Origin of the sequence: Erythrobacter sp. EC-HK427 (genome assembly GCF_902498745.1) — a bacterium.
GTDB lineage: Bacteria > Pseudomonadota > Alphaproteobacteria > Sphingomonadales > Sphingomonadaceae > Alteraurantiacibacter.
The window spans coordinates 3,042,315-3,099,985 of sequence record NZ_LR701479.1 but is presented as its reverse complement, the minus strand read 5'-3'; the positions used below and the strand labels follow the sequence as shown (position 1 = coordinate 3,099,985).

General features: G+C 62.6%; 49 protein-coding genes (2 of these 49 cut by a window edge). 34 read left to right on the top strand and 15 right to left on the bottom strand.

Annotated elements, in window-relative coordinates; all coding sequences use genetic code 11:
- Nucleotides 1-254: the end of a sugar kinase gene (locus tag GC121_RS15080; protein ID WP_151975498.1), read on the top strand. Its footprint begins 778 nt before the window's first position; the window shows 254 of its 1,032 coding nt (coding positions 779-1,032); its start codon lies off the left edge, out of view; its stop codon occupies nt 252-254.
- Nucleotides 255-440: 186 nt separating this feature from the next.
- Here the strand turns inward: GC121_RS15080 and GC121_RS15075 are convergent, their stop codons facing one another.
- Both GC121_RS15075 and GC121_RS15070 read right to left on the bottom strand, forming a co-directional pair.
- On the bottom strand, nt 441-2,306 hold the full coding sequence (locus GC121_RS15075; protein ID WP_151975497.1) for an ABC-F family ATP-binding cassette domain-containing protein: 1,866 nt from the start codon (nt 2,304-2,306) through the stop codon (nt 441-443).
- Nucleotides 2,307-2,567: 261 nt separating this feature from the next.
- Entirely contained in the window at nt 2,568-3,350 is a 783-nt protein-coding gene (locus GC121_RS15070; protein WP_151975496.1) for a citryl-CoA lyase, read from the bottom strand.
- A gap of 91 nt (nt 3,351-3,441) precedes the next feature.
- Between GC121_RS15070 and GC121_RS15065 the strand changes: the two genes are divergently transcribed.
- From GC121_RS15065 to GC121_RS15040, 6 genes are all read left to right on the top strand, one after another.
- On the top strand, nt 3,442-4,578 hold the full coding sequence (locus GC121_RS15065; RefSeq protein ID WP_151975495.1) for a CaiB/BaiF CoA-transferase family protein: 1,137 nt from the start codon (nt 3,442-3,444) through the stop codon (nt 4,576-4,578).
- 2 nt (nt 4,579-4,580) lie between these two features.
- A complete protein-coding gene (locus tag GC121_RS15060; protein ID WP_151975494.1) occupies nt 4,581-5,396 on the top strand; it encodes an IclR family transcriptional regulator C-terminal domain-containing protein in 816 nt (271 codons plus the stop codon).
- Between the two features lie 134 nt (nt 5,397-5,530).
- Nucleotides 5,531-7,717 carry a TonB-dependent receptor gene (locus GC121_RS15055; RefSeq protein ID WP_234421291.1) on the top strand — a complete coding sequence of 729 codons (2,187 nt, stop codon included), beginning with the start codon at nt 5,531-5,533 and terminating at the stop codon, nt 7,715-7,717.
- 110 nt (nt 7,718-7,827) lie between these two features.
- A complete protein-coding gene (locus GC121_RS15050; RefSeq protein ID WP_151975492.1) occupies nt 7,828-8,376 on the top strand; it encodes a VOC family protein in 549 nt (182 codons plus the stop codon).
- 18 nt (nt 8,377-8,394) lie between these two features.
- Entirely contained in the window at nt 8,395-9,207 is an 813-nt protein-coding gene (locus GC121_RS15045; protein ID WP_199857896.1) for an alpha/beta fold hydrolase, read from the top strand.
- A gap of 25 nt (nt 9,208-9,232) precedes the next feature.
- Complete coding sequence (locus GC121_RS15040; protein WP_151975490.1) at nt 9,233-10,360, top strand: cobalamin-independent methionine synthase II family protein; 1,128 nt, start codon at nt 9,233-9,235, stop codon at nt 10,358-10,360.
- A 71-nt stretch (nt 10,361-10,431) separates the two neighbouring features.
- On the opposite strand, the gene GC121_RS15035 is transcribed toward GC121_RS15040, so the two are convergent.
- The 3 genes from GC121_RS15035 to GC121_RS15025 all read right to left on the bottom strand — a co-directional run bounded on the left by GC121_RS15035 (nt 10,432) and on the right by GC121_RS15025 (nt 13,709).
- Nucleotides 10,432-11,175: an SDR family NAD(P)-dependent oxidoreductase gene (locus GC121_RS15035; RefSeq protein WP_151975489.1), complete on the bottom strand. Its 744-nt coding sequence runs from the start codon at nt 11,173-11,175 to the stop codon at nt 10,432-10,434.
- A 145-nt stretch (nt 11,176-11,320) separates the two neighbouring features.
- The gene (locus tag GC121_RS15030; RefSeq protein WP_151975488.1) at nt 11,321-12,370 is read right to left on the bottom strand and encodes a LacI family DNA-binding transcriptional regulator; all 1,050 of its coding nucleotides are present in this window, start codon (nt 12,368-12,370) and stop codon (nt 11,321-11,323) included.
- Between the two features lie 4 nt (nt 12,371-12,374).
- Nucleotides 12,375-13,709 carry an MFS transporter gene (locus GC121_RS15025; RefSeq protein WP_151975770.1) on the bottom strand — a complete coding sequence of 445 codons (1,335 nt, stop codon included), beginning with the start codon at nt 13,707-13,709 and terminating at the stop codon, nt 12,375-12,377.
- 181 nt (nt 13,710-13,890) lie between these two features.
- On the opposite strand from GC121_RS15025, the gene GC121_RS15020 reads away from it, so the two are divergent.
- The 4 genes from GC121_RS15020 (at nt 13,891) to GC121_RS15005 (ending at nt 19,796) form a co-directional block, all read left to right on the top strand.
- Nucleotides 13,891-16,359: a TonB-dependent receptor domain-containing protein gene (locus GC121_RS15020; protein ID WP_151975487.1), complete on the top strand. Its 2,469-nt coding sequence runs from the start codon at nt 13,891-13,893 to the stop codon at nt 16,357-16,359.
- A 144-nt stretch (nt 16,360-16,503) separates the two neighbouring features.
- Complete coding sequence (locus tag GC121_RS15015; RefSeq protein WP_151975486.1) at nt 16,504-17,643, top strand: glycoside hydrolase family 68 protein; 1,140 nt, start codon at nt 16,504-16,506, stop codon at nt 17,641-17,643.
- Nucleotides 17,644-17,655: 12 nt separating this feature from the next.
- The gene (locus GC121_RS15010; protein ID WP_151975485.1) at nt 17,656-18,534 is read left to right on the top strand and encodes an ROK family protein; all 879 of its coding nucleotides are present in this window, start codon (nt 17,656-17,658) and stop codon (nt 18,532-18,534) included.
- Nucleotides 18,535-18,575: 41 nt separating this feature from the next.
- Nucleotides 18,576-19,796 (top strand): trans-acting enoyl reductase family protein, encoded by a 1,221-nt coding sequence (locus tag GC121_RS15005; RefSeq protein WP_151975484.1) that lies wholly within the window; start codon nt 18,576-18,578, stop codon nt 19,794-19,796.
- A gap of 15 nt (nt 19,797-19,811) precedes the next feature.
- Here GC121_RS15005 and GC121_RS15000 read toward each other — a convergent pair whose 3' ends face one another.
- The 4 genes from GC121_RS15000 to GC121_RS14985 are packed head-to-tail and all read right to left on the bottom strand — an operon-like array spanning nt 19,812 to nt 23,861.
- Nucleotides 19,812-20,480 (bottom strand): exonuclease domain-containing protein, encoded by a 669-nt coding sequence (locus GC121_RS15000; RefSeq protein ID WP_151975483.1) that lies wholly within the window; start codon nt 20,478-20,480, stop codon nt 19,812-19,814.
- A gap of 1 nt (nt 20,481) precedes the next feature.
- Nucleotides 20,482-22,344, bottom strand: coding sequence for a putative nucleotidyltransferase substrate binding domain-containing protein (locus GC121_RS14995; RefSeq protein WP_151975482.1), 1,863 nt, complete (start codon nt 22,342-22,344; stop codon nt 20,482-20,484).
- Between the two features lie 35 nt (nt 22,345-22,379).
- Nucleotides 22,380-23,180, bottom strand: coding sequence for a DUF2189 domain-containing protein (locus GC121_RS14990; RefSeq protein ID WP_234421290.1), 801 nt, complete (start codon nt 23,178-23,180; stop codon nt 22,380-22,382).
- Between the two features lie 9 nt (nt 23,181-23,189).
- A complete protein-coding gene (locus GC121_RS14985; protein ID WP_151975480.1) occupies nt 23,190-23,861 on the bottom strand; it encodes an OmpW family protein in 672 nt (223 codons plus the stop codon).
- Nucleotides 23,862-24,031: 170 nt separating this feature from the next.
- Here GC121_RS14985 and GC121_RS14980 point away from each other — a divergent pair, with 170 nt between their 5' ends.
- From GC121_RS14980 to hemN, 11 genes are all read left to right on the top strand, one after another.
- A complete protein-coding gene (locus GC121_RS14980; RefSeq protein ID WP_151975479.1) occupies nt 24,032-24,745 on the top strand; it encodes a Crp/Fnr family transcriptional regulator in 714 nt (237 codons plus the stop codon).
- A gap of 115 nt (nt 24,746-24,860) precedes the next feature.
- Nucleotides 24,861-26,522 (top strand): cytochrome-c oxidase, cbb3-type subunit I, encoded by a 1,662-nt coding sequence (gene ccoN / locus GC121_RS14975; protein WP_151975478.1) that lies wholly within the window; start codon nt 24,861-24,863, stop codon nt 26,520-26,522.
- Between the two features lie 12 nt (nt 26,523-26,534).
- Nucleotides 26,535-27,317 carry a cytochrome-c oxidase, cbb3-type subunit II gene (gene ccoO, locus GC121_RS14970; protein ID WP_151975477.1) on the top strand — a complete coding sequence of 261 codons (783 nt, stop codon included), beginning with the start codon at nt 26,535-26,537 and terminating at the stop codon, nt 27,315-27,317.
- The gene (locus GC121_RS14965; protein WP_151975476.1) at nt 27,314-27,484 is read left to right on the top strand and encodes a cbb3-type cytochrome c oxidase subunit 3; all 171 of its coding nucleotides are present in this window, start codon (nt 27,314-27,316) and stop codon (nt 27,482-27,484) included. The genes ccoO and GC121_RS14965 overlap by 4 nt, the downstream gene beginning before the upstream one ends.
- On the top strand, nt 27,468-28,412 hold the full coding sequence (ccoP, locus tag GC121_RS14960) for a cytochrome-c oxidase, cbb3-type subunit III (protein ID WP_151975475.1): 945 nt from the start codon (nt 27,468-27,470) through the stop codon (nt 28,410-28,412). The genes GC121_RS14965 and ccoP overlap by 17 nt, the downstream gene beginning before the upstream one ends.
- Entirely contained in the window at nt 28,405-29,904 is a 1,500-nt protein-coding gene (ccoG, locus tag GC121_RS14955) for a cytochrome c oxidase accessory protein CcoG (protein ID WP_151975474.1), read from the top strand. The genes ccoP and ccoG overlap by 8 nt, the downstream gene beginning before the upstream one ends.
- Nucleotides 29,901-30,365, top strand: coding sequence for a FixH family protein (locus GC121_RS14950; RefSeq protein ID WP_234421289.1), 465 nt, complete (start codon nt 29,901-29,903; stop codon nt 30,363-30,365). The genes ccoG and GC121_RS14950 overlap by 4 nt, the downstream gene beginning before the upstream one ends.
- Nucleotides 30,362-32,479, top strand: coding sequence for a heavy metal translocating P-type ATPase (locus tag GC121_RS14945; protein ID WP_255478896.1), 2,118 nt, complete (start codon nt 30,362-30,364; stop codon nt 32,477-32,479). Before GC121_RS14950 ends, GC121_RS14945 begins: the two co-directional genes overlap by 4 nt.
- Nucleotides 32,476-32,631: a cbb3-type cytochrome oxidase assembly protein CcoS gene (ccoS, locus tag GC121_RS14940; protein ID WP_151975473.1), complete on the top strand. Its 156-nt coding sequence runs from the start codon at nt 32,476-32,478 to the stop codon at nt 32,629-32,631. Before GC121_RS14945 ends, ccoS begins: the two co-directional genes overlap by 4 nt.
- Nucleotides 32,628-32,855, top strand: coding sequence for a hypothetical protein (locus GC121_RS14935; RefSeq protein WP_151975472.1), 228 nt, complete (start codon nt 32,628-32,630; stop codon nt 32,853-32,855). The genes ccoS and GC121_RS14935 overlap by 4 nt, the downstream gene beginning before the upstream one ends.
- A gap of 7 nt (nt 32,856-32,862) precedes the next feature.
- Nucleotides 32,863-34,173 carry an oxygen-independent coproporphyrinogen III oxidase gene (gene hemN / locus GC121_RS14930; protein WP_151975471.1) on the top strand — a complete coding sequence of 437 codons (1,311 nt, stop codon included), beginning with the start codon at nt 32,863-32,865 and terminating at the stop codon, nt 34,171-34,173.
- Here the strand turns inward: hemN and GC121_RS14925 are convergent.
- On the bottom strand, nt 34,157-34,669 hold the full coding sequence (locus GC121_RS14925; protein ID WP_151975470.1) for a lasso peptide biosynthesis B2 protein: 513 nt from the start codon (nt 34,667-34,669) through the stop codon (nt 34,157-34,159). The genes hemN and GC121_RS14925 overlap by 17 nt on opposite strands.
- 98 nt (nt 34,670-34,767) lie before the next feature.
- Here GC121_RS14925 and GC121_RS14920 point away from each other — a divergent pair, with 98 nt between their 5' ends.
- The 3 genes from GC121_RS14920 to GC121_RS14910 all read left to right on the top strand — a co-directional run bounded on the left by GC121_RS14920 (nt 34,768) and on the right by GC121_RS14910 (nt 40,328).
- Nucleotides 34,768-35,055 (top strand): DUF4212 domain-containing protein, encoded by a 288-nt coding sequence (locus GC121_RS14920; protein ID WP_151975469.1) that lies wholly within the window; start codon nt 34,768-34,770, stop codon nt 35,053-35,055.
- 11 nt (nt 35,056-35,066) lie between these two features.
- Nucleotides 35,067-36,842 (top strand): sodium:solute symporter family protein, encoded by a 1,776-nt coding sequence (locus GC121_RS14915; protein WP_151975468.1) that lies wholly within the window; start codon nt 35,067-35,069, stop codon nt 36,840-36,842.
- A 111-nt stretch (nt 36,843-36,953) separates the two neighbouring features.
- A complete protein-coding gene (locus tag GC121_RS14910) occupies nt 36,954-40,328 on the top strand; it encodes a PAS-domain containing protein (RefSeq protein WP_151975467.1) in 3,375 nt (1,124 codons plus the stop codon).
- On the opposite strand, the gene GC121_RS14905 is transcribed toward GC121_RS14910, so the two are convergent.
- Both GC121_RS14905 and acs read right to left on the bottom strand, forming a co-directional pair.
- Nucleotides 40,298-40,933 carry a response regulator transcription factor gene (locus tag GC121_RS14905; protein WP_151975466.1) on the bottom strand — a complete coding sequence of 212 codons (636 nt, stop codon included), beginning with the start codon at nt 40,931-40,933 and terminating at the stop codon, nt 40,298-40,300. The genes GC121_RS14910 and GC121_RS14905 overlap by 31 nt on opposite strands.
- A 4-nt stretch (nt 40,934-40,937) precedes the next feature.
- A complete protein-coding gene (gene acs, locus GC121_RS14900; protein ID WP_151975465.1) occupies nt 40,938-42,863 on the bottom strand; it encodes an acetate--CoA ligase in 1,926 nt (641 codons plus the stop codon).
- 148 nt (nt 42,864-43,011) lie between these two features.
- Between acs and GC121_RS14895 the strand changes: the two genes are divergently transcribed.
- From GC121_RS14895 to GC121_RS14880, 4 genes are all read left to right on the top strand, one after another.
- The gene (locus GC121_RS14895; protein WP_151975464.1) at nt 43,012-44,403 is read left to right on the top strand and encodes a DcaP family trimeric outer membrane transporter; all 1,392 of its coding nucleotides are present in this window, start codon (nt 43,012-43,014) and stop codon (nt 44,401-44,403) included.
- A gap of 64 nt (nt 44,404-44,467) precedes the next feature.
- Complete coding sequence (locus GC121_RS14890; protein ID WP_151975463.1) at nt 44,468-45,403, top strand: alpha/beta fold hydrolase; 936 nt, start codon at nt 44,468-44,470, stop codon at nt 45,401-45,403.
- 89 nt (nt 45,404-45,492) lie between these two features.
- Nucleotides 45,493-46,125, top strand: coding sequence for a class I SAM-dependent methyltransferase (locus GC121_RS14885; protein ID WP_151975462.1), 633 nt, complete (start codon nt 45,493-45,495; stop codon nt 46,123-46,125).
- Nucleotides 46,126-46,130: 5 nt separating this feature from the next.
- Nucleotides 46,131-46,757: a hypothetical protein gene (locus tag GC121_RS14880; RefSeq protein ID WP_151975461.1), complete on the top strand. Its 627-nt coding sequence runs from the start codon at nt 46,131-46,133 to the stop codon at nt 46,755-46,757.
- Nucleotides 46,758-46,821: 64 nt separating this feature from the next.
- On the opposite strand, the gene GC121_RS14875 is transcribed toward GC121_RS14880, so the two are convergent.
- Complete coding sequence (locus GC121_RS14875) at nt 46,822-48,483, bottom strand: aminotransferase class III-fold pyridoxal phosphate-dependent enzyme (RefSeq protein WP_234421288.1); 1,662 nt, start codon at nt 48,481-48,483, stop codon at nt 46,822-46,824.
- A gap of 35 nt (nt 48,484-48,518) precedes the next feature.
- Between GC121_RS14875 and asd the strand changes: the two genes are divergently transcribed.
- The 5 genes from asd to GC121_RS14850 all read left to right on the top strand — a co-directional run bounded on the left by asd (nt 48,519) and on the right by GC121_RS14850 (nt 56,155).
- Nucleotides 48,519-49,385, top strand: a complete 867-nt coding sequence (gene asd, locus GC121_RS14870) for an archaetidylserine decarboxylase (protein WP_151975460.1) — start codon at nt 48,519-48,521, stop codon at nt 49,383-49,385.
- A gap of 119 nt (nt 49,386-49,504) precedes the next feature.
- A complete protein-coding gene (locus tag GC121_RS14865) occupies nt 49,505-50,101 on the top strand; it encodes a TetR family transcriptional regulator (protein WP_151975459.1) in 597 nt (198 codons plus the stop codon).
- Nucleotides 50,098-51,591 (top strand): TolC family protein, encoded by a 1,494-nt coding sequence (locus GC121_RS14860; RefSeq protein WP_151975458.1) that lies wholly within the window; start codon nt 50,098-50,100, stop codon nt 51,589-51,591. The genes GC121_RS14865 and GC121_RS14860 overlap by 4 nt, the downstream gene beginning before the upstream one ends.
- Nucleotides 51,588-52,877, top strand: a complete 1,290-nt coding sequence (locus tag GC121_RS14855; protein ID WP_151975457.1) for an efflux RND transporter periplasmic adaptor subunit — start codon at nt 51,588-51,590, stop codon at nt 52,875-52,877. Before GC121_RS14860 ends, GC121_RS14855 begins: the two co-directional genes overlap by 4 nt.
- A complete protein-coding gene (locus tag GC121_RS14850) occupies nt 52,877-56,155 on the top strand; it encodes an efflux RND transporter permease subunit (protein ID WP_151975456.1) in 3,279 nt (1,092 codons plus the stop codon). Before GC121_RS14855 ends, GC121_RS14850 begins: the two co-directional genes overlap by 1 nt.
- Here the strand turns inward: GC121_RS14850 and GC121_RS14845 are convergent.
- Nucleotides 56,149-57,585: an alpha-amylase family glycosyl hydrolase gene (locus GC121_RS14845; protein WP_151975455.1), complete on the bottom strand. Its 1,437-nt coding sequence runs from the start codon at nt 57,583-57,585 to the stop codon at nt 56,149-56,151. The genes GC121_RS14850 and GC121_RS14845 overlap by 7 nt on opposite strands.
- Nucleotides 57,586-57,596: 11 nt before the next feature.
- On the bottom strand, nt 57,597-57,671 hold the final stretch of the coding sequence (locus GC121_RS14840) for an MFS transporter (protein WP_370513756.1). 1,470 nt of this gene lie beyond the right edge of the window; the window shows 75 of its 1,545 coding nt (coding positions 1,471-1,545); its start codon lies off the right edge, out of view; the stop codon is at nt 57,597-57,599.

Here is a 57,671-nt window from a genome sequence, read left to right as displayed (position 1 = left end):
CGCGCGATCACGGCTTTATGCTCAGCCGCAAATACGAGCTGACCGATATTGTCGACCGTGTGGGCGGCGGGGACAGCTTTGCTTCGGCGCTGATTTACGGGCTCAACGCCTATGAAGACCGGCAGCAGAGCCTTGAATTCGCGGTCGCGGCATCGGCGCTCAAGCACACGATCATGGGCGATTTCAACCGCGTGACAGTGCCCGAAGTCGAGAAGCTGATGTCCGGCGATGGGTCAGGCCGCGTCCAACGGTGATCTGTTTCAATTTCGTTGTGCTTAGGCCGAGTGGTTGGCAGCAGCCATACAGAGACGCCGCACTGCCGTGGGGCGTCGCTGGTTCTCTGGAGGGCTCTGCAAGAGCAAATGCCAAGGCTGGCGCAATTGGCGTAATCAGCTAGGGCAGGGCGATGCCTCGTCCCAAGAAGCCCGCCAGTCCGCAGTTCAGAGTGCTGAAGCGCCTTCGAGCGCCTCGCCTGCGGCAAGCCACTTCGCTTCGGCCTCTGCCATCCGCGCGGACAATTGCGCGCGGTCGGCGAGGAGCGTTTCCAGGCGCTTTGCACCGGCTCCCTGCTGGGTCGCGGCGAGATCAGCAATCTCCCGGTCCAAGCGCTCCGCTTGTATGGTGAGCTGTGCTAGAGCTTTTTCCGCCTTCGACAGTTCGGACCGCAGATACTTTTCCTTCGCACGATCGTTACTAACAGGCGCAGGCTTGGGCGTGGCGGGCTTCTTGGCAGGCTTCGGCTGGTTCCGGCCCAGCACGAAGTCGATATAGTCTTCCATGCTCCCGGCATACTCGCGGGCAGTGCCGGCATCGACCAGCACCAGCCGGTCAGCGGTGAGTTCGACCATGTGGCGATCGTGGCTGATAAGGATGACCGCGCCCGAATAGTCATTAAGCGCATGGATCAGGGCTTCGCGCGCATCCACATCGAGGTGGTTGGTCGGTTCGTCGAGGATCAGCAGATGCGGCGCATCATATGTGATCAGTGCCAGCGCCAAGCGTGCCCTTTCCCCGCCAGACAGTTTTTCGGTCTTCGTTTCGGCGCGCGATCCGGAAAAGCCGAAGCGGCCCAAATGCGCCCGCACTGCGCCGGGCGTTTTGCCATCCATTGCGCGGGTCATCAGCTCTAGCGGTGTTTCTTCGGCCGCCAGTTCTTCCACTTGGTATTGGGTGAAGTAACCGACCTTCATCCGGCCGGGCGCATTCACCTCGCCCTCGGCAGGAGCCAGCTGTGCGGCAAGCAGGCGCGCCAGCGTGGTCTTGCCATTGCCATTGCGCCCCAGCAGGGCAATCCGGTCGTTGGCGTCGATGCGCATATTTAGCCGCTGCAACACGCGTGGGGCATCGCCATAACCGACCGCCGCATCATCAAGCGTAATCATGGGCGAGCGCATTTCGGCAGGATCGGGAAAATCGAACACAAGCGTCGGATCTTCCATCAGCGCGGCGATGGGCTGCATCTTGGCGAGCATCTTGGCGCGCGATTGCGCTTGCTTTGCGGTTGAGGCGCGGGCGCTGTTGCGGGCGACGTAATCCTGCAACTTGGCCCGCTGCGCATCCTGTGCGGCCTTGGCCGCCGCCAGCTGCGCCGCCCGTTCGGCGCGCTGGCGCTCGAACGAGTCATACCCGCCGGGGTAGAGCGTCAGCTGCCCGCCCTGCAGATGCAGGATGTGATCGACCACATTGTTCAGCAGGTCACGCTCGTGGCTTATCACGACCAATGTCGCCGGATAGGACTTGAGGAAGTTCTCCAGCCAGAGCGTGGCCTCGAGATCGAGGTGGTTGGACGGTTCATCCAGCAACAGGATGTCGGGCTGGGAGAACAACAACGCGCCCAGCGCAATGCGCATTTTCCAGCCCCCCGAGAAGGTATCGACCGGACGGTTTTGCATGGCCTCGTCGAACCCCAATCCTTTCAGGATTTTCGCCGCGCGCGACGGAGCGCTGTAGGCGTCGATGGCCAGCAACCGCTCGTGCACTTCGCCCAGCCGGTCAAGATCGGTGCAGGTCTCCGCCTCCGCCATCAGTTGCTCGCGTTCGCTATCTGCCGCCAGCACGATCTGTTCGGGCGTCATCGCGCCGCTGGGTGCTTGCTGTGCGATATAGCCGATCCGGGCGCGCGACGGCTTGGAAATTTCGCCGTCATCGGGCTCGATTTCCCCAATCAGTGCCTTCATCAGCGTAGACTTGCCCGCGCCATTGCGACCGATCAGGCCCACCCGCGCGCCCTGCGGCACGGTTGCGCTGGCGCGTTCAAGTATGGGCCGGCCGCCAAGCCGGACAGTGAGGCTGTCGATCGTAAGCATAGGCGGCCCTTAGCAGCGCGCCCGCACGATCCCAATGAAATCTCTGCTCGCATCTGCATGGCAGCGTTGATTGGTTAGCATTTGCGGTTAGGGAGAGATGTTTAGACGGCCCTATCCGTGCGCCCCTCAAGCTCGGAGCCAATACTGGGCGTGATGCGCTAGCTGGTCATCCGCACCGGCATTGCGTTGCAAAGGTCTTGCGCCGGCAATCTTAAGAGCGCTGCCGTTCGGCCAGTTGCCCGGATAGCCAACCAACCGGCTTCAATCCGTTTCAAACCCGATCCGCGCGGCCGCAGCGCCACTCATGATGAAGCCGATGGGGCGTTCGGTCTCTTCTTGCAGGTGGCCGATCAGGCTGGCGGTGCGGGCGAGGAGGGATATGCCTTTGAGCGCGGCAAGCGGGAAACCGGCATCCAGCATCACCACGGGGATCGCGCCGTTCACGTTGATCGGCAGGCTGCGTCCAATGGTATCGGGCAGAACGGTCTCGATCGCGCGGAGCATCCGCACATGGTCGGCAGAAGCGCCCTGTTCTTCGGCGATGGCGAGCAGGCGATGCGCGCGCGGGTCACCGCCCGAATGTTGCGGGTGGCCGAAGCCGGGAATGGGCTGCTTCTCCGCGCGCAATTCGGTGATGCCGATGCGTGCGGCTTCTTCGAAACTCAGGCCTTCGGTCTGCGCGCGCGTGATGCAGGCGGCGTAGAAGCGGCCTGCGACCTCGGCGCTGCCCAAAACCACCGATCCGCAGCCGAGCAGTCCCGCAGCGACCGCGCCGTGGAAGGCTTCGGGCGCGGCGGCGTAGGTCATGCGCGTGGCGACCACGCTGGGCACGAGCCCGTGCTCGGCAATCGCGCACAGGACAGCGTCAGCGAGCAGTTTCTGCCGCGCATCGGGCATGGTGCCTGTTACCAACAGCCAGAAATAGCTGGTGAAGTCGACTTTTCCGATCACCTCGTTACACAGATCAAGGCCGCGCACGGTGATGCTGGTAGCATCTGAAGCGCAGATCGAAGTGACGGCGTTATCCTGCTTGCCGATGCGCATAGCGGATTTCCTTTTCGTTAAACGAAGTTGATTTCGGTATGCGAAGAATATATGCCCTCCGCAAAGTCAAGTGTCAAATCGGGAAACGCGGATGCCGGTCAAGCCTCTACAGGATATCACAGTGCTCGAAATGGGCACTTTCATCACCGGGCCTGCCGCTGGGATGCTGTTGGCCGATCTGGGCGCCAAAGTCATCAAGGTTGAAAAGCCCGGCCTGGGCGATCCGTTCCGCAGTTTCAAAGGCGGCCTCTACAGTCCGCATTTCCAGACCTACAACCGCAACAAGCGGTCGATCACGATTGATCCCAAGGATCCTGATGATCTTGCGATCCTCGACCGGCTTGTCGAAACGGCCGATGTCTTCATCCAGAATTTCCGCCCCGGCGTGGCCGACCGGCTGAATGTCGGTGCGGAACGCTTGCAGGCGATCAATCCGCGGCTGATCTACGCCTCCATTTCCGGCTTCGGCAGTTCCGGCCCCGACCGTGACCGGCCCGCTTTCGACACCGTGGCGCAGGCCGCTTCGGGGTTCCTCCGCCTGTTCGTCAATCCCGAACATCCGCGCGTCGTTGGCCCGGCGGTTGCCGATGCGATGACGGGGTTTTACACCGCGCTCGGCATCCTCGCCGCGCTGCACGAACGCGGGACGACGGGGAAGGGGCGCGCGGTCGAGACGTCCATGTTCGAGGCGATGTGCCACTTCAATCTCGACGATTTCACCCATCTGCTGTCCGCTGATGAAGTGATGGGGCCGTATAGCCGCCCGCACGTATCGCAAAGCTATGTCTTCGAATGCGCGGACGGGCAATGGCTGGCGTTGCATATGTCTTCACCGCCCAAATTCTGGGAGAATCTGGCCAGCGCCGTGGGGCGGACTGATATGCTGCAATTGCCTGCCTTCGAAAGCCGCGAGGCGCGGATTGCGCATTACGAGGATGTCGTGGCGTTCCTGGCACCGATATTTGCGACGAAGCCGCGCGCCTATTGGGCCGACGAACTGACGCGGCTGGAAGTGCCCAATTCGCCAGTGCGCACCTCGCAAGAAGTGCTCGACAGCGAGCAGGCGCGGCATCTGGGGATCGAAGTGTGCGATCCGGATGGGCCGCACGGCGAATTCCGCACCATCCGCTCGCCGCTCAGCTTCGATGGTGAACGGCCAAACACCGTGCTTGCCCCGCCCGTGCTGGGCGAGGGCGATGCGGAGATTTGCGGGCGCAGGAGGGACTGACGATGGGATTTGAGGGAAAACATCCGGCCACCAAGGATCCGGAGTTTCTGTCCACGCTGGAACGCGGGATGCGGGTGCTGAAGGCGTTTGACGAGGACGATCCCGAAATGACCCTCAGCGAAGTCGCAGTGAAAACCGGCCTGCCGCCCGCAGTGGCCCGGCGTTGTCTCAAGACTTTCCTCGAACTTGGCTATGTCGCGCAGCACGAACGCAAATTCCTGTTGCGGCCGGCGGTGCTGACCATCGGGTCGGCCTTCCTCGCGTCGATGCAGATCGAGCAGGTGGTGCATCCGGCTTTGCAGCATTTGCGCGACCAGACCGGCGACAGCGCTTCGCTGGCGGTGCTGGCGGGCAACGAAATCCTATATGTCGCGCACGTTTCTACCGACCGCCGGTTCCGGCTCGCGGCCAATGTGGGCACGCGCTTCCCGTTTCATGCGACCTCGCTCGGCAAAGCCATGGCCGCCAGCCTCCCTGCCGGAGAGCGCGATGGGCTGCTGGCGCAGGCGCCCTACCAACGGTTCACCGAACGCACAGTGACAGACCGCGCCGCCATCGAGGAGCGGTTCGTGCTGATTGCCGAGCGGGGGTATGATTCCGCGCTCGACGAGCTGGATTACGGCATCGTTTCGGTGGCTGTCCCGATCTACGGGCGCGAGCGCAAGGTCGTTGCCGCGATCAACTGTTCCACCTCCACGACCCGCATTTCGCAGGATGAACTTGTGCGCACCCGTCTGCCGCTGTTGCGCGGTGCGGCGAGCGAGATCGAGGGGGCGCTGAAGCGTTGGCCCGCCCTTGAGGCATCGCTCAAACCATAGTTTTCGCATATCGAAGTTGACTTCGCATTACGAATTTCATATTCGCTGCATCGGTCCAGAAGAGTGATTCCACAGAGGCGCGCGCACGCGCCCGTTCGGGAGAGAATGAAATGAAGAGGTTGGACTCTACTTTTGTGAGTTTTATCGCGCTTGGCGCTGCCGCCCTGTGGGCCGTGCCCGCCACTGCGCAGCAAGCCGATCCGGAGACCGGCGAAGAGGCCGAAGCCGATGGCAACACCATTGTCGTTACCGCGCTGCGCCGTGACGAAAGCCTGCAGGATACGCCTGCCGCGGTGACCGCATTCACCGCCGAGTCGATCGAAAACGCCGGCATCCAGCGCCCGGGTGACTTCATCGCGCTCACGCCCAACGTCAATCTCGTCGAGACGCAGAACGCGGGCAACGCCTTCGTCATCATTCGCGGGATTACCCAGAACCGCAATTCCGAGCCTTCGGTCGCAGTGATTGTAGACGGGGTGCAACAAGTAAACCCCGCGCAATTCAACCAGGATCTGTTCGATATCGAGCAGATCGAAGTGCTCAAGGGGCCGCAAGGTGGCCTCTATGGTCGCAACGCCATTGGCGGGGCGATTATTATCACCACGCGCCAACCGACCAGCAATTTCGAAGGCAATATCACCGCCGGGATCGACAATGGCTTCGGCTATTTCCTCCGCGGCGGGGTGAGTGGCCCGCTGGGCGAAGGCGCGTTCTTCCGCGTGGCGGGTTCGTGGTATGAAACCGACGGCTTTATCGAAAACACCTTCCTTGGCGAAGAGGCCGATCCGGTGCAGGATTTGAGCCTGCGCGGCAGTCTGCTGTTCGAGCCGACCGACCGTTTCACCATCGATCTGCGCGGATCAATGAACCAGCTGCGCACGCAGGGCCTCTATTATAACATCGTTGGCGATGTGAACGACATCGCCGATGTGCGGGTGAACAATCCGGGCCAGAACGACCGGGATATCTACAACGTCGCGCTGCGCGCCGAGTATGAAGGCGACAATGTCGTCTTCACCTCGGTCACTTCGTATGACACGCTGGAGGAAATCCTCACGGGCGACGCCTTCGACTTCCTGCCGATTGAAGATTCGTTCTTCTTCAACCTGTTCGAGACCATTTTCGGCGCGGGCAACGGGTTCGATCTCAACCAGGCGCAGTTCCTCGATGTGGAGGCGTTCAGCCAGGAAATCCGCTTGGCCTCGCCCGATGACGGGCGCCGCTTCAACTGGATGGTGGGCGGCTATCTGATCGATACCGAACGCTTCATCTCCACCGGCAATATGGTGGACACAGGGAATGGCGTGTTCCCGGTATTCCGCACCCCTGCGACCAATCCGCTGAACCCGCAATTCACCTTCCTGTCGGACGGGCAGAGCAATTTCGCCTGGGCGCTGTTCGCCAATGCCGGATATGAAATCTCCGAACAGCTGCGCATCGATGCCTCGCTGCGGTATGATCGTGACCGGCGCGAACAGACGACGCTGACGCCGCAGGCCTTCCTCCCGGTGGTGCCGGGGGTTCCGCAGGCGCAAAGCGGCGAAGTGCGCACGCGCACTTTCGATGACTGGCAGCCGAAGATCACGCTGACCTATGAGCCGACCGACGAGCTGACGCTGTATGGCGGATACAGCCGCGGTTTCCGTTCCGGCGGTTTCAACCAGACGGGCGTGGGCGCGGAAGCCGTGGCCAACGGGATTGTCGGCGTCGGGGACATTTTCGAAGCCGAAACCGCCGACACGTTCGAACTCGGCTTCAAATCGGACTTCGGCCCGTTCCGCCTGAACGGTGCTGCCTATTCGACCACGTCGGAAAACAGCTATTTCTTCGTGTTCCTGGCCGCATCCTCCACACAGAATCTTGGCAATATTCCCGAGGTTAGCTTGCAGGGTTTCGAACTGGAAGCGACGGCGGAAATCCTTCCCGATCTCGACGTGAACGCCGCATGGGGTGTGACCTACAGCAATATCGAAGAATTTGCCGATCCGTCGGTGATCGGCAATGAAGCGCCGCAGATCTCGCGCTCCACGGTCAATCTGGGGATGCAGTATGACGGGCCGATCAGCGACTCTGTCGATGCGCTGCTGCGTGTCGATTTCCGCCGCACGGGCCGCACATGGTGGGAGCCGTTCAACACCACCGTGCGCGATCCGGTGAACATCGTCGATGCCCGCGCCGGCCTGCGCTTCAATGATGTCTCGATCACCGCCTTCGCGCAGAACCTGTTCGACGAGACGTATAATGCCGAGTTTTCGCCCGGCGGCTTCGTTTTCCGAGCGCGTCCGGCGCGTTACGGGGTGGAAGTGGGATACCAGTTCTAGGCTAGCGGGGCGGATATGGCAGGCGGCTATCACTGGTGATAGTCTGCCTGCCGTTCCGCGCTGAGAGCGCTTAGTTTGTTTGCAACATTACAACCGACGAGGAAGCCGTCATGAGCGACAGAATTCTTGCCAACCGTCTTCACCACACCGCCTATGTCACCAAGGATCTGGAAGCGACCCGCGCCTTTTATGAAGACGTGCTCGGCTTCCCGCTGATGGCGACCTATTGCGAAAAGGACGAACTGTTCGGCAAAGAGCGCACCTATTGCCACTGCTTCTTCGAGCTGGCCGACGGCAGCGCCCTGGCCTTTTTCCAGTTTGCCGATCCTGAAGACCAGGCCGAATTCGGGCCGGAAATGCCGTCAAGCCCGTTCATCCACGTCGCGCTCCATGTCGAGAAGGCCGGGCAGGACGAGATTGAAAAGCGCATCCGCGATGCCGGTATCACTGAGCCGCAGACCTACACGCTCGAACATGGCTATTGCCGTTCGGTCTATGTCACCGATCCCAATGGCATGATCCTCGAATTCACGCATGACGATCCGCGCGCCGAGCCGCTCGATGCCGAGCGCCGCGCGAATGCGCATGGCGATCTGGCGCGCTGGCTGGCGGGCAATCACGAAAACAACAATCCGTTCCGCGCCGCCGAAGCGGCCTGATCCTGCCGGATGGGCGCCATGGCCACCATTGCGCCCGACGCGCTGGACATGGTCTGGCACGGTGAAGTCGCTGTCGGCGACGGCATCGTGCCGATTGCCATGGCGGGGGAGGGGCCACCGCTCATCCTGCTGCATGGCTGGACGCTGGATTGGCGGATGTGGTTGCCGCAAGTGGCCGAACTTTCGCGCAGCCATTTGCTGGTGATGCCCGACCGGCGCGGCTTCGGCCGCTCCACCGCTCCGCCCGATCTGGCGCGCGAGGCGGACGACATTCACGCCATCGCCAGCTTCTTCGGGTTCGAGCGGTTTGCGCTGCTGGGGCTGTCGCAGGGTGCGGCCATCGCGCTCGATTACGCCCATCGCCATGCGGAGCGGCTGACCAGCCTGATCGTCTCCGGCGCGCCCTTGCCCACGCTGGTGGAGCGGGACGAAGAACTTGATCTGGCGCAATATGAGGCATGGGCCGCAGCGGGCACGTGGGAGCAGATGCGCAGCGACTGGATGCGCCATCCGTTGATGCAATGCTCCAATGCGCAAGTTGCAGCGCTGCTGGAACAGATCGTGGCGGGGTATGACGGACGCGACCTGCTCGCTCCCTCGGTTCTGCCCGGCGTGCCCAAAGAGGTTCTGGCACATCTGTCCACGCCTTGCCTCGCCTTGACCGGGACGGGGGACAGCCCGTGGCGGCGCGCCTGCGCCAAGGCGCTGGCCGGAACGGTGCCGCGCGGTTCGCATTGCGAAGTGGACGCAGCAGGCCATCTCGCCAATTGCGACAATCCCGCAGCTTTCAACGCCATTGTGCGTGATTTCTTGAACAAATGCGGCGCGTAGAGCCGCGCAAACACGGGCGATTTTCATGAGCGCAGGACGTTTTCTCACCACCCATGTCGGCAGCCTGCCGCGCCCCGAATATCTGCTCGACCTCGTCTTTGCGAAGGAGGAGGGCGCGGACATAGTCGAAAGCGATTTCGACGAAGCCGTTGAGCGCGCCACGGCCCATATCGTCCATCGACAGAAAGCAGCCGGTGTTGACATCATCAACGACGGCGAGATGTCGAAGCCCAGCTACGCCACCTATATCAAGCATCGCCTGTCGGGATTTGGCGGTGAGGCGGGGCAGTATGAATTCCAGGATCTGGAAGATTATCCCGGCGCAAAGGCGCAAGTCTTCGGCAATAAGGGACGCGCCAAACGTTCCGCCCCTGCCTGCACCGCGCCGATTGAAGTCATTGATATGGACGCGCCGCGACAGGATGCCGAACGCTTGTCCCGGCTTGCCGATGGCCATGCCACATTCATGTCCGCCGCGTCCCCCGGTGTCACCGCGCTGTTCTTCCCCAACCAGTATTACGAGAGCGACGAGGCCTATGTCTTCGCGCTCGCCGAAGGGCTGCGGCACGAATATGAGACGATTGCGGCAGCGGGGATCACGCTGCAGGTCGATTGCCCCGATCTCGCCATGGGCCGCCATGTGCAGTTTACCGAGCTTTCGCTGGAGGAGTTCCGCAAGCGCATCGGCATGAACATCGCCGCGCTCAACCATGCGTTGCAGAATATTCCGGCAGAGCAATGCCGGATGCATCTGTGCTGGGGCAATTATCCCGGGCCGCATCACTGCGACGTGGCGCTGGGCGAGATTGCGGACATCGTATGGAGCGCGAAGCCGCAGACCGTGCTGCTGGAAGGGGCAAACCCGCGCCACGCGCATGAATTCGCCTTTTTCGAAAGCAACCCGCTGCCTGACAACAAGATCCTCTGCCCCGGCATGGTCGAGCCGCAAAGCCCTTACATCGAACACCCCGATCTGATCGCCCAGCGCATTGGCCGCTATGCCGATTTGCTCGGCCGCGAGCGGGTGCTGGCGGGCGTAGACTGCGGTTTCTCGGTGCACGCGGGCAGCAACAGCCTCGATCCGGAGATCGTCTGGGCGAAGCTCGCGGCACTGGCGCAGGGCGCTGCGAAGGCTAGTAAGGTCTACTGGTAGACCTTACTAGCTGTGCGCTCACTCGCATAGTGGGCGTTTGGAACTCTGGCCCTGCGAGAGCCAGACCAAAGCTAGAACCGAGAAATCGCCCCGCCGCAGACTTTCAGGCCCGCGCCGTTGACATAGCTGGCGCTTTCATTGGCAAGGAAGAGCGCGGCGGCAGCGACTTCCTCGGGCTCGCCGATACGGCCCACGGGTGCCTTCTCCTCCCAATACGCGCGGAACGCTGGGTCAGACATGGCAGGCGCAGCCAAAGGTGTCATGATGGCACCGGGCTGAAGGTAATTTGCCGTGATGTTCGATTTGCCAAGGTCCGCAGCGAGCGACTTTGTAAAGCCGGCAATCGCATGCTTGCTGGTGCCATAGGCACACAAAGACGGCCCGCCAAAGTCAGACATGATCGAACCCACATTGATGATGCGGCCCCAGCCGGACGCTTTCAGATGCGGGATAGCAGCCTTCGTGAGCAAGAAGGGGGCCGTCACATTGATGGCTATGGTCTGGTTCCAGCTGTCTATCGTCTGGTCTTCAACGGTACCTGGCAGGCAGACACCGGCATTGTTGACCAGAATTTCGAACTTGGAGAAGCGAGCCAAAGCCGTTTCGACAATGCGGGCAGGGGCATCGGCCTCGGTGATATCCACCACCAGAAACGCGAGCGCGTCGCCTTCAACCAAACCGGTGCCGTCGAAGCTGTCACGATCGACAGCGAGAACGCGCGCACCCTCGCTGAGATAGAGGCGGGTAATGGCGAGGCCAATGCCGCTTGCGGCCCCCGTGATAATAGCTGTTTTGCCAGCAAGCTGCGCTGCCATTCGATTGCTCCTCTCGTGTTGCTTTTCCGGTCAAGACTGTAGGAATTTTGCGCGCAAGACAATCGCGTCTTGTGACAGAGCCAGCGTGGTGCTCAGAAAATTTGCGGGTCTGCCATCGGAAAGAGGCAAGAGCCAAGGCGGGGCTCTACGCCGTTCCTCTGACCACCAGTCGTGGTGGTAGCACGAGGCTTTCGGTCGCCTCGCCTTTCAATCTCCGCAGCAACAGTTCGACCAGTCCCTGCGCGCCCGCCATAATGTCCTGATGGATCGTGGTCAGCGGCGGGATCGTCTGGCTGGCGATGGGCAGATCATCGAAGCCGACCAGCTTGATTGCGTCCGGCACTGCGATGCGCAGGCGCCGCAATTCTTGCATTGCGGCAAAGGCAATGCTGTCGCTCGCGGCAAAGATCCCGTCGATTTCGGTGTGATGGCGGGAGAGGAATCCGGCGATTTCCTTGCGCGTCTGTTCGGGAGAGAGATGGGTGGAAACGGCGCGGAGCGAGGCGCCGAGTCTGCTCGCCACATCTTGTGCCCCGGCGAAGCGGGCGGCAAATTCGAACGGAGCGGTGTCGCCCAGAAATGCGATCCGCGTGGCACCTGCTGCGATCAGCCGTTCGGTGGCGAGCCGCCCGCCAAGCCGGTTGTCCGCGCCGACTACGCAATGCCGCTGCCCTTCCTGATGGTTGCCCCATACGACCATGGGCAGATATCCGTCCGCCACTTCCTCGATCCGCTCGAACTGGTTGGACTGGCCGATCACGATTACCCCGTCGATCATGCCCGAACCGATGAACCGGTCGAGCCAATCCTCGTCGCGTTCGGGGACGACGCGGCGGAGCATCAGGTCGTAACCCTTTTCGGTCAGCTCGTCCGCCAGATGGCCGAGCAAGGTCATAAAAAAACTGTCCGAAATCTGCTGGCGTCGATCATGGCCCAGCGGAATGATCACGCCAATCACTCCGGTTTTCTGTCGCCGCAGCTTGCTCGCCATCTGGTTGGGCTGGAACCCGTATTCGCGCGCCAGAGCCTGAATGCGGTCACGCGTTTTGGTGTTCACGAGCGAGTTACCGGCAAGCGCACGCGATACAGTACCAGCAGAAACGCCTGCGATATTCGCCAGATCGGTGAGCGTGCGAACCGCGCGAGGGGCCTTGGGCCGTATCTCCAGCTTTTCGTCCTCGATCACCGAAATCATCCTCCTAGGCGGCAATTGTCTTCTGCTGGCGCGGCACACGGTGGCCGGCATCGACAAACAGCGTCGCGACCGCACCAAGCAGCATTAGCGCGCCGCCGAGCAAAAGCACATTGCGCGGATCGCCGCCAAGCAGGGAATTGTACATCAGCGGCATGGTGAGCGTTTGGAATAGCATCGGCACCACGATGAACATATTGAAAATACCCATATAAATGCCGTTACGTTCTGCCGGGATCGAGTCTGCCAGCATCACATAGGTGTTGCCCATCATCCCCGCCCAACCGATGCCGATGCCGAGCATCAACACGAACAGTGCGGCCGGGGTCTCGACGCCGGGGATCAGCAGCATGGCGATGCCCGATGCGGCCAGGCACACCGCATGGACAATGCGCGCTCCCATCCGCGCGACAATCGGGATGAGCGCCAGCGCACCGAGGAACGCGACAAAATTATACAGAGCGCCTGCTTGCTGCGTGGTCAAGGTTGCATCGCGGAAGGCCGCACTCGATGCGTCGGACGTGTCATAGATCGCGCGGCCCACGGCGAAGGTGATGTACTGCCAATAGGCGAACATGGCGTACCACTGGCACAGCATCGCAAGCGCCAATTGCCGCATCGGTTTGGGCATATCGCGGATGGCATCGCCGATTTCTCCCAAGGTCGCGCGCACCGTCATGGGCTTGGCGTCGACCACGGCCTGTTCCTCGGGTTCCAGGGGCAATTCCGGCACCCGCCAGATCGACCAGACGATTGTGCTGATGGAAAGAATTGCGCCGATAACGAAGGCGATGCGCACGATCACCGGAATGCCGTTATCGTCGAGCACATCCTTCGCGACAAACGCCGTCAGCAGAGTGGGGGCAAGGTAGGAGAGCGTCTGTGCAAGCCCGGTAAAAGCGCTTTGGGTGAGGAAGCCGACCGAGCGCTGGTCCGGCAGCAACCGGTCCGCCACATAGGCGCGGTACGGCTCCATCGTAATGTTGTTGCCCGCATCGAGTATCCACAGCAGGCTCGCCGCCATCCACAGCGTGCTGGAATAGGGCATCAGGAACAGGCAGATCGTGCAGATGATTGCGCCGATCAGGAAGTAGGGCGTGCGGCGGCCAAAGCGCGAACTTGTCCGGTCGCTCATCGCGCCGACGATTGGCTGGATGATCAGCCCCGTCATCGGCCCTGCCAGCCACAGCAGCGGCATGGTAGCCTCATCCGCGCCGAGAAATCCATAGATCGGCCCCATGTTCGCCTGCTGCAAGCCGAAGCTGAATTGCAGCCCGAAAAAGCCGATGTTCATTTCGATGATTCGCAGCAAAGAGAGCCGCGGTTTTCCGCCAATCGTCATCCTATGCATCCTCTTGAACGGCCGCTCTTCCGGCACCGTGTGGCGATCTTGTGACACAATGATCGCTTGTTTGCAAACGATTGCAAAATGATTGTTGCAATCGTTTGCAACGGCCTTATGCATAATAGCGACTCGCTGGCCGCAAGAAGCCATTGCGACGTTTGGATGAGGAGCTTGAGAAATGAAATTCAGCCATGCTTTGGCCTTTGGCGTCGCGCTTTCGGCCTTTTCGACACCCGCCTTTGCGCAGGATAACGCTGCTGGGGCGGAAGACCCTGACACCGAAGAGAATGTCATTTTCGTCACCGCCGTAGCCCGCGGTGGCAACGAGTTGGAGACTTCGGTCTCGCTCAGCGTCATCGATGCGGATGCGATCGCCAACGTCAATCCAAGCTCCTCGGCAGACCTGATCCGGCAAATCCCCGGCATCCGTTCCGAAGCGTCGGGCGGCGAAGGCAATGCCAACATTGCTGTTCGCGGTATCCCTGTGTCCACCGGCGGTGCGCGTTACCTGCAATTGCAGGAAGACGGGCTGCCCGTGCTCGAATTCGGCGATATCATTTTCGGCAATGCCGACAATTTCTTGCGCGCAGACCGAAGCGTGGGCCGCGTCGAAGCGGTTCGGGGCGGCTCTGCCTCTACCTTCGCTTCCAACGCACCGGGCGGGGTTATCAACTTCATCTCGAACACGGGCGAACGCGAAGGCGGTGCCATTGCTGCAACGCTCGGTGTCGATTTCGAGACCTATCGGCTCGATTTCAACTACGGCGCCAGCCTGACGGACGACAGCTATTTCCACATCGGCGGCTTCTATCGCACCGGCGAAGGCAATCGCGATACCGGCTATAATGGCAACAATGGTGGCCAGATCCGCGCTAATTTCACGCAGGAATTCGAAGGCGGCTACATCCGCATTTACGGCAAATATCTGGATGACAGCACGCCCACGATCCTGCCGCAGCCGGTATTTGTAGGCGGCACGGGTGCCGATCCCGAATATCAAGGCATTGCCAATTTCGATCCGCGTTCGGATTCGCTCTACAGTCGCTACATCACCACCGCGACAACGCTGGACGGGGACAACAACCCGACCACGTTCAATCTGCACGACGGCCTCTCGGTCCAGTCGGCAGCGTTCGGGCTTGAAGCCGAAGTCGAATTTGCCGATGGCTGGGTGCTGACCGAGCGGTTCCGCTTTGCCGACAATTCGGGCAGCTTCGTCTCCCCGTTCCCCGCCAGTGCTGGCAGCGCGCAATCCATTGCAAATGGCATTGGCGGTGCGGGCTCGACCATCGAGTTCGCCAGCGGCCCGAATTCGGGAGCAGTGGCCAATGCGGCAAGCATTGGTGGCAATGGCTTGCTCACCAATGTGGTGTTGTTCAACACCCGCCTCAACAGCCTCGACAATATCTCGAATGATCTGCGCATTTCGCGCGACTTCGATTTCGGCGGCGGTTCGGCGACGTTCCTTGCCGGCTTCTACGGCTCGCGGCAGGAAGTGAACACCGACTGGCTGTGGACTTCCTTCGTGCAAACGGTGGAAGGCGACGGCAATTCGGTGCTGGTCAATATCCGCGATGCGGGTGGAAATCTGGTCACCCAGAATGGCACCGTTGGTTTCAGTGCCAGCTTCTTCGGTAATTGCTGCCGCCGGAATTACGACATCAATTACAACACCTTCGCCCCGTTTGCATCGCTGTCACTCGAACTCGGCGCGCTAACGCTGGATGGTAGCATCCGCTATGATTTCGGCTCGGCTGATGGCACCATCACCGGCAGCGATAGCGGCTTCGGGAGCGGCATCACCTCGTTCGATTTCGACAATAACGGCACGATTGACGCAGCAGAGGCGAACACCGCCGTGTTGCCGCTGAACAATGCCCGCCCGGTCAATTACGATTACGACTTTGTGTCGTTCTCGCTGGGCGCCAACTATCTGCTGACCAATGATTTCTCGGCCTTTGCGCGTTACAGCCAGGGCGGCCGTCACACGGCTGACCGTAGCCTGTTCGCCCCAGCGGTTAGCACCACCGACGGCAGCCTGTCGGGCGGGGACGAAGGCGTGATCGCCAATGTGAACCAGCTGGAAGGTGGTCTGAAGTATCAGGGCGATGCGCTGCGGCTCTATGCCACACTGTTCTACGCCCAGACCGCTGAAACCAACGTGGAAATTGCGCCGCTCGAACTGACCGACAACGAATACGAAGCGATTGGTTTGGAGCTGGAAGGCGGATATTCGGTCGGCCCGTTCTCGCTCAATGCCGGTTTGACGTGGACCGATTCCGAAATCGTCGATGCCAACAATCCATCGATCATCGGCAACACGCCGCGCCGCCAGGCCGATTTCGTCTATCAGGCTACCGCACAGTATGAGGATGACTTCTTTACTGTCGGTGCCAACCTTGTCGGCACGACGGAAAGCTTCACGCAGGACAATAACGATCTGGTGTTGCCCGCCTACAATCAGGTGAACGCCTTCCTGGCGGTGCGCCCGCTTGATCGGCTGGAACTGGCAATCAACGCCAACAACCTGTTCGATAGCGTCGGCTACACCGAGGCGGAGGAAGGTTCGATCCCGGGCAATGGCATCGTCCGCGCCCGTTCGATCGCTGGCCGCACGATTTCCGCTTCGGTCCGGATCGATTTCTGATCTGCTGATGCGGGTCGCAATGGGTGGCGGACAACTCTCCCGTGTCCGCCGCCCAAACCCTTTTCTTGCAACGATTATACGTGGATCGATTGTTCGATCATCGTCTGATCGTGTAACCTCGATCTCATGGGAAAAGCAGAACTGATGTCCGCGCCCGTGCAATCCATTCGTGAAGCCGATGCAGCGGCGAGCAAGTGGCCTGCCGAAGCGCTCCTCGCTTTGCGCTTAAGCGAGGCAAATCAGGCACCGGAGCTTGACGCGGCTGATGTGCAGTTTGTTTCGCCCGAACTCGACATATGGGATGCGTGGCCGCTGGCCGATGCGGCGGGCCAGCCAGTGCCTTGGCGCGGCGGCGAATTGTGGTTCGCGCTCGCTGCACCGCGCGGGGGCGATCCCGAGGCGCGCCATCACCTCGCGCGCATCCACAGTTTCCACCGGACGTGGAGCGGTTTTGCCCACCTCTCCGCCGTTTTGCCTCCCGCGCTTTCTCCCGGCGCCCGCGAATGGTCAGGCTCGGCCCTGTTTGAGGCTGGAACAGTGACATTGTTCTTCACCGCTGCCGGACGGCGCGGGGACGATACGCTGACCTTTCATCAGACCATCTATGCAACGCGCGCTGCCATGCAGCCCGATGGCGATTTCGGCGAATGGTCCGTTCCGCAAGAGATCGTGGCGGCCGATGGCCTGCATTACCGCCCGGCGAACGAAAATCATGGCGAACCCGGCAAGATCAAAGCCTTCCGCGATCCCGCGCATTATCGTGATGCGAACGGTAAAGACTATGTCGTGTTCACCGGCTCTTCCGCCAGTCATCCGGGTTTGCATGATGGCGTGATCGGCATCGCCAGCGACAATCCGGACGGTACCTTCACGCCGATGCCGCCGCTGATCGATGCGGTGGGAACCAGCAATGAACTGGAGCGCCCGCATATCGTTGCGCATTGCGGCTTGCTCTATCTGTTCTGGTCTACCCAGAGCTCGGTCTTTGCGCCGGGCATTGCCGCACCCACCGGGCTGTATGGCGCACGCGCGGCCTCTCTGGCCGGGCCGTGGACATTGCTCAATGGCAGCGGCCTTGTCATCGGCAATCCGCCTGAACGACCGCGCCAAGCATATAGCTGGTGGGTGCTGCCCGATCTTTCGGTCACGAGCTTTGTCGATTACTGGGGAATCAACAAGGTTGACGGGGCCGATGTGAGCGCGCGGCGGGCACAGTTTGGCGGCACGTTTGCGCCGTTCCTGCAATTGGCGCTCGATGGCGACCGTTCGCGGCTGGTGGGGTAAGGGACAATAGCTATGCAAAACGAAAGCCTGCTGGGCGCGATTGAGGCGGGAGGCACGAAATTCGTCCTCGCGGTGGCCCGCACGCCCGGCGACATCCTCGCGCGACAGGAAATTCCGACGCTCACTCCCGAGGACACGTTGGCCGAGGCCGCGCGCTGGTTTGATGCGCAGGGAAGGCTCAGCGCGCTGGGAATTGCCACGTTCGGCCCCGCGCAGTTAGACGAATCCGCCCCCGACTGGGGCCATATCCTCGATACGCCCAAGCCCGGCTGGTCGCACTGCGATCTGGCGGGCTATTTTGCGCGCAGGTATGGCATTCCTATCGGATTCGACACCGATGTGAACGGTGCGGCGCTTGCTGAATACTGCATGGGCGCGGGGCAGGGTGCGGCGGGCATGGCCTATGTTACTGTCGGCACGGGGATCGGCGGCGGGCTGGTGTTGGGCGGAGAACTGGTCCACGGCGCCGGCCATCCGGAAATGGGCCATTATCATTCCAAGCGCGCTGCGGATGATGTTTCCTACTCCGGCTTTTGCCCCTTCCATGGTGACTGTCTTGAAGGGCTGGCGAGTGGGCCTGCCATTCTGGACCGGTGGGGGGCAACGCTCTCCGACCTCGGCAGTGAACACGAGGCGGTTGACCGGGTTGCGGGTTATCTCGGCCAGTTGTGCCACAGCCTGTTCGCGCTGACGGCGGTGGAGACGGTTGTGCTGGGCGGCGGCGTTACAAAAACCCCCGGCCTGCTCGGCAAGATTGACGAAAGCGCAAGGCTTGCTGGCAACAATTATCTGCCGGGCCGTGCGCGGCAAAAGATCGTGCCGCCTGCCTTGGGTGATAATGCCGGGGTGACGGGCGCGCTCCTGCTGGCCGAGGCTGCCCGCGCGTCTTGAGACTGGCCAAAGGGCCGACCCTGTCCTAGATCGGTGCCCCTATGACCGACAAACCCTTCGACATCATCGTCTACGGCGCGACCAGCTTTGTCGGGCAAATCGTCACGCGGTATATGCACGAGACCTTCGCCGGCGAGGGCGTGCGCTGGGCAATTGCGGGGCGCTCGAAAGCCAAGCTGGAAGCGGTGAATGCGGCAGTCGGGCTGTCCGACATTCCGATGATCGTCGCCGATGCGGCTGACAGGGCGACGCTCGAAGCGATGTGCGCACAAGGCACGGTGATTGTCTCCACCGTCGGCCCCTACGCGCTCCACGGCGATCTGCTGGTGGAGATCTGCACGGCATCGGGCACGCATTATTGTGACCTGACCGGAGAGCCGCACTGGATCCGCCGGATGCAGGCGCGGCATGAGGCGGCGGCCAAGGCGAGCGGGGCGCGCATTGTCCATTGCTGCGGCTTTGATTCGATCCCCTCCGACATGGGCGTGCATTTCCTCCAAGCCCACGCGCAGCAAGCCTTTGGCGCGCCGTGCGAGCGGATTGATATGCGCGTGATGCGGATGAAAGGCGGCGCTTCGGGCGGCACCATCGCCAGCATGGTCAATCTGGTGAAGGAAGCCTCGGGCGACCCGGCTTTGCGCCGCGAGCTCAAGAACCCTTATAGCCTGTGCCCGCCCGACCACGGCTTTACCGCGCGGCAAAGCAGTGTCGGGGCAGATTACGACGCGCGGCTCGAACGCTGGCTCGCGCCTTTCATCATGGCCTCGATCAACACCAAGGTCGTGCATCGCTCCAACGCGTTGAGCGGCAAGGCCTATGGCCAAAACTTCCTCTACGAAGAAGCGATGGTGACGGGCAAAGGCAGCGGCGGGAAGCGCCGTGCGAAACTGACCGCCATGGGGCTGGGTGCGTTTACGTCGGGGCTGGCGATCCCGCCGCTGCGCTGGGTGCTCGGCAAGTTCCTGCCCAAGCCGGGCGAGGGGCCGAGCGAGACCGAGCAGCGCGAGGGGATGTTCGACATGGCCTTCCTCGGCACCACCGCGAAGGGCGAGAGACTGCGCTGCCGCGTGACGGGTGATCGCGATCCGGGCTACGGCTCGACCGCGAAAATGCTGAGCCAAGCGGCCCTGTGTCTGGCGCGCGATGTGCCTGCGGATGCTCCCGGCGGTTTCTGGACTCCTGCCACGCTGATGGGTGATGCACTTATCGCGCGATTACAGGCCCATGCCGGACTGACCTTTGACATTGTCGAGGAAAAATAGGCGGGCGTTTGTCGCTCAGCCTAGCGCCTCCAGCCTGCCCAATGTCGTATCGCGCGGCATCCGCGTTAGCTGTGCCATCAGCAATTCGGCGGCAGCGATGGCATCGCCCAGCGCGTCATGCGCGTCATAGGCAGGCAAGCCATAGCGCGCCCGCGCTGCACCAAGGCGATACGCGCCATCGCCCGCCAGATTGGGCGCAAGATGGCGTTCCAGCATAAGCGTGCAGATGCTGCGAATGGGCAGGCGCGCGCCGTAAAGCGCCTTGGCCGCGCCTTGCAGCGCCTCGACTTCTATCGAAGCGCCATGTGCCACCAACACGCGGCCTGCCAGATCAGCGATCAGTGCAGCAATGACTTCCCTCAGACGGGCGCCCTCCGAGGCGCGCTGTCCGCCGATGCCGTGGATCGTCACCGCCTGCCGGTCGAGCGCTGCATTGCTGCGGATATCGTGCACCTGCGCGTGTTCCAGCGGGATCGCCCGGGGGGTGAAGCGCGTCCAGCCTGCTTGCAGCAGATGCGCGCCGCGTTTCAGCCCGTCGAGCTCGAAATCGAGTGCGAGCAGCGGCGCATCGCGCACTGGCGTCCCGGCCTCGGGCCATTCTGCGGCGGCATAGCGGGCCAGCACGGGCTCCTCCGCCTTGCCCAAGCGGCGCAGATCATGCGCAAAGCGCAGCCGGGCGAACATCTCACGCAATCCCCCCGGCTAGGTTGCGCCGCAGTGAATCGAGCGCGCCGCGAATAACGGCGAAAGCGTCCTTCAGATGGTCGCGCTCCAGCGGGGAGAGAGTGGCGGGGGCAATCGCATTTTCGGGCGCCTTGCCTGCCGCCAGCAGCTGGGCCTGATGGCGGATGCGCAAATCGTTCACCAGCACCATCGCATCCTTCAGGCTTTGCGCGTCGCCACTCGCCATTTTGCCCGCGCGGACAATCGCGTCGAGCCGGTCGGCAGTGCCGACAGCGCTAATGCCATGCGCAAGCGCGGTGGTGCGGGCGATGTCGATCACCGGCATCACCGCTTGCGCTTTCACATCGAACACCTTCTCGCCATCCGCCGTGCTTTCCAGCACCAGATTGCGGAAAAAGCCCAAGGGCACTTTGCTGCGCTGCGCATCGCGGGCGAGATAGCTGGCGAAGATCGAGGAGGCGGCGGCGCGTTGCAGCACATTTTCGCGCAGACTATCGACGAGCGCGGCCTCGCCATGCACGCAGCTCATATCGAAGAAGATGGTGGCGCGCAGAATCTTGTCTTCATCGGGCCGCTCGATCCAGTCGGTATAGCGCCGCTGCCATTCGCCCGCAGTGAGCCGCTGCGCGGCTTCTTTGGCCATGATCCCGCCGTTGCAATAGACGAAGCCGCAATCATTGAGCAGGTCGGAGATGCGGCCACCCAATTGCGCGAAATAGGCGGCATCGCCTTCTGCCATAGTATCGTCGATCACCAGCCCATTGTCCTGATCCGATCCGACCAGCTGCTCTTCGCGGGCGAGCGAGCCGAAGACGACCAGCGCATAGGGGACAGGCGGCTTGCCCAGTTCGGCCTCCGCCAATTGCGCCGCGCGGCGATGCGCGGCCTCGCCCAAAGCGGAGACGAAGCGCATGATATGCGCAGGGCCAAGCCCCTGATGCTCCATGCGAACGAAGCTCTCGGGAATGCGCGCCGCTGCGGCGACCAGAGCGGCGGGGCTGTCCGCGCGGGCAATCGCCAGCCCTGCATCAATGGCATTGCTGCCGAGAAAGGCGAGGATGTCGCTCGAGCTGATTACCCCCGCCAGCGCGCCATCGGCTGCAATCAGCGGCACATGGCGGAAACCGCCTGCGGCCATCAGCGCCATGGCTTCGGCAACGCTAGCATCGGTGGGGAGCGTCTTCGGGCGGGGTGTCATCACCTCGCGCACTGCGTGATCGCCAGACACGCCCGCCGCGACCACGCGGTTGCGCAAATCCTTGTCGCTGAGAATGCCGACCAATCCCGTATCGTCGCATACCGCCAGCGTGCTGACATCGCGTTCGCGCATGATCTGTGCGGCCTCGCGGATTGTTTGCTGCGGGGAGCAGACGACCGGCCCGCTGCGGCGCAGCAGGCTATCGACCTGTGTCGTATCGAACATCCCCTGCGCGCCGCTTTCGCGGCGGCGCAGCGCGTGGCGGATGCGGTCGGCCTCATCCTCGACGAAATATTCGCGGAAGCGCTTGTGATCCTTGCGCAGCTTGAGAAACAGCGCGCCGGAGAGCTGGTACAGCAGCGTGTCTTCCATCGCGATGGCGGTGTTGCGCACTTCGCCGCCGCGCAGGATCGAAGGGTAGGCAAAGGCGCTGCCGGGTTCGAGGCGGGCGGTAAGTTCCTCCCCCGCCAGCCGCAATTCGACCGCGCCCGATCGCACGATCATCAGCCGGTTGTTGATCTCGCCTGCGGAAAGCACCGTTTCGCCGGCGGGGAAATAGGTGATGGTGACTTGCCGCGAAATGCGCGCCAGCACCTCTTCGCCGAGCAGGTTGAACGGCGCGGCGCTGCCGAGGAAGCGGGCAATTTCGGCAAATTCCTGTCCCATGATACCCCTATACTCCCGCCAGTGTCCCGCTGCACTCAGACATATGGGCTAGAGACTGCTTCAATCGGTGTGACAGTGCGGCGATAAAGGTGCCAGGTCGCGTGGCCGAGCACGGGCAAAGCAACGAAGAGGCCGAGGAATCCGGGCACCATCGCAATCGCCAGCAGCATCGCGATGACAAAGGCCCAGACGCACAGAATAAAGGTGTTGTGCTTGATCGCGCGCAGGCTGACGAAAATCGCGGTCAGGAAATCCACCTCGCGATCGATCAGCATGGGCAGGCTCATCACCGTGATGGCGTAAAAGACAAAGGCGATGATCGCGCCGATCACGCTGCCCACACCCAGCATCGTGAGCCCGGTGGCCGTGAAGAAGAAGTCTATCGATTCAGCGCCCGACCCGTATTGCGCGGCGAAGACCGAGAACACCAGATGCGCGATGATGACCCAGAAGGAAAAGGCGACAAAGATAATCACCCCCATGCTGATGATCTGCTCGTCGCCATGCCCGCGTAAGGCGCCGAGGATTTTGCTCCAGCCCATCGGCAAGCCCAGCTCGCGGCGGCGGCTGACTTCGTAAAGGCCCACGGCGACGAAGGGCGCGATCAGCGGGAAGCCTGCAATCACGGGGATCAGCCAGGTGATCCCGCTGCGGTTGGTCAGGATAAAAAACAGCGCGATCCCGCCAAAGGCAAAGATCGCGCCGAAGAAGAGGCCGAATTTCGGGTGGGCGACAAAATCCCGCCACCCCGCCACCAGTGCTGCGCGCAGATCTTCGGGAGAGAGATCGTCCGCGACGGTGTAGGTCACTGGCGGCGGGGTGGGGGATGTTGTCACCATCCGGCCTCAGAAGCGGAAGCTGACGCCCGCGCTGACCACCCACGGGTCGAGCGCGTGTTCGGTTTCGATAACCTGCGTGCCGCCCACCAGCCATTCGGCTGTGGTGCCGATGAAGTAGCGCTTGGCATCGATCGAGAAGCCGAAACCGTTATCGCCCAGCGGCACATCGATACCGGCTTGCAGCGCGAAGCCGAATTCGTCCGACAGATTGGTTTCGGTGACGCCCAGCGGAATGGTCGCCGCGCCCGGATCATCGCTCAGCCAGATGAAATAGGCCGTGCCTGCGCCGACATAGGGTTTCACGCCGCCGAGATCGAAATGCAGCTTGGCGGTGACGGTGGCGGGCAGCAGCAGCGCGTCCGACACCAGCTCGGTTCCGGCGGGGAAGCCCGAAATCGCGTCAACATCGTGCTGCGTCGTGCCAGCGATGGTTTCGATCGAGACATTGTTCGTCACAAAATACTCGACTGCCAGCGTCGGCACGTAATTGTCGTTCGCGGCAGTATCGGTGCCTGTGGGCAGGCCGACATCGTCGCGGTTGACCGCATCGATCGATCCGTCGGGCAGTACTGCGGTGCCCAGCAGTTTGACCTGAATGTCGCCTGCGCGATCCTGCGCAGCGGCAGGTGCTGACAGCGCAGCCAGCACGGTGGCGGCGGAGAGGATGAGATACTTCATTGCAAATTCCTGTTGGCAACAGTGGCCGCCCTGTGCGGCCAAGGGTTTTTGCTGCCACGCGCCGCTATTGCGTGCTTCGCGGCGGGTTTCATTGATCCTGATCAAAGCATTTGCGCTTTGATCGGTGTCAAAGACAGGCCTCGCAACAAGAGGCATTGCCGCACCCGATCATGGCTACGCTTTCGCTATCTCCGGTCTCGTTCGACGAGGAATTGCTGCGCAGCACGCTGGCGCAGGGCGGGGCGTGCGCCGGTTCGTTCGAACATCTTCTGGCGATTGCCGGGCGGGTCTCGCTGGCGGCGAAGCAGTACCTTCCCGTCGATCCCGAACAGGATCGCATGGTCTTTATCCTGAAAGGCGCGGCCAAGCTGGAAGTGCAGGTGAAGCCGTGCGCGTGCAGCTGTTCGGGCAGCCAACGCAAAGATGGCGCGCATGGCCAGGTGCTGTCCTTCCACTTCCCCGGCGATTTCGTGCCCGTGCTCCGCAGGCCCGACGCGCAGGCGCATCTCGCAGCGCTTACCCCGTTGGAATGCCTGATTTTTCCGACCCATGCGCTGCTCAATATCGCAGCGGGCGATTCGGCCATGCTGCGCATTGTGCTGGCGCGCGCGTTCCAGGCGGTGGACGCCGGGCGGTCGGGCATGATCCGCCTCGCCAGCGCGTCTGCCAGCGAGCGGCTGGAGGAATTCCTGCGCGCCATGGCGGTGAAGATCACCGGCTGGAGCAAGGGGCCGTGCGAGTTCAGCCTGCCGATGAGCCGCCGCGAAATCGCCGACCATTTGGGCCTCACTATAGAAACCGTCAGCCGCCAGTTTGCCGCCCTGCGCGATGCAGGCGTGATCGAGACCGAAGGCCGCTCGCTGGTGCGCCTGCTCGGCACCTGAGCCGCCAAACCGGCAACCCGCCTTAGACTTTTTTCCTATCCAAACAGGATTTGATCGAGATCAAATACACTCATTTTGCCGCGCCGTAAGGGCGAGCGTGAAAGGGATCATTATCATGGAAGCAACATTGGGACGGGCTGGGATCTGGGCGGTAGTCCTGCTCCTTGCCATTGCCGCAATAGCCGGTGCGCAAGATACCGGCTTCGCTATTCACATGGGCATTATCGCTGCGGTCGCGGCGTTTTTGCTGCTGATGACGGTGGGGCGTTACAACCCGCTGTCCAAAGCGCAGAGCATCTTCAAATTGCCTCCGGGCGATACGGTGTATGATGATGACGTTGTGCGCTGGGGCGTGATCGCCACGATGTTCTGGGGGCTGGCAGGTCTGCTGGCGGGCCTGTTTATCGCCTTGCAGCTGGCATTCCCCGAGCTGAACTTCGAACCCTATCTCAATTTCGGACGCGTCCGCCCGCTGCATACCAGCGCGGTGATTTTCGCGTTTGGCGGCAATGCCTTGCTGGCGACGAGCTTCTACGTCGTGCAGCGCACCTGCCGCACCACGCTGGCGCTGCCGGGCACGGCGCGTTTCGTGTTTTGGGGATACCAGCTGTTCATCGTGCTGGCGGCAACCGGCTATTTGATGGGCGTTACCCAGTCGCGCGAATATGCCGAGCCCGAATGGTATGTCGATCTGTGGCTGACCATCGTTTGGCTTGCCTATCTCGCGGTCTTCGTGGGCACGCTGCTGCGCCGCAATGAACCGCATATCTATGTGGCGAACTGGTTCTACCTCGCTTTCATCATCACCGTTGCCATGCTGCACGTGGTGAACAATCTGGCGATGCCGGTCGATCTGCTGGGTTCGCGCAGCTATTCCGCCTTTGCCGGGGTGCAGGACGCGCTGACCCAGTGGTGGTATGGCCACAATGCGGTGGGCTTTTTCCTCACCGCAGGCTTCCTCGCCATGATGTATTACTTCGTGCCGAAGCAGGCCGGGCGGCCGGTCTATTCCTACCGCCTGTCGATCATCCACTTCTGGTCGCTGATCTTCCTCTACATCTGGGCTGGCCCGCACCATCTGCACTACACCGCGCTGCCCGACTGGGCGCAGACGCTGGGCATGGTCTTTTCGATCATGCTGTGGATGCCGAGCTGGGGCGGCATGATCAACGGCCTGATGACGCTGAACGGCGCATGGGACAAGGTGCGCACCGATCCGATCATCCGCATGATGGTGATGGCGCTGGCCTTCTACGGCATGAGCACGTTCGAAGGCCCGATGCTCTCGGTGAAGGCGGTGAACAGCCTGTCGCACTACACCGATTGGACCATCGGCCACGTCCATTCCGGCGCGCTGGGGTGGAACGGCATGATTACCTTCGCCTGCGTCTACTTCCTCGCCCCGCGTCTGTGGAAGCGTGAGCGGATGTATTCGCTGCGGATGATCAACTGGCACTTCTGGCTCGCCACTCTGGGCATCGTTTTCTACGCCGCCAGCATGTGGGTGGCCGGGATTACTCAGGGCCTGATGTGGCGGGAATATGGCTCGGACGGCTATCTGGTGAACAGCTTCATCGACACCGTCGCTGCGCTGCACCCGATGTATCTGATGCGTGCCTTTGGCGGCCTGCTCTATCTCTCGGGCGCGATCCTAATGGCCTATAACATCTGGATGACCATCGCCGGACGCCTGCGTGAAGAGGCGCCCATGGGTGACACCCCGCATGACGCAAGTGCTGACCGGCCGATCGTGCCGCAGCCTGTGGCCGCACAATAAGGAGGCTGACCGATGAGCAGCGAAAACACCACACCGGGCGCTCCCTCGCAGGGCGTGTTCGAAGGCCACAAGAAGCTGGAAAAGAACATCACGCTTCTGGCCATCGCCACCTTCGTCACCGTCGCCATTGGCGGGCTGGTGCAGATCACTCCGCTTTTCTACCTCGATAACACCATCGAGGAAGTGGAAGGGATGCGGCCCTACACGCCGCTGGAGCAGGCCGGCCGCGACATCTATATCCGTGAAGGGTGCTACACCTGCCACAGCCAGATGATCCGTCCGTTCCGCGACGAGGTGGAGCGCTATGGCCACTACAGCCTGGCAGCGGAAAGTATGTTCGATCACCCCTTCCAGTGGGGATCGAAGCGCACGGGGCCGGATCTGGCGCGCGTTGGCGGCCGCTATTCGGATGAATGGCACGTCCAACACCTGATCAATCCGCAATCGGTGGTGCCGCAAAGCATCATGCCGTCCTACAGCTTCCTGGCAGAAACGCCGCTGGAGGTTGCCGATATCGCCGCCAATCTCACCGCGCTGCGGCGGGTGGGGGTTCCGTATACCGATACCGACATCGCGCAGGCGGAAACCGATATGTTCGCGCAGGCCAATCCGTTTGGCGACGGGGGCGATCTGGCAGACCGCTATCCCAACGCGCAGGTGCGTGACTATGACGGGAACCCCGACGCGGTGACCGAAATGGACGCGCTGGTCGCCTATCTGCAAATGCTTGGCACGCTGGTCGATGTCGAAAGCGCCGCGGCGCAGGCCGATCTGGCAGAGGAGCGCGGGCGATGAGCTTTTACGAAACGCTGCGCCACTTCGCCGACAGTTACGGGCTGGTGGTGACATTCGCCCTCTATCTCTTGCTGTGCGGCTGGCATTTCCTGCCGCGCTCTCGTGACGGCGTAGAACGCGCCAAGCACTCGATTTTCCAGGGAGACGACCATGGCTCCGTCCAGTAACGACAACACCCGTATCGACGCACCCACCGGCACCGAATTTGTCGGGCACGAGTGGGACGGGATCCAGGAACTCAATACGCCGCTGCCGCGCTGGTGGCTGTGGACCTTCTACGCCTGCATCGCTTGGGCGGCGGTCTATGTCGTGCTCTATCCGGCTTGGCCGATGGTGGAGCGGGCGACGGCGGGCACGCTCGGCTGGACGAGCCGCAGCGATCTGGCGGCCGAGATGACCGCTGCCGAAGCGGCGCGTGCGGATATCTATGCGCAGATCGGCGCGACCGAGGTGACCGACCTTCCGGCCAATCCCGAACTGATGGCGCAGGCGATTGCAGGCGGGGCGGCGGCCTTCCGCCAGCATTGCGTGCAATGCCACGGCGCGGGCGCTGCGGGGTACGAGCAATATGGCTACCCCAATCTCAACGATGACGATTGGCTTTGGGGCGGCAGCCTGAGCGAGATCGAATTTACCCTGACCCACGGCATTCGTTGGGAAGGCTCGACGCAGACCCGCCAGTCGATGATGCCCGCTTTTGGCGAAGTGCTGCAACCGGCGCAGATCGATCAGGTGGTGGCGCACGTCCTCTCGCTGAGCGGGCAGGGAAATGGCAATGCGGCTGGTGCGGCTCTGTTCGAGACCAACTGTGCGGTGTGTCACGGCTCGGACGGTTCGGGCAATCGCGCCTTGGGTGCGCCCGTGCTCAATGACGCGATCTGGCTCTATGGCAATTCGGCGGCGAACATCCGCAGCCAGATTGCCGCACCCCGCCACGGCGTGATGCCGGGCTGGAGCGACAAGCTGGATGCGGTGACGATCCGGATGCTCGCCGCCTATATCCACTCGCGTGGCGGCGGCGAGGCCGAAGCGGTCGAGGCCGTTGTCGAGGAAACCGATGCAGCGGCACCGGCGGAGAGCGGGGGCGATGCCTGAAACTTTCGCCAAGAAGGCTCCGGCGGCTGACCGGCCCCAAACGGACAGGAGGGCCCCTAGTCAGCCGCCGCCGCAGCTCTACGCCAAGCGCAAGGCGGTGCACAACAAGCGGATCGACGGCCCGTTCCGGCGTTTCAAATGGCTGGTGATGCTCGTCACCCTAGGCATTTATTATATCACCCCGTGGATCCGCTGGGATCGCGGCCCTTACGCGCCCGATCAGGCGGTGCTGATCGATTTGGCCAATCGCCGTTTTTATATGTTCGATATCGAGATCTGGCCGCACGAGTTCTATTTCGTCGCCGGAATGCTCATCATGGCGGGCATCGGCCTGTTTCTGGTGACGAGCGCGGTGGGCCGTGCATGGTGCGGCTATTCCTGCCCGCAAACCGTGTGGACCGACGTGTTCCAGCACGTCGACCGCTTTATCGATGGCGACCGCAATGCGCGGATGCGGCTTGACGCTGCACCCTGGACCGCCAGCAAGATTGCCCGGCGCGGGTTCAAATATGCGATCTACCTGCTCATCAGCCTGGTGACAGGCGGGGCATGGATTCTCTACTTCGCCGACGCGCCCACGCTGTTTGCCGATTTCTTCAGCGGGCAGGCGGCAACCGTGGCCTATGCGACGGTGGGCATCCTGACGTTCACCACCTTCTGGCTCGGCGGCTTCATGCGCGAACAGGTGTGCATCTATATGTGTCCCTGGCCACGCATCCAGACCGCGATGCTCGATGAAAAGTCGCTGATCGTCACCTATAAGGACTGGCGCGGCGAGCAGCGCGGCAGCCTCAAGAAAGCGGAAAAGGCACCGGAGAAATACGGCGATTGTATCGACTGCCTGCAATGCGTCGCCGTGTGCCCGACCGGCGTTGATATCCGCGAAGGCCAGCAGATCGGTTGCATCACTTGCGGGTTGTGCATTGATGCCTGCGACCGGGTGATGAAGGATATCGGACGTCCGCGTGGTTTAATCGATTATGCCACGCTGGAACAGTGCGAAGCGGAGGCGAAAGGCGCTCCAGCGACGCCCGCATGGAAGGCGTTGCTGCGCCCGCGCACTTTCATCTATTTCGCCATCTGGGGAGGGATTGGCCTCGCCATGCTGTTTGCGCTCGGCACCCGGAGCCATCTCGACGTGACCGTCTCGCCCGACCGCAACCCGCCTTTCATGCTGATGAGCGATGGTTCGGTGCGCAATTCCTTCACCCTGCGCCTGCGCAATATGGAAGGCCGCCCGCGCGATATGGAAATCACGCTGGCAGGCTTGCCGCAAGGCGCGGTGATGTGGACCGATCGCATCGCGCTGGAGGAAGCGGCAGACCGGCTGACCGTGACCGTTCCGGCCGACGAAACCGCCATAGTGCGCGCCTATGTTATGGTGCCCACAGGCTCTGACGCGGCGGATTTTACCTTTGCTGTGACCACGCTTGACGAGCAGGGCGAGCAGGACAGCGTTGAAACCGGTTTCACCATGCCAGGAGGCGAATGATGACGACACAAGCCAGCAGCAAACCCTTCACCGGGCGCAAGATGGCTGCGATCCTGATTGTCGGGTTCGGCATTGTCGTGGCGGTGAATTTCACCATGGCCAGCCTTGCCACCAGCGGCTTTCACGGTGTGGTGGTGGAGAATTCCTACGTCGCCAGCCAGAACTTCAACGACTGGATGGAGGAGGCGGAAGCCTCGCGCGCTTTGGGCTGGGAAGCGACGGCGGAGCGCAGCGAAGACGGTTTTGTCACCATCCGCACCAGTGACGCTCCGCAGGGCGCAGTGGTCTCCGCCGAGCTGCGCCGCCCGATCGGCGTGGATGACCGGCTGGAACTGGCGTTCCAGTCGACCGGCCCTGACACCTACCGCTCCACCGCGCCAGTTGAGGCGGGGCGCTGGACAGTCCGCCTGCGGATTACCTCCGGCGAGCAGGTCTGGGCCGAGGAAAGCGCGCTCAGGTGAACGCACAACGCGCCATCCCCGAAGCCGAAAGCGATATTACCACGCGATTCACCGTGCCGGGCATGCGCTGCGCGGGGTGCATCGGCAAGATCGAGCGGGAACTGCCGAAAGTGGCGGGGATCGCCAGCGCGCGGGTGAATTTCTCCGCCAAGCGCGTCGCGATCACGCATTCGGAAAGCCTCGACGAGACCGACCTGACGCAGGCGCTGCATGCCATCGGCTTCGAAGCGCAGCCGGTGGCGGACAACCCGCTCGCCGAGGATAGTGCGGATCGCAAACTTCTGATGCGTGCGCTGGGCGTTTCGGGCTTCGGCATGATGAACATCATGCTGCTGTCGGTTAGCGTCTGGTCGGGCGCGGAAGGGGCGACGCGCGAACTGTTTCACTGGCTCTCCGCTATGATCGGCATTCCGGTGATCGCCTATGCGGGCAGGCCCTTCTTCGCCTCCGCCTGGATGGCGCTGAAACACCGCCGCACCAATATGGATGTGCCGATTTCGATTGGCGTCATTCTCGCCACCGCGCTCAGCCTTTACGAGACTATCGAAGGCGGCGGGCACGCCTATTTCGAAAGCGCGGTGATGCTGCTGTTCTTCCTTCTGGCGGGACGCGCGCTGGATGCTGCGATGCGCACGCGCACGCGGGCCGGGATCGGCGCGCTGCTCGGGCGTATGGGCAAAAGCGCCAGCGTGATCGGCCCCGACGGCACGACGCGTCGGGTCGCTGCCGATGCGCTGGAGCCGGGAATGTTGGTACTGGTCGCCGCCGGAGAAGCACTCGCCGCCGATGGCGAAGTCGTTGAAGGCACCAGCCAGATCGACAATGCGATGCTCACCGGTGAGAGCGCACCCGAAGCCGCTGGCGTAGGCAGTCTTGTCCACGCCGGTGCGATCAATCTCGGCGCGGCCTTGCGTATCCGCCTGACCCGCACGGCAGAAGACACCGCAATTGCCGAAATCGCGCGGTTGATGGACGAGGCGGGCCAGTCCCGCAGCCACTATGTCCGCATCGCCGACCGCGCGTCGCGCATTTACGCGCCGGTGGTGCACACGCTGGCGGCGCTGGCCTTTGTCGGCTGGATGATCGCGGGCGCGGGCTGGCACCAGTCGCTGGTGATCGCGATTGCCGTACTGATAATCACTTGCCCCTGCGCGATGGGCCTCGCCGTGCCGACCGCGCAAGTGGTTGCTGCGGGCGCTTTGCTCAAACGTGGGCTGTTGGTGAAAGACGGCAGCGCGCTTGAACGGTTGGCCGAAGTCGACATCGCGCTGTTCGACAAGACGGGCACGTTGACGCTGGGTGAACCGAGGCCCGATCTTGGCGGATTGGACGCGGAAGCGAAGCGGGTTGCGCTGGGGCTTGCCCAAGCGAGCCGCCACCCGCTCAGCCAGGGACTTGCTGCTGCATTGCGCGCCGAGGGAGTGAAGGCAGCGCCCATCGAAAGCCTCAGCGAAGCGAGCGGGCAGGGCATTGCCGGGATGTGGAACGGGCAAGCCGTGGCGCTCACCCGGCCCGAACATGACAATGCACAACTCGCCACGCAGCTGATGATCGGCGAAGAAGTGCACCTGCTCACCTTCCACGATCCGCTGCGCGGGGATGCGGCGGAGGCCCTAGGCGTGCTGCGCGCCAGCGGCATCGAAGCGAGCATCATTTCGGGCGACCGCCAAGCCCCTGTCAGCGCGGTGGCCGGGATACTCGGGATCGCGGCGACGGCGGCGGCCAGCCCGCAGGACAAGCTCTCCACATTGGAAGCCTTGCGCGCCGCAGGTCACAGGCCGCTTATGGTGGGGGACGGGCTGAATGACGGCCCCGCGCTCGCCGCCGCGCACGCCAGCATCGCTCCCGGCACCGCCAGCGATGCGAGCCAGCAGGCCGCCGACGCGGTGTTTATCGGGGCACAGCTTATGCCCGTCGCGCTCGCGGTGAAAGTGGCGCGCCAGACGATGGCGATTGTCCGCCAGAACTTTGTGCTCGCCATCGGCTATAACGCGCTGGCCGTTCCGCTGGCGCTGTTCGGCTACGTCACTCCGCTGATCGCGGCGATTGCTATGTCGATGAGCAGCCTGATCGTGGTCGCCAATTCGCTGCGGCTGGCGGGGAGCGCGAAATGACCGGACTTGCCTTCCTTATTCCCATTGCGCTGTTCATGGGCCTTGCGGGTCTGGGCGCCTTCTTCTGGGCCATGCGTAGCGGGCAATACGAGGATATGGACGGCGCCGCAGCGCGCATCCTGATTGACGATGACGAGCGGGAAGAGCGATGAAGCTCCTCGCCCTTGCCGCGCTACTACCGCTCGCCACCGGCCCGCTGCCAGAGGAGGAGAGCGTGCTGACAGTCAGCCTGTGCCTCGGTGGCGAAGTGACGATCCCGCTGGGCAAGCGAGACGAGGAACCGGCGCGCGACTGCAAGCTCACCGCCTGCCACGCCGCCGGTAATCGCGAGCGGGTTGATCGAGATCAAGGAAAGGGCCCGCATCCGCGCCCATAGAGGTGCCATGTGGCCATACCATCCCGAACTGCTCGACGTGCCCGTGCCGCGCTATACGAGCTATCCCACCGCTGCCGATTTCGGCGCGCTTCCTGCCAATGCCCTGCCTGCGGCGATTGAAGGGGCGGATGGCGATGTCTCGCTTTATCTGCACATCCCGTTTTGCGACAAGATTTGCTACTATTGCGGCTGCAATACGGGTGCGGCGGGGCGCAAACAGCGGGTGGCGAGTTATCTGGCGGCCCTGCATACGGAAATCGCCACCGTCGCACGGCTATTGCCCGATAGCGCGCGGATCAACCGCATCGCCTTTGGCGGGGGCAGCCCCAATGCGATTGCGCCCGAAGAATTCACCGCGCTGGTTGAGGCCTTGCATCGCGGGTTCCGCTTGAGCGAGGCCGAATGGTCGATCGAAACAGATCCGCGTTCGATGACCGCCGAATGGGGCCGAGCCATCGGGGAGGCGGGGATTACCCGCGCCAGCATGGGCGTGCAGACTTTTGCCAAGCATTGCCAGAAGGCCATCGGCCGCGAGCAGGACGATGCGCTGATTGGCCAGAGCATGGACTGGTTGCGGGAAGCCGGTGTCACGTCGCTGAATTTCGATCTGATGTATGGCTTGCCTTTCCAGAGTGCCGATGATCTCGCTGACAGTCTGGATCATGCCAGGGTGCTCGGCGCAGACCGGATCGCGGTGTTCGGCTATGCCCATGTCCCGCACATGGTGCCGCGCCAGAACATGATCGATGCGAGCGAATTGCCCGGCCGCGATGCGCGCTTTGCGATGGCGGCGCAGGCGTATGATTTTCTCACCGCAAGCGGCTATGACGCGGTGGGATTTGACCACTTTGCGCTGCCCGGCGATCCGCTGGCGCGGGCGATGCGGTCGGGGAAATTACACCGCAATTTTCAGGGCTTTACCGACGATAGCTCACCTGTCTTGATCGGTCTGGGCGCAACCGCGATCAGCGGCTTTCCGCATCTCATCGCGCAGAACGAAAAGAACAATGGCCGCTACCGCATGATGGCATCGCAAGGTCTGCTGACCTCCTCGGTCGGGATCAGGCGCAATGCGGATGACCAGCTGCGCGGCGGTGTGATCAATGATCTGCTGTGCCGCGCCGAGACGGAACTTTCTCCCTGCCTTAAAGCGCGGCATGGAGCTGCCTTCGCGCCGTTTGTCGAGCGCGGTCTTGCGGTGCTTGACGGGTTGCGCCTGCGTATCACGCCCGAAGGCTTGCCCTATGCCCGCGTGATGGCGTCGATCTTCGACAGCTACCGCGCGCAAACCGCGCACCGCTTCAGTTCGGCGATCTAGCGGCAGAGCCGCTTTCCGCCACGAAATAGGCCAGCGGCGTGTGCAGGGCGCTGGTCGCTTGGCCGACCACGACTTCGCCCCCTACGCTGACCCACGCATGAGCGTAGAAGGTGCCGGGCGCAACGGTGTCGCCTTCTCCCGCCAAGCGCCCGCCGATTGTTGCCACATGGTCGATACGCACCTGTTGCAGAAGGCGGCAGGTGACCATGGCTTGCGGCATACAATCGCATTTCCACGGGAGCCCACGCGCGGCGCGCTGGACGGCGCGGCCGATCCTGCGGGCAAGCGCGAGTTCCCCGGCGTGGCAAACGCGTGAAACAGGCGCGGGCGAGTCCTGCGCAACCCCCAGCCATTGCATCGCCCGTGATGGCGGCGCGCGGCGCAGCACATAGCTCGCGCGGACAAGCAGCGGCAGCGCGCGCAGGGAAAGCGCCATGTCTTTCAGCCCAGGCTTGATCGAAAGTCGCTTCACCGCATCGGCTCCTGCCGGCCGCATTCATACTAAAGTCGCGCTCGCCGGGTGCCCCTCTCCAATATAGCCTTCAGGGCAAGCTGCCAAACCTGGCTGCGGAAAAAAGAAAAAGGAGGGGACCGATGGTCGAGGAAACACCGCCTGATCCGGGCGACACCACAAATGCCAATGAAACCGCTTACTGGCGGGAAAACGTCCGCTTGCTCGTCACCCTGATGGTGGTGTGGTTTGCGGTGTCTTTCGCAGCAGGCATCCTGCTGCGCGAGTGGCTGGATCAATTCATGCTCGGCGGATACCCGCTGGGATTCTGGTTCGCGCAGCAGGGCTCGATCTACGCCTTCATGCTGCTGATCGTCATCTACGTCGTCAAAATGCGTTCGCTCGAACGCAAATACGACCTCGACGATTGAGGGAGGGGATCATGTCGACACAGGTTCTCATTTACATCTTCGTCGGGCTCAGCTTCGCGCTGTATATCGGCATCGCCATCTGGTCACGGGCCGGTTCCACCAAGGAATTCTACGTTGCTGGTGGCGGGGTCAGCCCGATGGTCAACGGCATGGCCACGGCGGCAGACTGGATGTCTGCGGCCAGCTTCCTTTCGATGGCGGGTCTGATCGCCTTCCTCGGCTATGACGCGTCGGTATATCTGATGGGCTGGACGGGCGGATACGTTCTGCTGGCGCTCCTTCTGGCACCATATTTGCGTAAGTTCGGCCAGTTCACTGTTCCCGACTTTATCGGCACTCGCTATTATTCCAAGACGGCGCGCGTGGTGGCGGTGATCTGTCTGATTTTCATCAGCTTCACCTACATTGCCGGACAGATGCGCGGGGTCGGGATCGTGTTTTCGCGCTTCCTCGATGTCGACATCACCATGGGCGTGATCATGGGCATGGGCATCGTGTTTATCTACTCGGTGCTGGGCGGTATGAAGGGCATCACCTACACCCAGGTTGCGCAGTATTGTGTGTTGATCATGGCCTATCTGGTGCCTGCCTTCTTCCTCAGCTTCATGCTTACCGGCAACCCGATCCCGCAATTGGGGCTGGGGTCTGAGGTGAACGACGGGTCTGGCCTCTACGTATTGCAAAAGATGGATATGGTGCTGACTGATCTCGGCTTCACTGCCTATACCGCAGGCACAAAATCGACGATCGACGTGTTCTGCATCACAATGGCGCTGATGGTCGGCACGGCGGGCTTGCCCCACGTTATCGTCCGCTTCTTCACCGTGCCCAAAGCATCGGATGCGCGCAAATCGGCGGGCTGGGCGCTGCTCTTCATTGCTCTGCTCTACACCACGGCTCCGGCGGTGGGCGCGTTTGCCCGGCTCAACTTTGTCGAGACGGTGAACGAGACTGCCTATGCCGAGGCTCCCGAATGGTTCACCAATTGGGAAAGCAACGATCTGATCGCCTGGCACGACAAGAATGGCGACGGCGTGATGCAGTATCGTGCGGGCAATGCGTTCGAGGGCACTCCGACATTTGTCGAGGGCACCGGGCCTTCGGGCGAAAGGCTGGTCAGCAATGCGCCGGTCGCGGATAGCGAGAACGAGGTCTATGTTGACCGCGACATCATGGTGCTGGCCAATCCCGAAATCGGCAATCTGCCGGGCTGGGTGATCGCCCTGGTGGCGGCGGGCGGCCTTGCCGCGGCGCTCTCCACGGCGGCAGGCTTGCTGCTGGTGATTTCCAGTTCGGTCAGTCACGATCTGCTCAAATCCACTTTCCGGCCGGATATCTCGGAGAAGGGAGAGCTGCTCGCGGCACGGTTGGCGGCGACGGCAGCGATTGTGGTGGCAGGCTATCTGGGCATTTATCCGCCCGGATGGGTGGCCGAAGTGGTTGCCTTTGCCTTCGGCTTGGCCGCTGCCAGCCTGTTCCCGGTGATCTTCATGGGCATCTTCACGAAGTTCATGAACCGCGAAGGCGCGATTGCCGGAATGGTCAGCGGGTTGGTGTTCACATTTGCCTATATCTTCTACTTCAAGCTGTGGAACCCGACAATGAATGTGGCGGACAACTGGCTGCTGGGCATATCGCCCGAAGGCATCGGCGTGATCGGAATGCTCATCAACTTCGGTGTCGCGATTGCGGTGGCGAAGATGACAGCGCAAACACCGCTCGAAGTGCGTCGTTTGGTCGACTCGATCCGCGTGCCGCGCGGCGCGGGTGAGGCACACGCCCACTGATCGCACGATCTACGGGTCGCAAGGGAGGGCGGCGCCGCTGGCGTCGCCCTTTCTCTTTTTGCCAGCGCCCGATCTTTGCGCTAGCCATCGTGCAGGGGAGAGGTCTGGCGTATGCTCGTTGCAATCGCCCTTGTCGCAAGCGCGCTGTATCTGGGCGCGCTGTTCTGGATCGCCGCGCGGGCTGACCGTGCGGAGCGACCCGTTTCGGCGCGGCATCGAGGCTGGATTTACGGGCTATCACTGGCGGTCTATTGCACCAGTTGGACATTCTTTGGCGGCGTGGGCACGGCAGCCACGGCGGGGCTGCAATATCTGCCGATCTATCTTGGGCCGATCCTGCTGTTTACGCTGGGCTATGGCCTGATCGGGAAGATCCTGCGGCAAGCAAAGGCGCAGCATTCCACCTCCATCGCCGATTTTCTCTCGGCCCGTTACGGCAAGAGCGCCGCCATCGCCGCGCTGGTGACGATTATCGCCACTGTCGGCTCGCTGCCCTATATGGCGCTGCAATTGCAATCGGTGGGCGCAACGCTGGTGGCACTCGATGGTTCGCTGTCGCGCAATCTGGCGATGGACGAAACCGTGCTGGCCGTCGCCACCACCATGGCCCTGTTCGCGATCTTTTTCGGTTCGCGCAGGGCGGACCAAGCGGGGGAAAATTCCGGCCTGGTGCTGACCATCGCGGTGGAAGCGGTAGTGAAGCTGTTTGCGCTGATCGTGCTGGCGGTGGCGGCGCTGGTGATGCTCGCCGATACCGAAGCACCCAGAGTGGCGAGCGTTTTCAACGAAAGCCAGCTTGATCTGCGCTTCCTTATCCTCACCCTGCTTGCGGCCTGCGCAGCCTTGTGCCTGCCGCGCCAGTTCCACATGGCGTTTGTCGAAGCGCCCGATGATCGGCCGGACGCGGCCAAGCAATGGATCTTCCCCGCCTATCTGGTGCTGACATCGCTGGTGATCGTACCGATTGTGCTGGCGGGCCTTGCAATTTTGCCGCCGGATACACCGCGCGATTCCATCGTTATGGCGCTGCCGTTGGCGATGGGGAATGACGCGCTGGCGCTGCTCATGTTTATCGGCGGATTGTCTGCTTCTACCGGCATGATCATGGTGGCGAGCGTTGCCCTCTCGACCATGATTACCAATGATCTGCTCGCGCCGGTCATTTTCCGCCGCGCGCTGAGCGGGCAGGGTGACCGGACGCGGCTCGCCAGCCGTCTGCTGCTGGTGCGGCGGGTGGTGATCGCGGCGCTGCTGCTATTCTCTTACCTCGTCTACCGGCAGTTTGGCGAAAGCGAGAGTCTGGCAGGGCTCGGCACGCTTGCCTTTGCCGCTGCGGCGCAATTTGCCCCCGGCCTTGTGCTGGGCGTGCTCACCCGCCACGGCAACCGCATCGGAATGCTAAGCGGACTTGCCACCGGTTTCGGCCTGTGGCTGGTGTTGCTCGCCATCCCCGCTGCCACCGGCGTACCGCCGCCGATGCAGATGCACGAAGACACGCTGGTGTCGGGCGTGATCCTTAGCCTTGGGGCCAATGTGTTGATTTACTGGCTGGCATCGGGCCTTTTCGTGCCCTCGCTGCTCGATGCGGCGCAGGCTGCTGCTTTCGTTGGCCGCGCGTCCTCTGCCGAGGTTATGGCCTACGCCACGCGCAAACGGATTGCCGATATCCGCCTGCTGCTCGCGCAGGTGGTAGGGCCAGAGCGTGCGCGGGCGGCGCTGGCTGCCATGCCGGGCCATTACCGCGACAGCGACCAGGCGGACGAGGCAGTAATGGCGATGGCCGAGCGAACGATTGCAGGCGTCGTCGGATCCTCCTCCTCACGGCTGCTGGTGGGTTCGTGGTCGGGCGGGGAGCCGGTGCCGCTGGCCGATGTGGTGGCGATGTTCGATGAAACGAGCAGGCGCCTCACCTTCAGCGCCGATCTCTTGCAGCTCGCTATCGAGAATATCGACCAGGGCGTGGCGGTGGTCGACGCCGATATGAACCTCGTCGCGTGGAACAGCCGCTACACCGCCATGTTCGGCTTGCCCGAAGCGCTGGTGACGGTGGGCACGCCGATCGCGCAACTGATCCGCTGGAACCTGATGCGTAGCGATGTGCCGCGAGACGAGGTGGAGCGGCAGGTCGAACGGCGGCTGGAGCATATGCGCGCGGGCACGCAGCACCGGATGGAGCGCGAGCAGCCAGATGGCACGATCATGCGGATCATCGGCAACCCAGCGCCGGGTGGCGGCTATGTGACGTCCTATCTCGATGTGACCGCAGACCGCCGTGCCGAGCAGGCGCTGGAAGAAAAGGTCGCCGAACGCACCAAGCAATTGAGCGAAGCGAATGCCGCGCTCGAACGTGCGACGCGCTCAAAGACACGATTTCTGGCGGCGGCTAGCCATGATCTGATCCAGCCGCTCAATGCCGCGCGGCTATTTGCCTCGGCGCTGGACGAGGAATTCGAGGCTTCGCATCCAGCGCGCAAGCTGGTGCGCGATCTGGACGGTTCGATCAGCTCGGCAGACCGGCTGATCCGCGCGCTGCTCGATATTTCCAAGCTCGATGGCGGCGGGATCGAGGCCAAGCTGGAGAGGGTCGCGCTCAACGACCTGCTCGAAGAGACGGTGCGCCAATTCGAAGTGCAGGCGCGCGCCAAGGGGCTGCGGCTGCGCCATGTGCCGACGCGGGCCGTGATCCAGACCGACCGCGCGCTGATGGGAAGCGTTCTGCGCAATCTCGTCAGCAATGCCGTGCGCTATACTGCGACGGGCGGCGTGCTGATTGGCGTTCGGCGGAGTGGACAAGGCATAAGGTTGGGCGTCTACGATACCGGGCGCGGGATTGCGGAAGACGATGTGCAGCGCATTTTCGACGAGTTCCAGCGCGGCAAATCAACCGATAGCGAAGGTTTGGGGCTGGGGCTCGCGATAGTCCGGCGCATCACCGCGCTGCTCGATGTCCATGTCGAAACCCGCTCGGTCGAAGGGCAGGGCAGCTGTTTCTCGCTGCATTTGGAGCCGGTCGAATGGGGCGCAGGCCAGACCGCCAAGCGCCCCAGCCAACGCAGCACCGAACTAGGCGCTGCGCGGGTGCTGGTGGTGGACAATGATGCAGCAGCGCGCGAGGGCGCGCGGGCCTTGCTCGAACGCTGGCAGCTCGAAGTGATCGATGCGGCGGACGAAATGTCAGCGCGCCTCGCCACCCCGCAACCGCCCGACATCGTCATCATGGACTACCAGTTGGATGACGGCGCGCGGGGACACCTGGTCTACGAAGCCTTGTGCGATCACTGGGGCGAGCGGCCACCTGTCATTCTGCACACGGCGGAAGCTGGCAGCGAAACCGAGGAAGCGGCGCGCGCCATTGGTGCGCACCGGCTGCTCAAGCCTGCGGCTCCTGCCAGCCTGCGGTCTTTGCTCGCCAGCCTGATCGCGCAGCGCGCTTCCGGCGATGCGGCTGCGGCCGGTCAGGCGGACGGTGTGTTGGCGGCGGGCTGATCGACGTCCAGCTTGGCAGACAGCATCGCCGCTTGCGTGCGGCTGATGACCCCCAGCTTGCGGAAAATCGCGGTGATATGCGCCTTCACCGTCGCTTCGCTGATGTCGAGTTCATAGGCGATCTGCTTGTTCAGCAGCCCGTCGCGCATCCGGTCAAGAATGCGGCGCTGCGCCGGAGTGAGCGAGGCGATCTTGGCCAAGTCTCCGTCCGCTTCGACCTCGGCATCGGGGAACCACTGGTCACCATCGCGCACGGCGACCAAGGCTTCGCGCATTTGCTGCAGGCTGGCGGATTTGGGGATGAACGCCGATGCGCCCAGCTGCGCGGCAGCGGCATAAACGCGCGCCTCTTCACTGGCCGAAATGATCACGATGGGCAGGGCGGGGAAATCCTGCCGGAAGTCCATCAGCGCGCTCAAGCCTTGCGAATCCTCCATATGCAGATCGAGCAGCAGGCAATCGGCATGGTGCTGCAAGGCCGCGCGCGCGGCTGCCGCGCTGGAGGCTTCGACCGTATCCGCATCGGGCCAGGCGGCGGCGACCGCATGGCCCAGTGCCGTGCGGAAGAGCGGATGATCGTCGGCGATGATGATACGGGCGGGCATGGGCTTAGCGGTTCTGCCGCCCCTCGATCAGCCGGTCAACCAGCGACGGGTCAGCCAGCGTGGAGGTATCGCCGAGCGAACCAAAGTCGTTCTCCGCAATCTTGCGCAGGATGCGCCGCATGATCTTGCCCGAGCGGGTTTTGGGCAGGCCATCGGTGAATTGCAGATGGTCGGGCGTGGCGATCGGGCCGATTTCCTTGCGCACGTGCTGGCGCAGTTCGGCGTAGAGTTCGTCGGAGGCTTCCGCACCTTCCATCAGGGTGACGTAGCAGTAAATGCCCTGTCCTTTGATATCGTGCGGATAGCCGACCACCGCCGCTTCCGCGACCGTATCGTGCAGCACCAGCGCGCTTTCGACTTCGGCAGTGCCCATGCGGTGGCCGGAGACGTTGATCACATCATCCACGCGGCCCGTGATGCGGTAATAACCGTCCTCGTCGCGCTTGCAGCCGTCGCCGGTGAAATACAGGCCCTTGAAGGTGCTGAAATAAGCCTCGATGAAGCGGTCGTGATCGCCATAGACGGTGCGCGCCTGACCCGGCCAGCTGTCGCTGATGCAAAGATTGCCCTCGGTCGCGCCCTCCAGCGTATTGCCTTCGTTATCGACCAGCAACAATTGCACCCCAAAGAACGGCAAGCCTGCGCTGCCCGGCTTCATATCATGCGCATAGGGGAATGTGGTGAGCATCTGGCCGCCGGTTTCGGTCTGCCACCATGTGTCGACAATCGGCAATCGGCCCTTGCCGACGGTTTCGTGATACCAGCGCCACGCTTCGGGATTGATCGGCTCACCCACCGTGCCCAGCATCCGCAGGCTGGAAAGATCGTGGCTGTTCACCCAGTCATCGCCTTCGCGCATCAGCGCGCGGATGGCGGTGGGGGCGGTGTAGAAGATGTTCACTTGGTGTTTGTCGATCACATCCCAGAAACGGCCGTGATCGGGATAGTTGGGCACCCCTTCGAAGATCAGGCTGGTGCCACCATTGATGAGTGGGCCGTAAGTGACATAGCTGTGCCCGGTCACCCAGCCGATATCAGCGCTACACCAGAAGACTTCGCCCGGCTGGTAATCGAACGTGTAGTGGAACGTCGTCGCCACCCACACGCCGTATCCGCCCGTGGTGTGCAGCACGCCCTTCGGCTTGCCGGTGGAACCGGAGGTGTAAAGGATGAAGAGCGGGTCTTCCGCGCCCATCACCTCGCACGGGCAATCGGCATCGCTTTTTACATCGTCGAACCAGTGGTCGCGGCCTTCAGCCATCCCGATATCGCCGCCAGTGTGTTTGATGACGAGAACGCCGTCTACGGTGACGTCATGTTCGGCTAGCGCGGCATCGACATTGGCTTTCAACGGCACGCGCTTGGTGCCGCGCAGCCCTTCATCAGCGGTCACGACAAAGCGGCTTTCGCAGGCTTCGATCCGGCCCGCCAAGGCTTCGGGTGAAAAACCGCCGAACACCACCGAGTGAATGGCGCCAAGCCGCGCGCAAGCGAGCATCGCCACCGCGCCTTCGACGATCATCGGCATATACAGCGTAACGCGGTCGCCCTTGGTAACGCCCATGGCTTTCAGTGCATTGGCCATCTGCACCACTTCGGTGTGCAGCTGGGCATAGGTCAGGCTGCGCGACGGGCTCGCCGGATCGTCGGGCTCGAAGATGAAAGCGGTTGCATCGCCGCGCTCGGCCAAGTGGCGGTCGACTGCGTTGTAGCAGAGGTTGAGCGAACCATCGGCATACCAGCTGATCTGCGGCGGATCGAACGTCCACTCGCCCGCTTTGGTGGGGAAGCTCTCCCAATCGAGCCGCTTTGCCTGATCGAGCCAGAACCCGTCCGAATCCTCGATAGAGCGCGCATAGAGCGCGTCATATTGCTCGGCTGTGCAATGCGTTTCGTGCGGGGCAGAAGGGCAGGCTATGCGGTCGCTCATGTTCAGGTCCTCCAAAACTTTTTCCGCTTTGTATTCCTCCTATAAAGCGGGGGCAGCAAGACAAAGGTCGTAAGACGATGGGCTAATTGCGCGAAGGCCGATGCGCGCGCCATTCCTGAGGACACAAAAAACACCTTGGGAGGGATAAATGTTGGCAAAACTGTCATTGCGCACGGTCGCATTGGGGCTGCTGGCGTCGAGCGCGCTGGTGCCGACCGCGGCGGCGGCGCAGGAATTGAGCGTCGAGCAACGGCTCGACCGGATCGAAGGGATGATGGCGCAGCTGCTCGGGCGGCTGGATGCGCAAGATGCCATGAATGAAGAGCAGCAGGCCGAAATCGCCGCTACCGCCGAAATGGTGATGGCCGAGGCCACAGCGATGCGGAACGAGCAGGCCGAACTGTCGGCGCAGGTCGGCACCGTCGTCGAAGCGCAGGAGGCGGATGGCTTCACTATCGGCAATACCCGCTTCACCATCGGCGGCTATGTGAAGCTGGATGCGCTGACGATGCGCACCAGCGGCGGGCAATATGCCGATGGCGACATTACCCGCGATTTCCTGCTTCCCGGCACTATTCCCGTGGGCGGGCAGGCATCGGGATGGGATACGGATTTCTCCGCGCGGCAAACGCGGGTGATCCTGCAAACTGCCAGCGACGTGGGCACCGGAACGCCAGTCAACACGCTGGTGGAAGTCGATTTCATGGTGACCGCGGGCGGCGACGAGCGGGTCTCAAACAGCTACACGCCGCGTATCCGCCAGGCCTATATCAGCTATGGCGACTGGTTGTTCGGACAGACCTGGTCGACCTTCCAGAATGTCGGCGCGCTGCCCGAATCGATGGATTTCATTGGCACCACGCCCGGCACGGTGTTCGATCGCCAGCCCATGATCCGCTATTCGTCGGGCGGGTTCCAGATTGCTGCCGAACAGCCCGAAACGACCGTGACAACGCGCACGGGAGGCCGTGCGCTGCCGGGCGATGACACCATCCCCGATCTGGTGGCCCGCTACAACTTCGGTGGTGACTGGGGTTCGGTCTCGGCAGCGGGCATATTCCGCAGCCTGAACATTGCCGACGATGATTTCGGCACTGGCGCGGATTCGGCGATCGGTTACGGTCTGAGCCTTGCTGGCCGGTTGAACATCGGCGAACGCGATGACCTGCGTTTCATGGCGACCGCGGGCGATGGCATCGGGCGCTATATCGGGGTGAATATCGTCAACGACGCTGCGCTTGACCTCGGCGGAGAGCTCGATCCGATTTTCACCTATTCGGGCTTTGCCGCGTTCCGCCATTTCTGGACGCCGCAAATCCGCTCCACAGTCGCAGCGTCCTACTTCCGCGCCGACAATCCGGTGCTGCTGACCGGCAACCAGACGACCGACGAGAGCTGGAACGCGCTGGCCAATATCGTCTGGTCGCCGTTCAACCGCTTCGATGTGGGGCTGGAATATATGTATGCCGAACGCGCGCTGGAGGACGGGCGCTCGGGCAATCTCCAAAAGGTGCAGGTCTCCACACGCTTCAGCTTCTGAAGCTGCTCTCCCCTGAGCAGACTGCACCTTCCCCGACGGCGGGGGCACGGCTATCGGGACCTGCATGACCCAGCCGAGCCCCCGCCGTTTTCATCCTGAGGCCATGCAGATCACGCGCTGGCTCGCGGCAGACGGCTGGCCACACCGCGCTTTTGCCATGCCGGCGGAAGGTTTGGAGCGCGGCGAGATCGTTTTTCTCGGTGGTCGCGGGGATTTCTTTGAGAAGTATCTGGAGGCTATCGCGCATTGGAGCAGCCAGGGCTGGCACGTGCGCGGCTTCGACTGGCGCGGGCAGGGCGGTTCGGGCACCACCCATCCGGGCAAATATTGCCATGTCGCCGATTTCGCGCAGCTGGTGGATGATCTGGCCGGATTTTGCGTCAGCCTGCCGCCGCCTACGGGCGCGCGGGTTCTGGTGGGCCATTCGATGGGCGGGCATATCCTGCTGCGCGCCTTGGCCGAGCGGCGCGTTGCTCCGGCGGGAGCTGTGTTGCTGTCTCCCATGCTGGGGATCAGGGCCGGGCGGCTGGGCGCGCGCAGTGTGAACGCGCTGGCGGGGATCGGGCGCTTGCCGCCGCTCGCCCATCGGCCGATCTGGGACGGCGCGCCGCGCAGCAATCCCGGCCATCTCACCGCCTGCCCCGATCGCCATGCCGACAAGCTGTGGTGGAAGGCGCAGACGCCCGAAATTGCCCGTGGCGGGCCGACTTGGTTGTGGCTTGCAGCCGCCGCCCGGTCGATGCGGCTGGTGGAGCAAAATCTGCGCCGCAGCCCGCTCGCCGTGCCTTGCCTCGCGCTCACCGGCGCGCGCGACCGGGTGGTGGACAACCGCGCTGTTCGGCGCATAGTTGGACACATGATGGCCACAAGATTGTCAGAAATTCCCTCCGGCGGGCATGAATTGCTGCGTGAGAGCGACGCCGCGCGTCTGATGACATTTCAAGAGATCGATGATTTTCTTGCAAGAATTGCCAAAACCGCGCCTTGTGGCGAAAGCTAATCCACAGCTCATTTTGCAAATGTCGCGGCATTGCAACATTTCGGCTGCATTTCGGGTGTCTCGTTATTTCAAAACGGACGTATTGATTTATGCAAACCGCTGGAGTTGCCGCCGCCTATGATCGCTGGGCTCCGGTCTATGATCTTGTGTTTGGCAAGGTCTTTACGATCGGTCGCCGTCAGGCGGTGATCGCTGCCGAGGAAGCCGGGCGCCGGATTCTGGAAGTCGGCGTCGGCACGGGCATTTCGCTCCCCCAATACAAGCGCGAGACGCAGATTGTCGGCACCGACATCTCCGATTCCATGCTTGATGTGGCGCGCAAGCGGGTGCGCGAAGGTAATCTGTCCAATGTGGAAGATTTGCTGGTGATGGATGCCGAGGCGATGAGTTTCGCCGACAACGCATTCGATGTCGTCGTCGCTCAATATGTCGTCAGCGCGGTGCCCAATCCCGAAAAGGCGATGGACGAATTCCTTCGCGTCGTTCGCCCCGGCGGCGAAATCATCGTGGCGACCCGCGTGGGCGCGGAAAGCGGCTTGCGCGCCACGATCGAGAAGACGCTGATGCCGATCACCAGCAAGCTCGGCTGGCGCACCGAATTTCCGTTCGCCTTCTATGCCGACTGGGCGGACAAACATCCCGATGTGACTTTGATCGAGCGGCGCAGCCTCCCCCCGCTGGGGCATTTCTCGCTCGTCCGTTTCAAGAAGCAGGAAGGCTAATCACCATGGCTCACGCTATCCGCGGAACAACCGCCCGTCTGGGCGAGGCGCTGCGCGAACAGCGGTGGGATGACCACCGCTATTACCACCACAATCTGGTCAACCGCAGCCTCCACTTCATCAGCGCGACGACCTTTATCGTCGCCTATGTGATTGTGTGGTTCGAACCCGCGATTGCTGCGCTGCTGGGCTGGGCGGTGGCGATGACCAGCCGCCAGGCAGGCCACTTCTACTTCGAACCCAAAGATTATGACCATGTGAATGATTGCACGCATGAGCATAAGGAAGAGATCAAGGTCGGTTACAACCTCGCGCGCAAATATGTGCTGATGGGGCTGTGGGCGATCAGCCCGCTCGTGCTCGTGCTGAACCCTGCCTTCTTCGGGCTGCTCACGCCGCATACCGGGATTGTCAGCTTCCTCGAAAACACCGGAATGCTGTGGCTTGGCCTTGCTGTTGCGGGTCTGCTGTTCCGCACGGTGCAGCTGTTCTTCATCCGCGACGTGGAAACCGGCCTTGTGTGGGCGACCAAGATCCTCACCGACCCGTTCAGCGATTTCAAGCTGTACTGCAAAGCGCCGGGCCAGCTCATCAAGAGCATCATGGAAGAGCGTCGCCAGCAGGCTCGTTAGGATTCGCAGACAAATGCCCGAAACGCGCCGGAGCCAGCGTTCCGGCGCGCTTCTTTTTCCGTGCTTAGCCGAATGTATGCTTGAGCATTTCGCGCGTCAGGCGCTTGCGGATCGCCTTGCCATGCGCTGCATCATCGCCACCCGTCCACCACCAGCCGCCATCGCGCATATCGCGGCACGCGGTGAGGAAGCGGCTTTCGACTTCGGCGAAATCGGCGTCAGTATAAGCAAGGCTGAAGATGAAGCGCCCGGTTCCCACCCAGCTCAGCGCGAGACCATGCTTCTTGAGGTAGAATTGAAGCATCCAATGATAGCGCGAGGCATTGGTGTATCGCACCGTGAAGATGGTCGAGAGGTTCCCGATTTCGACCGGATGACCCTCGGCGGCGATCTTAGCATTGAGGCTTTCGGCGCGCGCGTTCCAGCGGGCATCCAGCCCGTCATACAGCGCGGCGCCTTCGTCGCTCTCGATATGGCGCAGGAAGGCATTCATCGCGCCGATCACATAAGGGTGCGAATTGAAGGTGCCGCGGGCAAAGCAGATATCGGCGGGCTTTTCAGGATTGTAGCGTTTCATCAGATCCGCGCGCCCGCACAGCACACCCACCGGATAGCCGCCGCCCAGGGTCTTGCCATACGTCACCAGATCGGGCTCCACCCTGAAATATTCGCAGGCCCCGCCGCGTGCGAGGCGGAAGCCGGTGAAAACCTCGTCCATAATCAGCACAATGCCCGCCTCGCGGCACACCGCCTGCAATTTGCCCAGCCATGCAGAATAGGATGCACGGTCAACGCCTGTATGGCCGCGCTTGTTGACCAGCGTGGAATCGCCCGGCGCGTTCTTGTTCGGGTGCATGGATTGCAGCGGGTTCACCAGCACGCAGGCGATATCCTTGCGGGTGCGCAGCACCTTCAGTGTTTTCTCGCTCATATCGGCCAGCGTATAGGTGCGGTCGGCGGGAACCGGATTGCCGACGCCCGGCTGCACATCGCCCCACCAGCCGTGATAGGCCCCGGCGAAACGCACCAGCTTGGGTCTGCCCGTGTGATACCGCGCCAGCCGCACCGCCTGCATCACCGCTTCGGTGCCCGACATATGGAAACTGACCGCGTCCAGCCCCGAATGCGCTTTCAGCCGTTCGGCATTTTCGGCGGTCAGCGGATGCAATCCGGCGAGCGTCGGGCCGAAGCTGTCGACCAGCGCGCCGCCCTCGGCCATCATCTGGCGATAGGCGTCGACGCCCAGCAGGTTGACCCCGTAGCTGCCGGTCAGGTCGTAATAGGAATTGCCGTCCAAATCGCGCAGCTGCACGCCTTGCGCGTGCTCGAAAAACGTCGTCGCGGGCAGATACTGCTTCACCAGCGGGCTGAACTGGAATGGCACGCGGTAGGTGGTGGTAAAGTCGATATCGGCGATGCTGCCGCTGGCATCGGCGGTCAGCGTCGCGGTTTTTGCAAAGCGCGTGTGATACAGCTCGGACAAAGCATCCATCGCCGCCTTGCGCGCCAGCGCGATATCTTCGGGCGCGCCGTCGGCAGTGAAGAATTCCTCCTCGCCAAAAGCGTAAGCCGGGATCAGGCCTGCCGCCCGCTTCGCCATCCGCACATGGCCCGAAAGCGACCGGTGCTTCGCCTGCGACAGGGTAATCCGCTGGCGCACTTTGGCGGCGGTCAGGATCGCTGCTGCGCCTGCGCCCAGCTTGACGGCCATCGAACCCAGTTTCACCACTCCAACCTCACTTCATTGCATCGGGACTGCGTATGAGCCTGCGTTCGGCCACCCAACGATTTCTGGCGCAGGAAAATCTCAATTTCCTCCTGACCAATCGCATTCCGCGCCATGCCTCCACCCGTTTCATGGGGTGGTTTGCGAAGCTGCGGAACCCGCTGGTGCGGGTGCCTTCGATTGCGCTTTGGCGCTTCTTTTGTGACGTGAATCTGACAGACAGCGCAAAAGCCGAATTTTCGAGCCTGCACGATGCCTTTACGCGCGCGCTGGTGCCGGGAGCGCGGAGCTTTGATGCTGCTCCCGAAGTGCTGGCCTCGCCATGCGATGCGATTGTCGGAGCGCTGGGCGAGGTGCGCGGCGGGCAGGCGTTCCAGATCAAAGGCATGGATTATGCGCTGGCCGATTTGCTCGGCGATGCGGCGCAGGCAGAGGAGTTTGCCGAAGGGCAGTTCATCACCCTGCGGCTGACCGCCGGAATGTACCACCGCTTCCACGCGCCGCATGATCTCACCGTAGAGGAAGTCCGCTACATTTCGGGCGACACGTGGAATGTGAATCCGGTGGCCCTCAAACGCGTCGAGCGGCTCTATTGCCGCAATGAGCGCGCGCCGATCAAAGTGCGGCTGGACAGTGACGGCGCCTCGCTGATGCTGGTGCCCGTCGCCGCTATTCTGGTGGCGAGCATTCGCTTGCCCTTTGTCGATGACAAGCAGCCGGTGCGCAGCCTGCACCAGCGCGTGTGGCGCGATGAAGTCCGCTTTGCCAAGGGCGAGGAGATGGGCTGGTTCGAGCACGGATCGACGATTGTCATGCTCGCGCCCAAGGGATTTCTGCCAGTGGAGGGGATTGCGACCGGCACGGTGATCGAGGCGGGCAGGGCTCTGCTGAAGCGGGTTTGATGCGGAGTGATCAGCCGGGGAACCCATTGCGCGCTCAAGCGTCTGGCAGCCAACGAAAGCGCACCCCCAACCAAAGTCTGTAGTTGTCATTCGTTCGAACGAACGATAGATAAACGGTCGTGCGCGAGCGACTCATCAGCGTGGCGATCCAGCAATTTGGCGAGCATGGCTTTGCCGGGGCGAGCACGCGCGATATCGCCGCGGCTGCGGACACCACGATGAGCAACATCACCTATCACTTCGGCGGCAAGGACGGGCTTTACCGCGCCGCTGCCGAAGCGCTCGTCACACGCTTTTGGGAAGTGGCGCAAGCGGCGCAGGCTGCTGCCCCGCAGGGTGATCCGGTCGGTGAACTCTGTGCGGTGCTGCGTGCCATCGGTGCTTTTATGCTGGGCGATGAGGCTGCGCCTGCATCCTGCTTCGTCTCGCGCGAACAGCAGAACCCGGCATCGCCGATGCGCGAGTTTTTCTGCCGCGATTTTCTGCCGCTGAGCCGGAGCCATGCGGCCAATATCCGCGCGCTCGATCCTGCGCTGACGCAGGAGGAGGCGGTTGCCACGTTCTTCTATCTCGTCTCCATGGCGATCTCGCTGCGCAGCTCGCGGATGTCGCTGTGCACGGTGATGGAAGTGGACGATATCGAAGAGCCGATGAAGGCGCTGCTGCTTGACCGGCTGGAGGCAATCGCGCGCATGGTGCTGGAGGCCAAGCGATGATCCGCGCCCGCATTCTTGCCGCGACTGCCATGCTCGCTGCTTTGTCCGGCTGCATCTCGCTCGCACCGGAGCCGGAAGTGCCGGTGGTAACTGCGGAGCTGCCCGAACAATATCTCTACGTGGAAAATGCGGGCGAATACCGGCCCGAGGCGTGGTGGACTGCGTTTGACGATCCGGTGCTCGACACGCTGGTAGCACGCGCGCTGGAAAGCAATCTCGATATTGCCGAGGCGGCTGCGCGGGTGGAGCAGGCGAGCGCGCAGGCGCGGCTGGCGCGCTCGGCACTGCTGCCGACTGTCGTGTTCAACCGTGACACCACGTCGAGCAGCACGCCGCTCTCCGGAAGCCCGTTCGGCGGAATCGCCGGAGGGGGCGGCCCCGACCGGATCGAGAACGACACCTTCTCCTTCGGCGTTGGTGCGGCCTACGAACTCGACCTGTTCGGGCGTGCGCGCAATGATCTTGCCGCGACCCGCGCCGATGCCTTGGCGGTGGAGCAGAACTTCCGGTCGGTGCAACTGGCGGTCGCGGCAGAAACGATTTCCGCCTATTTCGACGTGGTCGATACACGGCGGCAGATCGAATTGACGGTCGCCAGTCTGGATGTTCTGCAGGACCGCGCCGCGCGCACACAGGAACGCTTTGCCCGGGGACTGGCGCAGAGTTTCGAGCTTTACCAGATCGAACAGGAACTGCGCGCGGCGCAGGCCGCCTTGCCGCAATTGGAAAGCGCCCTTTCGGCGCATGAGGGGCGGCTGGCGATCCTGCTGGGCACCTATCGCCCCGAAGTGGAGAGCATCCTTTCAGCACCGCTCATTCCGACGCTCGTTTTCGATGCGGTGCCGGTCGGTCTGCCCTCCGATCTCTTGGCGCAACGTCCCGATGTGGCGGCGGCGTGGGCGCGGCTGGAGGCGGCGCGGCTGCGCATCGGAGCGCGGCGGGCGGAACGCTATCCGCAGCCCAGCCTTGTGGCATCGTTTGGTTCGCAAGGCGGCGGGGTGGGCAGCGCGCTTAATATTTTCGACAATTGGGCGGCTTCTTTCGCGCTCAGCATGGTCGCGCCGATTTTTGACGGGGGGCGGATTTCCGCCAATATCGAGGCCGCCCGCGCGGTCTATGCGCAGAACGCGGCGGCCTATACCCGCTCCGTCATCACCGCCTTTGCCGAGGTCGACACCGCGCTTTCCGACTATGAGGAGCAGCGCCAGCGTTACCTGTTGATCGCCGCGCAACTCACCGAAGCGCAAAGCTCGCTCGATTTGCAGCGGCGGCGTTTTGCGGCGGGGGTGGGCAGTTACACCGCCTATCTCGACGCGTTGCGCAATGTCTATCAGGTGGAAAGCAGCCTGTCGGGCGCGGCGCGCGCCACCGCGCTGTCGCGGCTGAATGTCCACCGCGCACTGGGCGGCGATTGGGCGCCTGACAGCCAACCCCTCCCGCTCGAAATGCGGCCCCTCGCAGACGGGCCTGCCGGAGACGTAATGCCATGAGCAAGCAACTGAAATATTCGCTTCTGCTGCTGGTCGGTGCCATCGGCATCGGCGCGCTGATGGTGTGGCTGCGGCCCGAGCCCGAAACGCAGGAACGCATCGAAGCGGTACCTTTGGTGGAGACGGTGGCTTTCGAGGCGGCGTCCGGCCCCATTCCCGTTATCGCGTCGGGCACTGTGCAGCCGCGCGACGTGGTGGTGATCGGCGCGCAGGTCGGGGGCAGGCTCGCCTATGTGCACCCGCAATTCCGCGAAGGCGGGGTCGTGCCCGCCGGTGCTACCGTGCTGCGGATCGAACCCACCGATTTCCAGAATCAGGTGCGCATCGCCGAGGCCGATGTCGCGGCGCAAAATGTCGCCGTGCTGCAAGCGCAAGAAGAAGTCGCGATTGCGCAGGACGAACTCGCCCGCTTTGCCGAGCGCGAGGCGGCGGTGGCAGGTTTGTCGAGCATCGACGATAATGATTACGCTGCGCGGATCATGCCGCCTGAACGGCTCGCGCGCAGCAATGCGCCTGCTAGCGGTCAGCAAGCAAGCAGCAGCGTGCTGGCCAGCCGAGAGCCGCAATTGCGCTCCGCCCGCGCCGCGCGGGAACGGGCATCGGCCAATCTCGCGGTCGCGCAATTGTCCTTGTCGCGCACCCGCGTGGCCGCGCCGTTCCGCGGGCTGGTGCAGGAAGAGAACATCGCGGTCGGCACGCTGGTGCAGCCTGGGCAGGCGCTCGGGACGCTGGTCGATGCTCGTGTGTTCGAAGTCCGCCTGTCGCTCACTCCCGATGAAGCGGCGTTGATCCCCGGCCTGATGGACGGCAGCGGGGCGCGCATTCCGGCGGATGTGTTCTACAATTATGGCGGGCTGACCTATCGCTGGCCTGCACGGATCGACCGGGCGGATGCCAGCCTCGATCCTGAAACCCGCAATGTCGAGATCTTCCTGCAAGTCCCCAATCCGATGGGCGGAGGGCAATTGGTGGCTGAAGAGGGCGAGGTGCCCTCCGCCAGTCCCGCACCGCCCTTGCTGCTGGGTGCCTTTGTCCGTGCGCAGATCAACGGCGCTGTGCTCGACAGCTATGCCGCTATTCCGGCGCAGGCGCTGCGTCCGGGCAACGAGGTGTGGGTGGTGCGCGATGGCGTGCTGCGCATCCTGCCCGTGCGGGTGATCCGGCGCGACGACGAATTTGCCTATATCAGCACGCCCTCGCTGGCCGAGGGCGGGCGCATCATCACCAGCAGCCTGAACGCGCCGACCGACGGCATGGCTGTGCGGCTGCGCGGAGATGCCGGCTAATGAGCGAGACGGCGCCTCCTGCCAGTCCGCCCTCCGGTTCGCCCGAAGAAGGCAGCGGCGCGCTCGACCGGTTCGGCAATGTTGCCGAGGAACGCGCGCGCGATCGTGGCGGGGTTGTCGCCTTCATGGCGAGGAACGGCGTTGCGGCGAACTTGCTGCTGATCTTCATGGTGGTGGCAGGAATCGTCGCCTACAATTCGATCCCGCAGGAAGTCTTTGCCGAAAGCAGCCTCGATACGATTTCGGTCAGCGTCGAATATCCGGGCGCCACGCCCGAGGAGATCGAGGAATCGATTGTCCAGCGGGTCGAGGAAGCGGTCAGCGCGATCGAAGGGGTGAAGGAAATCACTTCCACCGCGCAGGAAGGCCGCGGCACGGTCAATGTCGAGCTGCAACTGGGCACCGATATGTCCGACGCGCTGGACGAGGTGAAGTCCGAAGTCGACCAGATCCAGACCTTTCCGGTCGAAGCCGAAGAGCCCAATGTCCGCGAACTGACCACGCGGCAGATCGTCATGCGCATCGCGCTTTACGGCGATGTCTCCGAACGCTCGCTGAAAGAAAGCGCCTATGCGCTGGAAGACGCCATCGCGGGACTGGACGAGGTCAGCTATGTCGAAACCAGCGCCGTGCGCGATTATCAGGTCATCGCCGACATTCCGCAGGACCAACTGCGCGCGCTGAACCTGTCGCTAACCGATGTGGCGCGGATTGTCGGCGCGAGCAGCCTCGACAGTCCGGCAGGTTCGATTGACACGGCGCAGGAAGAAGTGCGCGTTCGCACAGTCGGGCAGAATTACAACCAGCAGGATTTTGAAGACATCGTGCTGTTGAGCGCAGGCGACGGTGCGATCTTGCGGTTGGGCGATGTGGCCACGGTGAACGACGCGTTCGAGGATTCGGACGTTGTCACCACCTTCAACGATGCGCCGATGGCCTTTGTCGATGTTTATCGCACCAGTGACGAGCGGGTGCTGGACGTGGCCGACGCGGTGAAAACGCTGCTGGCGGAAGAGCATGATCTGCCCGAAGGCCTGTCCTACGCCATCTGGGATGACCAGTCGCTGCTGCTGGAGGACCGGCTTTCTTTGCTGATCGACAATGCGATCATCGGCCTCATTCTGGTGCTGACCGCGCTCACCCTGTTCCTCGATTTGCGGCTCGCCTTCTGGTCGGCGGTGGGCATTGGCGCGACCTTTATCGGGGCGATTGCGATCCTCCAATTGGCCGGATCGAGCATCAACATGTTTTCGCTGTTCGGCTTCATTCTGGCACTGGGCCTGGTGGTGGACGACGCGGTGGTGGTGGGTGAAAACGTCTATGCCGAACGTGAACGCGGGCGAAGCGGGCTCGGTGCGGCGATTGCCGGGTCGCAGCGTGTGCAATTGCCGGTCATTTTCGCGGTGCTGACCACGATCACCGCTTTCGCGCCGCTATGGGCCGTGGGCGGCACGATCGGTAAAATCCTTGCCGATATTCCGCTTGTGGTCGTTGCGGTTTTGTCGCTTTCATTGGTCGAGGCACTGCTGGTGTTGCCCAACCACCTGTCCGATCTGCCCGCCGCCGGGACGCAAGCGAAGAACGCCGTCACGCGCTTTTTCGAACGGGTACAGAATGCGGTCGACGTGCGGCTGAAGGCCTTCGTCAACGGCCCGCTCGACCGCGCGCTGCGGTTCAGCGTGAAGATGCCGTTTCTTGTCATGTCCGGCGCGGTGGCGCTGCTGATTGTCTTTTTCGCGATGATACCGGCAGGGATCATCAAGGCATCCTTCTTCCCCGATATCGAAGCCGACCGTGTGACCGCGCGGCTGGAAATGCCTGCGGGCACGACCATCGAACGCACGGCGGAAGTGGTCGAACGGATCGAGGCAGCGGGCGACCGCGCGCTGGCGCGTTTCCACGATGGCGAGCCGAGCGAGGCGCCGTTCCTCGAAGGCATTTTCACCTCGGTTGGCCTGCAACAGCAGCAGGGCGGGCCGGACGGCTTGCGCTCGACCTTCAGCCCGGCGCTGGCGGATGTCGAACTTGGCTTGGTTACTTCCACCGAGCGCGACCTGTCCGCGGCCGAGCTGGAAGAGGCGTGGCGCGAGGAGCTGGGCGAAGTGCCCGAAGCGCGTTCGCTCACCATCGAATCTTCGCTGCTCAATGTCGGTGATCCGGTGAATGTGCACATTTCACATCCGGACAATGCTGTGCTGCAAGAAGCGAGTGATCGCATTGTTGGCGATTTGCAGACGATTGCGGGCGTGTTCGCGGTCGAAAGCGACCAAGAAGGCGGGATGCGCGAGATTGAGCTGCGGCTGAAGCCCGAAGCCCGCACGTTGGGCGTAACCCTACAGGATGTGGCGGCGCAGGTGCGCGCAGCCTTCTTCGGGGCCGAAGCAGTGCGTGTGCAGCGCGGGCGCGAGGATGTGCGCGTCTATATCCGCCTGCCCGAGAGCGAGCGCGATTCCATCGCCGATATCGAACGCTTCCGCGTCCGCGTGCCCGGTGGCTTTACCTCGGTAGGGGCGATTGCCGATGCCAGCTTTACCGAAGCGCCTTCGGTCATCCGCCGCGAGGAAGGGCGGCGGATCGTGACGATTACCGGCGATGTCGATGATGATGTCATCACCAGCCAGGAAGCCAGCTTGGTGCTGGAGGAAACGATCCTTCCGCCAATCCTCGCCGATTATCCGGGAATGCGCTATTCGATTGGCGGCGAGCAGGAAGAGCAGCAGGAGAGCTTCGGTGATCTTGGAGCGGCCTTTGGCATAGCGCTGATCGTGATCTATGCGCTGCTGGCGATCCCGTTCAAATCCTATACCCAGCCGCTCGTGATTATGGCGGCGATCCCCTTTGGCCTGCTCGGCGCGCTGATCGGGCATCTGTTGCTGGGCATTCCGCTGGGAATCCTATCGATGTTCGGGATTGTGGCGCTGTCAGGCGTTATCATCAACGGCTCGCTGGTTCTGATAGACTTCCTCAACGAGAATATCGAGCGCGGAATGCCGCCCGAAGAGGCGATGGTCGATGCGGCAAAGACCCGCTTCCGCCCGATCATGCTGACCGCGATCACGACCTTCCTCGGCGTCGCGCCGATCACGTTTGAAACGAGCGTGCAGGCGCAGTTCCTTATCCCGATGTCCGCCAGCCTCGGCTTCGGCGTGCTGTTCGGCACGGCGCTGCTGATGCTGGTGATCCCCAGCCTCGCCATCATCCATATGCGGGCGAAGAAGCGCGTGGCCGGGTGGATGGGGCGCGAAGACCCCTTTCCCGACCTTGCGCTGACTTACTGACCGCCGCTGGAAAGCAGGCGGAAGCCCCAGGCGGGCAGGGTGATCGTATCTCCCGCCGCCAGTGTCACCGCCTCGCCGGTGCGGAATTCGGTGTAGCTTCCGGCTGCCAGCCCGTCGGACAAAGTCGCTTCCACCGGTTGCGCGGAGAAATTGAACAGGCCGACGACTTTATTCCCCTCCTGCTCGCGCACCCAGGCGAACAGCTGTTCGGGCGCGGAGTTGACCACCTGCGCCATGCGCGCGCCCCAGCGGCCATTGTGCAGAGCCGGATTGGCGGTGCGGAAAGCGATCAGATCGGTGAGCAGCTGGCCATAGGCGCAGTCCTCGCCCTGGCTCCAGTCAATCGGGTCACGCTCGAAAAATTCGAGCCGCTTGGCGTTGCACGCTTCCTGACCATTGTGAATGAGCGCCAGCCCTTCGCCGGTGAAGCTCAAAGCGGTCATCGCCTCCAGCGCGTCACCATAGTTCTCGTACATCGTGCCTTCCCACGCATTGCTGTCGTGGTTTTCGATATAGGTCAGCCGCATGGCCTCACGCGGATACAGACTCTCGTTCTCGGCGTAATATCCGAAGAAGCCGGTGGCATTGGCGTCGCCTGCCGCAATGCGCTTTGAGGCGACGTGCCAGTCCCAGCCATAGGTCGCGTCAAACGCGGCGCGGTGGTGTGTCACCTGCTGCACTTCGCCGAGCATGAAGACCGGACGAATGGCGTCGAGCCGCGCGCGCATCACTTCCCAGAAATCGATGGGGACATAGCCCGCCACATCGGCGCGGTAACCGTCGACGCCGAATTCGCGCACCCAGTATTCCATCGCCCCGCCGACGTGTTCGCGCACGCCGGGCTGTGACCAGTCGAGATCGATAATATCCGACCAGTCCCACCACGGGGTCGGGCGGAAATCGCCGTCCCAGGTCTTTTCGTACCAGTCGGGATGTTCGGTCGCGAGTTCGTTGTCCCACGCGGTGTGATTGGCGACCAGATCGAGGATGACGCGGAAGCCTTGTTCATGTGCGGCGTCAACGAAGCTACGGAAATCCTCCTCGGTGCCGAATTCCGGGTTCACCGCGTAATAGTCCTGCACCGAATAGGGGCTACCGAGCGTGCCCTTGCGGTTCTCCACGCCAATCGGGTGGATCGGCATCAGCCAAAGGATATCGACGCCCATTTCACGCAGGCGCGGCAATTGCTCTTCCGCCGCGGCAAAAGTGCCTTCTTCGGTGAAGTGGCGGGTGTTGATCTGGTAGAGCACCGCATCGCGGCTCCACTCCGGATTCTCGATCTGCACATAGGGGCGCGGCGTCCACGGATCGTTCGCGGCTGCCTCGGCAACGGCGGGATCAAGGGCGGGCTCTTCCGGGCTGCTGGTCATGGCATAGGAGCCGCCTGCGATAAGCGCAGTGGCGGCGGCGGTGGCAAGCAGTTTACGCATGGATTTTCTCCTTAAGCGGTTTTGCCGGGCACGCGCACGCGCAGCATGGCGAAGGCGGCAATTGTCCAGCTGGCGGCGGCGAACAG

Excerpts from the sequence above, each read along its gene's own strand:
- GC121_RS15075 (WP_151975497.1), bottom strand. The coding sequence starts at position 2,306 with ATGCTTACGATCGACAGCCTCACTGTCCGGCTTGGCGGCCGGCCCATA.
- GC121_RS15070 (WP_151975496.1), bottom strand. The coding sequence starts at position 3,350 with ATGCGCATCGGCAAGCAGGATAACGCCGTCACTTCGATCTGCGCTTCA.
- GC121_RS15065 (WP_151975495.1), top strand. The coding sequence starts at position 3,442 with ATGCCGGTCAAGCCTCTACAGGATATCACAGTGCTCGAAATGGGCACT.
- GC121_RS15060 (WP_151975494.1), top strand. The coding sequence starts at position 4,581 with ATGGGATTTGAGGGAAAACATCCGGCCACCAAGGATCCGGAGTTTCTG.
- GC121_RS15050 (WP_151975492.1), top strand. The coding sequence starts at position 7,828 with ATGAGCGACAGAATTCTTGCCAACCGTCTTCACCACACCGCCTATGTC.
- GC121_RS15045 (WP_199857896.1), top strand. The coding sequence starts at position 8,395 with ATGGCCACCATTGCGCCCGACGCGCTGGACATGGTCTGGCACGGTGAA.
- GC121_RS15040 (WP_151975490.1), top strand. The coding sequence starts at position 9,233 with ATGAGCGCAGGACGTTTTCTCACCACCCATGTCGGCAGCCTGCCGCGC.
- GC121_RS15035 (WP_151975489.1), bottom strand. The coding sequence starts at position 11,175 with ATGGCAGCGCAGCTTGCTGGCAAAACAGCTATTATCACGGGGGCCGCA.
- GC121_RS15030 (WP_151975488.1), bottom strand. The coding sequence starts at position 12,370 with ATGATTTCGGTGATCGAGGACGAAAAGCTGGAGATACGGCCCAAGGCC.
- GC121_RS15025 (WP_151975770.1), bottom strand. The coding sequence starts at position 13,709 with ATGACGATTGGCGGAAAACCGCGGCTCTCTTTGCTGCGAATCATCGAA.
- GC121_RS15020 (WP_151975487.1), top strand. The coding sequence starts at position 13,891 with ATGAAATTCAGCCATGCTTTGGCCTTTGGCGTCGCGCTTTCGGCCTTT.
- GC121_RS15015 (WP_151975486.1), top strand. The coding sequence starts at position 16,504 with ATGTCCGCGCCCGTGCAATCCATTCGTGAAGCCGATGCAGCGGCGAGC.
- GC121_RS15010 (WP_151975485.1), top strand. The coding sequence starts at position 17,656 with ATGCAAAACGAAAGCCTGCTGGGCGCGATTGAGGCGGGAGGCACGAAA.
- GC121_RS15005 (WP_151975484.1), top strand. The coding sequence starts at position 18,576 with ATGACCGACAAACCCTTCGACATCATCGTCTACGGCGCGACCAGCTTT.
- GC121_RS15000 (WP_151975483.1), bottom strand. The coding sequence starts at position 20,480 with ATGTTCGCCCGGCTGCGCTTTGCGCATGATCTGCGCCGCTTGGGCAAG.
- GC121_RS14995 (WP_151975482.1), bottom strand. The coding sequence starts at position 22,344 with ATGGGACAGGAATTTGCCGAAATTGCCCGCTTCCTCGGCAGCGCCGCG.
- GC121_RS14985 (WP_151975480.1), bottom strand. The coding sequence starts at position 23,861 with ATGAAGTATCTCATCCTCTCCGCCGCCACCGTGCTGGCTGCGCTGTCA.
- GC121_RS14980 (WP_151975479.1), top strand. The coding sequence starts at position 24,032 with ATGGCTACGCTTTCGCTATCTCCGGTCTCGTTCGACGAGGAATTGCTG.
- ccoN (WP_151975478.1), top strand. The coding sequence starts at position 24,861 with ATGGAAGCAACATTGGGACGGGCTGGGATCTGGGCGGTAGTCCTGCTC.
- ccoO (WP_151975477.1), top strand. The coding sequence starts at position 26,535 with ATGAGCAGCGAAAACACCACACCGGGCGCTCCCTCGCAGGGCGTGTTC.
- GC121_RS14965 (WP_151975476.1), top strand. The coding sequence starts at position 27,314 with ATGAGCTTTTACGAAACGCTGCGCCACTTCGCCGACAGTTACGGGCTG.
- ccoP (WP_151975475.1), top strand. The coding sequence starts at position 27,468 with ATGGCTCCGTCCAGTAACGACAACACCCGTATCGACGCACCCACCGGC.
- ccoG (WP_151975474.1), top strand. The coding sequence starts at position 28,405 with ATGCCTGAAACTTTCGCCAAGAAGGCTCCGGCGGCTGACCGGCCCCAA.
- GC121_RS14950 (WP_234421289.1), top strand. The coding sequence starts at position 29,901 with ATGATGACGACACAAGCCAGCAGCAAACCCTTCACCGGGCGCAAGATG.
- ccoS (WP_151975473.1), top strand. The coding sequence starts at position 32,476 with ATGACCGGACTTGCCTTCCTTATTCCCATTGCGCTGTTCATGGGCCTT.
- GC121_RS14935 (WP_151975472.1), top strand. The coding sequence starts at position 32,628 with ATGAAGCTCCTCGCCCTTGCCGCGCTACTACCGCTCGCCACCGGCCCG.
- hemN (WP_151975471.1), top strand. The coding sequence starts at position 32,863 with ATGTGGCCATACCATCCCGAACTGCTCGACGTGCCCGTGCCGCGCTAT.
- GC121_RS14925 (WP_151975470.1), bottom strand. The coding sequence starts at position 34,669 with ATGCGGCCGGCAGGAGCCGATGCGGTGAAGCGACTTTCGATCAAGCCT.
- GC121_RS14920 (WP_151975469.1), top strand. The coding sequence starts at position 34,768 with ATGGTCGAGGAAACACCGCCTGATCCGGGCGACACCACAAATGCCAAT.
- GC121_RS14915 (WP_151975468.1), top strand. The coding sequence starts at position 35,067 with ATGTCGACACAGGTTCTCATTTACATCTTCGTCGGGCTCAGCTTCGCG.
- GC121_RS14910 (WP_151975467.1), top strand. The coding sequence starts at position 36,954 with ATGCTCGTTGCAATCGCCCTTGTCGCAAGCGCGCTGTATCTGGGCGCG.
- GC121_RS14905 (WP_151975466.1), bottom strand. The coding sequence starts at position 40,933 with ATGCCCGCCCGTATCATCATCGCCGACGATCATCCGCTCTTCCGCACG.
- acs (WP_151975465.1), bottom strand. The coding sequence starts at position 42,863 with ATGAGCGACCGCATAGCCTGCCCTTCTGCCCCGCACGAAACGCATTGC.
- GC121_RS14895 (WP_151975464.1), top strand. The coding sequence starts at position 43,012 with ATGTTGGCAAAACTGTCATTGCGCACGGTCGCATTGGGGCTGCTGGCG.
- GC121_RS14890 (WP_151975463.1), top strand. The coding sequence starts at position 44,468 with ATGACCCAGCCGAGCCCCCGCCGTTTTCATCCTGAGGCCATGCAGATC.
- GC121_RS14885 (WP_151975462.1), top strand. The coding sequence starts at position 45,493 with ATGCAAACCGCTGGAGTTGCCGCCGCCTATGATCGCTGGGCTCCGGTC.
- GC121_RS14880 (WP_151975461.1), top strand. The coding sequence starts at position 46,131 with ATGGCTCACGCTATCCGCGGAACAACCGCCCGTCTGGGCGAGGCGCTG.
- asd (WP_151975460.1), top strand. The coding sequence starts at position 48,519 with ATGAGCCTGCGTTCGGCCACCCAACGATTTCTGGCGCAGGAAAATCTC.
- GC121_RS14860 (WP_151975458.1), top strand. The coding sequence starts at position 50,098 with ATGATCCGCGCCCGCATTCTTGCCGCGACTGCCATGCTCGCTGCTTTG.
- GC121_RS14855 (WP_151975457.1), top strand. The coding sequence starts at position 51,588 with ATGAGCAAGCAACTGAAATATTCGCTTCTGCTGCTGGTCGGTGCCATC.
- GC121_RS14850 (WP_151975456.1), top strand. The coding sequence starts at position 52,877 with ATGAGCGAGACGGCGCCTCCTGCCAGTCCGCCCTCCGGTTCGCCCGAA.
- GC121_RS14845 (WP_151975455.1), bottom strand. The coding sequence starts at position 57,585 with ATGCGTAAACTGCTTGCCACCGCCGCCGCCACTGCGCTTATCGCAGGC.